We start from the raw sequence: 50,781 nt of genomic DNA, 5'->3' as shown, positions 1-50,781 counted from the left end.
CCCGCCCACATCCCCATCAAGCGCTCTACCTTGGCCAGAATCCTTAAGGATGCCCGCCTGAACCTTGAGGAGTTCTTGGACTTATTATAGGGGAGAAAACGATGCCCAAGGAAATCCTGATGCCCGAACTCGCCGAGAGCGTGGTGGAAGGCGAGATCGTGAAGTGGCTGGTGGAGGAGGGAGCCTACCTCAAAAAGGACCAGCCCTTCGTGGAGGTCATGACGGACAAGGTCACGGTGGAGCTACCCTCCCCCTACGAGGGGGTTTTGCTGAAGAAACTGGCCCAGGAGGGGGAGGTGGTGAAGGTCCACGCCCCCATCGCCCTCCTGGCAGAGCCCCACGAGGCCCAGGCCGGTGTCCCCGTCCAGGCCCAGGAGGAACGCTCCATCGTGGAGCCCGGCCTCCCCCCCAAGGACGAGGGGGAGGCCCTTTCCCTCTTCAAGCCCGACACCCGGGAGGTGGCGGTGAAGAACCCCTTCCTGGAGAAGGAACGGGGAAGGGAAAAGGAGGAGGCCCCGCCGGGAAGGGTCCTGGCGGTGCCTGCGGCCAGGAAGCTGGCCCGGGAGCTGGGCATCCCCATCGAGGAGGTGCCGGGCTCGGGGCCCTTGGGCCGGGTGCGGGTGGAGGACGTGCGGGCCTACGCGGAGAAGAAGGCTGGGAAGGCCCTCGAGGAAGCCCCCAAGGCGCGGGAGGAGGTGCCTGCCCCCTCCTTCCCGCCCCCGCCCCGCTACGTCCCCCCCAAGGGGTACGAGGGGCTGGAGGAGCGGGTGCCCCTTAAGGGGGTGAGGCGGAGCATCGCCCAGGGCCTCTGGCAGAGCCACCTCTACACCGTGCGCACCCTCAACGTGGACGAGGCCGACCTTACGGAGCTGGTGGCCCTACGCGAGCGGCTAAAGCCCGAGGCCGAGCGGCAGGGGGTGAAGCTCACCTACCTCCCCTTCATCTTCAAGGCCGTGGTCCGGGCCCTGAAGAAGTACCCCATGCTGAACACCAGCCTGGACGAGGAGCGGGGGGAGATCGTCTACAAGAAGTACTACAACTTAGGGATGGCGGTGGCCACGGAAAGGGGGCTTCTCGTGCCCGTGATCCGGGATGTGGACCGGAAGAGCCTCCTGGAGCTTGCGCAGGAGATCGCCCTTCTTTCGGAAAAGGCCCGGGAAGGCCGCCTGAGCCCGGAGGAGGTCACGGGCTCCACCTTCACCGTGACCAACATCGGCTCCGTGGGGGGCCTCATGAGCTTCCCCATCATCCACACCCCGGACGCGGCCATCCTGGGGGTCCACTCCATCAGGAAGCGCCCCTGGGTCCTAAAGGACGGCTCCCTCGGGGTGCGGGACATCATGCTCCTCTCCCTCTCCTTTGACCACCGGTTGGTGGACGGGGCCGAGGCGGCCATGTTCACCCGGGAGGTGATCCGGCTTCTGGAAAACCCCGACCTCCTCCTCCTGGAGGCCTAGAAGGAGAACGCTATGGAAACCTACGACCTGATCGTGATCGGCACCGGCCCCGGGGGGTACCACGCGGCCATCCGCGGGGCGCAGCTTGGGCTTAGGGTTCTGGCGGTGGAGGCGGGGGCCGTGGGGGGGGTGTGCCTGAACGTGGGCTGCATCCCCACCAAGGCCCTTCTCCACGCCGCGGAGGCCCTCCACACCCTAAAGGCGGGGGAGGCCTTCGGGCTCAAGGCCAAGGCCGAGCTGGACCTAAAGGGCCTCGGGGCCTGGCGGGACAGCGTGGTGCGCAAGCTCACCGGGGGGGTGGGGACCCTCCTTAAGGGGAACAAGGTGGAGCTGGTCCAGGGGTTTGCCCGGTTGGTAGGCCCCAAGGCCATAGAGGTGGGGGGGAAGCGCTACGAGGCGAGGAGCCTCATCCTGGCCACGGGGAGCGAGCCCGCCGCCCTTCCCGGCTTTCCCTTCGGGGAGGACGTGTGGGACTCCACCCGGGCCCTCAAGGTGGAGGAGGGGGTGCCCGGGCGGCTTCTCGTCATCGGGGGCGGGGCGGTGGGCCTGGAGTTCGGCCAGATCTACCACCGCCTGGGAAGCCAGGTGACCCTGATCGAGTACATGCCGGAGATCCTCCCCCAAGGGGATAAGGAGACCGCGGGCCTCCTCCGCCGGGCCCTCATGAAGGAGGGGCTTGTCATCAAGACCGGCACCAAGGCGGTGGGCTACGAGAAGAAGGCGGACGGCCTCCACGTGCGCCTCGAGCCCGCGGAAGGGGGGAAGGGCGAGGAGATCGTGGTGGACAAGATCCTGGTGGCCGTGGGCCGGAAACCCCGCACGGAGGGGCTGGGCCTCGAGGCCTTCGGCATCCTCCGGGACCCCAAGGGCTTCATCCAGGTGAATGGCCGCTTGGAAACGGCCGTAAAGGGGGTTTACGCCATCGGGGATGCCGCCCGTCCTCCCCTCCTCGCCCACAAGGCCATGAAGGAGGGCCTCATCGCCGCGGAGAACGCCGCGGGGCGGGACGCGGCCTTTGATTACCAGATCCCCAGCGTGGTCTACACCGACCCCGAGTGGGCCTCCGTGGGCCTCACGGAGGAGGAGGCGAAACGGGCCGGCTACCGGGTGAAGGTGGGCAGGTTCCCCCTCTCTGCCTCCGGCCGGGCCCTCACCCTGGGGAAGACGGAAGGGCTGATCAAGGTGGTGGGGGACGAGGAGACGGACCTCCTCCTCGGGGTGCACATCCTGGGCCCCGCGGCCAGCGACCTCATCGCCGAGGCTGCCCTTGCCCTGGAGATGGGGGCCATGGTCACCGACCTGGCCCTCACCGTCCACCCCCACCCTACCCTGTCCGAAGGGCTCATGGAGGCGGCGGAGGCCTTCCACAAGCAGGCCATCCACATCCTGAACCGCTAGCCCCCCGTTTGGGGCCCCCGCCAAAGCGCAAGCTTTGGCGGGGTGTTCATCGAATCTCCGTGCCCCCCCAGGCCTCGAGGACCTTCAGGGCCTCCACGTGGTCGGCCTCGCCCCCGAGTTCCCGCTTGGCCACCTCGTAAAGCTCCCGGGTGAGGCGAAGGAGGGGGCTTGGGGCCTTCTCCCTGTCCAGGACCCCCATGGCGATGCCCAGGTCCTTCACCAAAAGGCCCAGGGCGAAGGTCTTGGGGAAGGCCCGGGTCAGGACCCTTTCCGGGATGAGGTTCTCCGTGGCGTTGGAGCGGCCCGAGGAGGCGTTGATGACCTCGAGGGCCTTTTCCGCGGAAACCCCCTGCTTGACCAGGGCCACCAAGCCCTCCCCCGCCGCCCAGAGGTTCACCGCCAAAAGGGCGTTGTTGATGGCCTTCACCGCGTGCCCCGCCCCCACGGGGCCCACGTGGACCACCTTCTTGGCGTAGGCCAGGTAGGGCCGCACCGCCTCCACCCCTTCCTCCGGCCCCCCCATCATCACCGTGAGGGTGCCCCGCTCCGCCCCCGCCGTCCCTCCGGACACCGGGGCATCCAGATAGACCACGCCCCGCTCCAATAGGCGCTCCGCCAGTCTCCGGCTCGCCTCGGGCTCGCCGCTCGTGGCGTCCACCCAGTAGGTGCCGGGGCGGAGGTGGGGGAAAAGACGCTCCGCCACCTCCGCCACCTCCTTGGTGGTGGGGAGGCAGGTGAAGACCACCCGCGCCTCGGCCACCTCCTCCAGGGGCACCGCCTTTGAGCCGAACTCCGCCTGGTGCCTCAGGGCCTTCTCAAAGGTGCGGTTCCAGACCAGGGTGGGGAAGCGCCGGGCCAGGTGCCCCGCCATGGGGTAGCCCATGGCCCCAAGACCGAGGAAGGCCACCTTGTCCATAAGGGGGTTTTACCACAGCCGCAGGGCCTTGGCCAGGCCCCTAAGGAGAAGGAGGAAGAGGAGACTGAAGCCCATGGCCACCCCCAGGAAGACGAAAAACCCCGGGCCAAAGCCCCCCCCTAGGACCATCTCCCTGAGCCATAGCCCCGCGGGGAAGGCCAGGAGCCAGGTGAGGAGGAGGTTGCCCCAGGTGGGCCTCCGGTAGGTGCGGAGGAAGGGGGCGAGGAGGAGCCAGACGAAGAGGACGGGGAGGAGGTTCCGGGCAAGGCCGGGGAGGTCTATGGGCCTCCCGTGGGCAAGGAGCCCCACCCCGGCGAAGAGGAGGAGGGCGAGGAGGTCCAGGAGGAAGAGCCTCACCGCGCCTTGGCCTCCAGGAAGACCCTGTCCGCCCGGTAGGAGCTCCGCACCAAGGGCCCGGCGAAGACCTCGCGGAAGCCGAGCTCGTACCCCCAGGCCTCGTACTTCTTAAACTCCTCCGGGGTCACGTACCGCTCCACGGGAAGGTGGGCCGGGGTGGGGCGGAGGTACTGGCCCAGGGTGAGGATGTCCACCCCGGCCGCCCGCAGGTCTTGCATGGCCTCCAGGATCTCCTCCTCCGTCTCCCCCAGGCCCAGGAGGAGGCTGCTTTTGGTGAGGGCCTCGGGGCGGTAGCGCTTGGCGTGGGCCAGCACTTTTAGGGTCTGCTCGTAGCCCGCCCGCGGGTCCCGCACCTTGCGGGTGAGGCGGCGCACGGTTTCGAGGTTTTGGGCGTAGACCTCAGGCCCCGCGTCCAGCACGGTCTCCACCGCCTTGAGGTCCCCCTGGAAGTCTGGGGTTAAGGCCTCCACCAAGACCCCGGGGGCCCGCTCCTTGATGGCCCGGATGGTCTTGGCGAAGTGGCCCGCGCCCCCGTCCGGGAGGTCGTCCCGGTCCACGCTGGTGAGGACCACGTAGTTCACCCGGAGCCGGGCGATGGCCTCGGCCACCCTTAAGGGCTCCTCCGGGTCCAGCCAGCCCCTGGGGTTTCCCGTGTCCACCGCGCAGAAGCGGCAGGCCCGGGTGCAGACGCTTCCCAGGATCATCACCGTGAGGGTGCCGTGGTTCCAGCACTCCCCGATGTTGGGGCACATGGCCTCCTGGCAGACCGTGTGGAGCTTGAGCTCCCCCACCAAGCCCTTCAGGGCCTGGTAGCGTTCCCCCGCGGGCAGGGGGGCCTTGATCCAGGAGGGCTTCCTCCGGTCCACGGGCTCCGGCCGCTCCTGGGCCAGGCCGTTCTTCACCACCTTGAGCTCGATGCGCTCCCCGTCTGGGCTGACCAGTTCTAGGGTTCTAAACTTGGGCGGCACGCCCCCTCACCTCCGCTTCCCAGCCGAACACCTGGGCGAAGGCCCGCACCACCTGGGCCTTGGCCTCCTCCATGGGCACCTTTCTCCCCAGAAGCTTCTCCAAAGAGATCACCCCTTTGCCCTTGAGCCCGCAGGGGATGATGACGCTGAAATCGTTCAGGTCGGTGTTCACGTTGAGGGCGAAGCCGTGGAAGCTCACCCCCTCCTTCACCGCCACCCCGATGGCGCAGAGCTTGTCCTCCCCCACCCAGACCCCCGCGTACCCCGGGGTGGGGTAGGCGGAAAGGCCGTAAGCGGCGGCCACCCTCACGATGGCCTCCTCGATCTGGCGCAGGAAGCGCCGCACCTCCCGCTCCACGGGGAAGATGGGGTAGCCCACGAGCTGCCCGGGGCCGTGGTAGGTCACGTCCCCGCCCCGCTCCACCCAGTAGAGTTCAAAGCCGTTTTCCCGGTACCAGCTTTCCGGGAAGAGGAGGTTTTCCCCCGTGGCCTTCCGCCCCAGGGTGATCACCCGAGGGTGCTCCAGGAGGAGCAGGGTGGGGGGGCGGAGGCCTTCCTTCACCTCCCGGTGGACCTCCTTCTGGTAGGCCCAGGCTTCCTGGTAGGGCACGAGGCCGAGGTCCTCCACCCAGAACTTCACAAGCCCTAGCATACCCCCTCGCGCCAGGGCCCGTGGGGGGCCGGTTGCACAAAGGGGCGGCCTGGTTTACACTCCTAAGGGCGGGCCGGTGTAGCTCAGCGGTAGAGCAACCGCCTCGTAAGCGGTAGGCCGCCGGTTCGAATCCGGCCACCGGCTCCACACCAGAACGCAAAAACCCCGCCTTACTCTCAGGGCGGGGGTTGCTTTTGACCAATAACTGACCAATAAGGAGCTTAAGCCTGGGGGTAGCCTCCATGACCCTTGAGGAGGGTTTGAAGGTCCAGAACATAGCCCCGGCGTTCCTCCTCAAGAACATGGCGGTACACCCTGAGGGTGATGTCAAAGGAAGCGTGCCCGAGGCGTTCGCTTACCACTTCCAGGGGCACCCCCCGGGCCAGCATGAGGGAGCCCCAGGTATGCCGGAGGTCATGGACCCTACAAGGGCGGATGCCAGCTTGCTGGCAAATACGCCTTAGGGCGTGATTGGGATAGTCAGGATGGACCGGAGTCTTCCCACCCTCCCCAGGGAAAACCCAGGCTTCCTTGAGTGCTTCCGGGGGAAGCTTCTGGGCAAGCTCCTCATACCGGGACTTGAGGGCTTGGAAGAGGTCAAGGGGGAGAGGAAGGACCCTTCGGGACTTGGGCGTTTTGGGGGTGCTGATTTCACCCCCTGAGCCCACCTTGCCCCAAGTCCTTTGCACCCTGAGTTCCCCCTTCTCAAAGTCAATGTCCCCCCACTTGAGGCCAAGGGCTTCTCCCTTCCTCAACCCCAGGCCCAGGAGGAGGCGGAAGAAAAGCTCAAGGGGGTGGCCCTCAGCGGCCTGGAGGAGGGCTTCAACCTCGTGGGGCTCAAGGGCCCTTCCCGGCTTCTCGGGAGGCGCTTCCCTTCCCTGAGCTTTACGGGGTGGCCTTACCAGGCTCACAGGGTTTCTGGCTATGAGCTCAAGCCGGACAGCCTCGTCAAAGAGGGCCCGGAGGAGTTGGTACACCTTGAGGGTTGTCCTGGGGCTAAACCCTTCCTTGACCAAGAAGTCCATAGCCCCCTGGATATGGGAGGGTTTGACGGCTTGGAGCTTGAGGCTTCCCAAGCCCCTACCTTTGCCCCGGAGCTCGGGCATGACCAGGCTAAGGTCTTCCAGGTAAACCTGAACGGTCTTGGGCTTGACTTCTTGGGCCTTCCGTTCAAGCCAGGTTTTGGCCCATTCGGCGAGGGTGAGGAGGGAAGGGTCAACATAGGTGCCCCTTTGCAGACTTACCCGGAGCTCCGCGAGCTTTTCGGCCACTTCCTGCTTGGTCTTGCCGTAGACGGAACGGGTCTTCTGCCTGCCGTCAGGCCATGTGCCCACGGTCAAGATGCCTTCCCAACGCCCATCCTTGCGCTTGCGGATGTGGCCTTCTCCCTTTGCCCGTTTCCGCTTCATCTCTGGATTGCCCTACCAAATCCGTTCTCGGTAATACTCTTCAAGGGTCTTGCCTTCAGCTTCTGCCTTAGCCTTGTCTATTAGCCTTTGCCGCCATGTTTCCACAAGCTTGCTTGCCGCCAAGAAGAGAAAGGTGGACTGCTTATAGAAATCCTCCCATGTTTCCGGGGGATTTTCTCCTCCTTGACTTTTTTTAATGAGCTCTTCTGGGTTACTTGCCCAATCCTGCCAAGATACTTGGCCCGTCAGATACAAACTGACCGCTTGCCTAATGAGCTCGGATATGGCTATGCCGCGCCTTTTAGCCTCTGCTTTGACAAGAGCCTGCATCTCTGGGTCCATGTAAACATTCAGAAAAGGGGTCTTGGGTTTTCCGGACTTTGTCCTGGGCATGCTCTACATGGTACCCCAGACATGGTACCCCAGAAAGTCAGACGGAGCTAAGGGGTGGCAGTAGAGCCCTGGCCGAAGTGGTCAAGCTGTATCTTGACACTACTGAGTTTTCATGCTCCAATAGTGGTGGGTGGGAGCCATGAAAAAGGGAGAGCTTTCCCGGGAGAGGCTTCGGGAGAAGGCGCTTCAGAAGGGGGTAAAGGCCATAGCCCTTAGCCCCGAGGAGTTTGCCGGGGCGATAGGAGTGAGCCTTTCCACCGTTTACAGGCTCATTCGTACCAAGCGTATTCCCTCTGCTCGGCTTGGTAAGCGCATTCTCATCCCCCTCAGCGCCGTGGAGGAGTTTTTGAACGGGGAGAGGGAAGAGGAGGAGGTGGCCCATGCCCGGCGTTGAGGAGCCTGGGAGGGGCCGCGCCTTCAAGCGGCTCCTGAGCGTGCCTGAGGCGGCGGAGCGGCTAGGCCTCCCGGTCAATCTTGTCTACCAGTTTTGCCGGGCCAAGCCGGAGCATCCCCTTTTCATGCCCCATATCAGGCTCGGTAAGCGCGTCTATATTCCACCGGAGGCTTTGGAACTCTGGGTGCAGAAGAACACGGTTGGCTTGTCGGAGGTTTCTGGGGAGGAAGCCTTTTGGCGGCAGGAAGGAGAGGCGTTGGAGGAATAGGAGGGGACTATGGTCAAGGTCAAGGAAGCGGTGGTGCAGGAGGAAGGCCGGGTTTTGGAGCAAGTGGTGGTGGAGCTCGGATGGGCCCGCCTGCCTGAGCTTTTGGCCTTCGTGGAGGAGCTCAAGGCCAAGGTCAAGGAGCTTGGGGCCTCTGTCCTGGAGGCCTCCTTTGAAATGCAGGCCGTGGTGGAGGGCACCAGCCCTGACCTTGTGCAGGAGCTCAAGGCTTGGGCCAAAGAACTTGCTGACCCCCTGGGGAGGAGCCTGGGGGTCAGCGTTCGGAGGGGGTAGCTGATGGTGAGGCCAAAGGGTGGTGCTTTCTTCAGCGTAAAGGACTGGGAGGCGGTTAGGCAAGCCCTTTTGCGCCTGAACGAGGAAGGGCTTGCCCCCCACCTTCTCCTTTTGGTGGAGGGAGTGGAGGTAGGCCCTCACCTTTCCCCCGCGTGGTGGGAGGGCCTTAGGGAACTGCTTGAGGCTTTAGAGGCTCTGGGGGTCAGGGTTTGCCCCGTGGTGCAGTACCGGGACCCTGAGGAAGGCTTCAGGGAAGTGGACCTTGAAGGCCTCCTTCGGAAGGTGGCCTCCGTGGGGGAGGGGGTATATGGCGGATCACGGGAGGCTTCCATGCCCCCTTTGGAGGGGCAAAATCCCGTTTGGAAGGGCAATCCGCGGGGAGAGGTTGCCGGGCTTTCCCTGAATACCCTTCCCCCCCTTGCTGGTGGAGGGGGTGGGAGGAAGCCCCCGCAAGTGAGCGTGGGGGCCTTGGGGGAGGGGAAGCCGGATGACTTCTTCCTCCTCCTCGGAACCCTCCTTTACGGCTTGACCAGCCTTTGGGAGGTTTGGCGTTCCCGAAAGGCGAGGGGGAGGGCTGTTGCTCACGAGGAGGAGGCTTGGGCATGAGCGTTTTGGAGCACATCCTTTTCCAAACCCGGGCCCGTCCCTCGGGGAAAAACCGCTGGATAGGGCATTGCCCGGCCCACGAGGACCGGGAACCTAGCCTTTCCATCCGGCTTACCTTTGACGGGAGGGTCCTTCTCCATTGCTTTGCAGGGTGCCCTATTGAGGCGGTTTTGGCGGCTTTGGGCCTGGAGTTTCGCGACCTTTTTGATGGGGTGAGGAGGGGGGCCTTTGAGGCCTGGCCCCCTCCCCCCTATCGGGGAGAGGCCAAGCCGGACGAGAAGCGCCGGAAGGCCTTACAAAGGCTTTGGGGAGAGGCCATTCCCCTTGAGGGGAAGGGGGCGGAACTGGGGCGGCGCTACCTCGAGGCCCGAGGCCTGAACCTCGAGGCCGTCCTCCCCGGCCTCCAAAACCTGCGCTTTCACCCCTCCTTGGAGTACCGGGAGGGGGGGAAGGTCCTGGGGGTCCTCCCTGCCCTCCTGGCCCGGGTGGAGCACCCTCAACACGGCTTAGTGGCCCTCCACCGCACCTATTTGAGCCCGGACGGGAGGGGCAAAGCTCAAGTCCCCTCCCCCAAAAAGCTCACTAAGGCCGTCTTTGAGGGGGCCACAAAGGGCGCGGCCATAAGGCTTTATCCCCTGGAAGGGGAGGCTTTGGCCTTGGCCGAGGGGATAGAAACCGCCTTGGCGGTGCGGGAGGCCGGGCTTTTGCCCGTTTGGGCCACGGTGAGCGCCAACGGGTTGGAGTGGGTAGAGCTACCCCAAGAGGTGCGAAGCGTCCTGATAGCGGCAGACCACGACCCCAGGGGCTTGGAGGCCGCCCACAACCTGGCTGGCCGCCTGTTCCTTGGGGGGGTGAGGGTTTCCGTGCTGGCCCCTTCCTGGGAAGGGAAGGACTGGCTAGATGTGCTCAAAGGGGCCAAGGCGGAAGGGGGGAGGGTCCATGGTCAAGGCTAACTTCCTGGCGGACTTGGAGCGCTTGAAGAAGCCCATCCCCTTTTCTCCCGAGGGGCTTCCCGAACCTGCTCCTTTGGAGGAACTAGGGGAGGAAGAGCTTCCCCCCTTCCCCGGGGAAATCCTTCCCGGGGAGCTAGAGGCCTTTTTAAGGCCCTTCGCTGAGCGTTTGGCGGTGGAGTACGGTGCCGTAGCCATCACGGCTTTGGGCTTGGCCTCAGGCCTCCTGGCGGGGCGCTATGTGGTGCAACCCGACCCCCAAAATCCCACTTGGCGCGAGGGGGTCAACCTTTGGGTTGCGGTTATCTCCGACCCCGGCACCAAGAAGACCCCCATCCTCAAGACCTTGGCGGAGCCCCTTTACGAGCTAGAGGCCCACTTCCAGGAAGAGTATGAGGAACGGCGGAGGACCTATGAACTGGAGCGCCAAGCCTGGCAGGCCAGCAAGCCCCAGGAGCGGGGGCCAGAGCCCCAGGAGCCCAGGGCCTTCCGGGTCCTGGTGGAGGACGCGACCAAAGAGGCCTTGGCCCAAGTCCTCAAGGAAAACCGGGGCGTTGTGGCGGTGTATGACGAGCTCAAGGGCCTCTTTAGCACCTGGCAGAGGGTGGACCGCCAAGCTGACCGGGCCTTTTACCTGAAGGCCCATTCCGGGGGAAGCCACCGGGAGGACCGCATGGGCCGAAAAGGCCACTTCGTGCGGGACATGTGGCTTGCCATCGTGGGCTTCATCCAGCCCGGGCCCTTTCGGCGGCTCCTGAAGGAAGCCGCCAAAGGGGGGGAAGAGGCGGACGGCCTGGTCCAGCGCTTCGTGATGGTGGAAGGGCGGCTTCTCCCTTGGAAGAAGGAGCGGCCCAGCGTTCCTAGGGAAGCCCAAGAGGCCTACAAGGCCTTCATGAAAGGCCTTTGGCAATCTCCCGAGGGAGCACCCAGGATTTTGCGCTTCGCCCCGGATGCCCAGGAGCTTTGGTACGAGTGGGAGGACGAGGTGGAGCAGGAGGCCCGGGATCCGGACCTTCCTCCTTCCTGGAAGGCCTATCTTGGCAAGCGCTTGCTCCTCACCGCCCGCTTTGCCGGGGTTTTGAGCTTGGTGTGGAAGGAGGGGGAATGGGTCAGCGCGGAAAGCCTTCTTCGCGCGATTGAGCTGGTGCAATGGGCAGACGCTCACGCCAAGCGGATTTGGCGGGGGGCAACCCGGGGGGACTACTCCCCTGCAAACCGGGTAGCCGTGAGGATTTTGGAGCGCGCGAGGGAAGGCAAGCTACCCGAGCAAATCACGCCCAAGTGGGTTTGGGACCTTGGCTTTGCGGGGATAGAAAGCGTGGCTCAGGCCGCCAAGGTCCTTCAGCGCCTGGCGGAAAAGGGCTGGCTTCTTGAGGTCCAGCCCCGCAACCGCAATAGGGGAGGCAAGGCCTTCGTTCTTAACCCCAAAGTCCTTGAGGGCTTAAAGCCCGAGGAGCTTCAAGGGGCATAGGGTAGGCCTCTTCTCCCCCGCCCCATACCAGGGCGGGGGCCTTTCTATCCTTGGTGCTCCTCAAGGGGCGATGGGGGGTGAGCTTAAAAGAACGGGTTTTCTTGACCCTTGCCTTTCCTTTTTCCCTTAAAAATCGCCCTTTTCTAAAGGGGGGTAAGCACCCCCCTTTAACCCCCCTTTAGGCGTTCTGGAGCCTGCTTTCTAAAGGGGGGTTCAACCCCCCTCAACCCCCCTTTAGAAAAACTGAAGCCGTGCCAAAAATCCTAAAGGGGGGTTGAGCCGCAGATTTTACCCCCCTTTAGAACTTGCGTCCTGGACGGGAAAAGTCCTCCTAAAGGGGGGTAAAGGGGGGTTAAAGGGGGGTAAGCGAGAAGAGGGCATTTTCCCTGTCTGGGACGGCGAAAACCACTTCCTAAAGGGGGGTAAAGTGGGGGGGTCGCCCTTTTATATCCTGAGGGGGGTGGCTGAGGTGAATGGTCAAAAGGCCTTTGGGGTGATGCTTTTAGGCCTCATAGCCCTCTACTTCACCCTTCAGGGGCGTAAGGAGCCCCCGGCTCCTCCTCCCCCTCCTTCCTCCTCTCCTCAAGGAGAGGCCTCCCCTACCTGCCAAGCCCGGATGTGGGCCGCCACCCTGGGCTACCAGGAGGTGCGCTTACAGCTTGAAGGGCAAGCCTCCCTCATCCGCCTGGCATGGCCCCAGGGGAGCCTTGAAGTGGAGACCCCCCGGGTGTGCTCGGCGGGGGAGTGCCGGGTGCCCATTCCCCCAGGGGTGAGGCCCGTGGAGGTGAGGGTGGACGCGTGCCCCCCTATCCGCCTGGGGGAGTGAGGGCCTGGGGTCAGCCCCTCCCTTCCAGGGGGGGCACCCTTACCACGGTCAGGCCCTCCTTCTTGGCCGCCCGGTAGAGGGTTCGGTCAAAGGTGAGGAGGGCGGTGTCCGGGTAGAGGCCCCTGAGGAAGAGGGCCCCTTCCAGATGGACCGCATCCGCCCCCTTGAGGGGGTGCCTTTCGCATAGGCGGGCCGCCCTCATGTGGCCTTCCAGGGTGGGGGTGAGGACTTCCAGGTACTCCCAAAGCTCGTAGAGCTCCCGGAGGGCCTTGCGGTAGAGGGGACGGGTGAGCCTGCCGTCCCTCTGCATGGCGTGGAGGACCCCCACCGCTTCCGGGAGGGCGAAGGCGCTTGCCGCGTGGGCTTGGGCCTGGGAGAAGGCTTCTCGGGCCAGGTCAGAAAGGTCCTCCCGGAGGAGGACCTTGAGGAGGCCGCTGGTTTCCAGGAAGAGCCTCAACGCCTTTGCTCCTGGAGGTAGGCGAGGCTGGGCTTCCCAGGCTTGGGCACCACGGGCTCAGGTAGGGGAGGCTTTCCCTTCTTGCGGGGAGGGGTGATGAGGAAAGGGGCCTCTTCCTTGGGTTTGGGCCGCGTGCTCCTGGGCATGCCCTCAGTCTACCCGGCCAGGAGGCCCGGGCAAAGCGCCGGGTCAGGGTGAAGGGTGTCCCCTGGGGGCGAAGGGGCTTTCGGGGCCTTGGGGCTTCCACCCCCTTCTTCCTTTCCTCTTGGGGGAGGGCCCTCACCGGGGGGAGTCCCGAGGAAGGGGCGAAACGCCCTTTATCCCTCGGGGAGCCTCCTCCTATCCTTGGGGCATGGCGGTCCTGCAGGGGCACCGGGAGGGGGAGGAGGGCTTCCGGGAGGAGCCTCCTACCCCCTACCGGGGGGAAGGCCCTAGAGGAGGGAGGATGGGGCATTTGGAGCTCACCGAGTGGCAAAAGCGGGTGCTTGGCTATCTGGCCCAGGCCGGAGAGGCCCGCCTTTCCGAGGTGGCCCGGGCCCTGGGGGCGGGGGAGGCGGGGCTTAAGGACCTTTTGACCCGCCTGAAGGCCCGGGGCCTGGTGGAGAGCACCGCAAGGCGCACCTGGAGGCCCACGGGCCAAGGGCTTTTGGCCCTAAAGGGGGTGCCTTCCCGCCCCTCCTCCCTGGCGGCTCATCCCGGCTTTGCTTCCCTCCTTGCCCTCCTTCCCGTCCCCGAGTACCGGGCCCTCTTGCGCCTTACCGTGGCGGTGGCCTACCTGAGGCGGAAAGCCCCCCACTTGGGGCCCATGCCCTGGCTTGGAGCCTATGGGCCCCCAGGAACCGGGAAAAGCACCGTGGGGGAGGCGGCTTTGGCCCTGGTGGGAGGGCGCTTCTTTGATGTGCGGGCCATGACCCCAGGGGAAGCCTTGGGCAGGAGGCGGCAAACCCAGGGGGGAGGCTGGGAAGTGGAGCCCCCCGCCACCTTGGAGGGGCCTATAACCGTCCTGGATGAGCTTGGGGAGGCCCAAGCCGAGCTTCAAAGGGCCCTTTTCGCCCTGGTCAACGACCGCCCCACGGTGCTCATAGAGGGGCAGGAGCTTCCCCACCGGGCCGCCATCTACGCCACATGGAACCCCGAGGCCCGGGAAGTGCCCCTCCCCGAGGGGGCCAAGAGGCGGGGCCTCCTCCTCAACACCGCCCCCTATGTCCGCACCCTCCACAAGGCCTTTCTTCGGGAAGGGGTAGGCGAGAGGCTGAGGGAGCTTTTGGACACCTACCCCTCCCCTTGGGTAGACCTAGAGGCCCTTCCTTCCCCCAACCTCGAGGGCGTGGACCCTGGGCCCCTCAGGGAGGCCCTTTACCGCCTGCTCACCCCAAAGGGCAAGGGGGAAGTACCCCTAGGGGCCCTCAGGCCTCTTGCCGTGGCCTACAATACCCTTTACTTTCCAGAAAAAGAGGCCTCCTTGGTGGAGGTGGCCTACGACATGGCCCTTCTCCTGGCCTCCAGGCCGGGCCTCCTCCTCCCCGGATGGGCCAAGGCCCTTCAAGGTTTGCGGGGAGGCCTTCCCCTTGAGGAGCCTACCCCCCAAGAGGGAAGCAAGGACTACCGGGCCCGTATGGAAGAGTGGGGGAGGCGGAAGCGCTTGGAGGCCGCCTTGGCCCGCCTTACCCGGGAGCTTCACCGCTACCGGAGCCTGACCCGGGAGGAAGAGGTGGCCCGCGCGGAGCTTTTGGGCAAGGTGGAGGCCTTGAGGGAGGAACTGGGCAAGGAGGCCTCCCCCGCCCCCTTGGAGGCCTTGGAGGAGGACGGGAAGGCCTTGCTCCGAGCCATGGAGGAGCTTTTGGAGCGCATACGCCACCGCCTTGAGGTAGAGAGGAAGCGCTTGCTGGAAGAGGCGAAGAGCCTCAAGGCCCAGGCCTTAGAGGCCTACAACCTGGCCCAAAAGCTCAAGGCCCTGGCCTATAGGAACCCGGAGGAGGGCATGCGCCTTTTGGAGGAGCGCGGCATGGTCCAAAGGGTAGCCGTGGCCGCCCTCCCCGCCCCCAAGGAGAAGCCCCCAGAGGAGCGGGTCATGCAGGGTTTTAGCGTGGCTTTGGGCCTCCTCCTAGGGCTTTCGGGAAGGCGGGAGGGGTGGAGCCTAGCCCTGGAAGCCGCCCTCCCCAAGGCCCCGCCTTCCCTAGCCCCCGTTTGGACCTTCCAGGGGCAGGAGGTGAAGGACTTGGCCCGCTTCCTTTGGGAGATGGCAAACCGCCTGGAAGGGTGGGCGCGGCAAAACTCCTCCAAAGCGCAGTCCCTGAGGGAAAAAGTCAGGGGTTTGGCCTGAGGATAGACCAAGATTTTGACCAATAAGCAACGGGCAACAGCAGGAACCAACGGCGACCAAAACCCCCCTAAAGGACCCTTTTGAACGCTTTTCACCACAACCGCCTTCCCCAAAAGCCCGGTTTTAGGGGAGCTCGTAAGCGGTAGGCCGCCGGTTCAAATCCGGCCACCGGCTCCAGACCAAGCCCCCTGGCCTGGCGAAGGGCCAGGGGGTGGTTTTTGCGTAGGATGGGGGCGTGGAAGCCATCGTCCTGGCAGGAGGGCATGAGCCCTGGGCGGAGAAGTACGGGGTGCGGAGCAAGGCCCTGGTGCCCTTTAAAGGGAGGCCCATGGTGGAGTGGGTCCTCGAGGCCCTGGTGGGGGCGGGGCTGGAGCCCATCTACGTGGGGGAGAACCCCGGCCTAACCCCTGCCCCCAAGCGCACCCTAAAGGACCGGGGGAGCCTCCTGGACAACCTGGAAGCCGCCCTGGCCCACGCGGAGGGGAAGGTCCTGGTGGCCACGGGGGACATCCCCCACCTCACCCCCGAGGCCGTGCGCTTCGTGCTGGAAAAGGCCCCCGAGGCCGCCCTCGTCTACCCCATCGTCCCCAGGGAGCGGGTGGAGGCCCGCTTTCCCGGAAACCGCCGCACCTACGCCCGCCTGCGGGAAGGGGTCTACACCGGGGGAAACCTCCTCCTTCTGGACAAGGCCCTCTTCTTCCAGGCCCTGCCCCTGGCCCGGCGGGTGGTGGCCCTGAGGAAACGCCCCCTGGCCCTGGCCCGGCTGGTGGGGTGGGACATCCTCCTTAAGCTCCTTCTCGGACGCTTAAGCCTTTCCGAGGTGGAGGCCCGGGCGGGGCGGATCCTGGGGGTGGAGGCCCGGGCCCTTCCCGTGCCCTACCCCGAGGTGGGGGTGGACGTGGACCGGGAGGAGGACCTGGTAAGCTAAGCCCATGCGCACGGTGAAAGAACTCCGCCTGGCGGGGCTTTTCGCCTACCTGGCCGCCTTGGTGGTGGGGCTTCTTCTATCCCTCCTCCTCCACGCCCTCTTGGGGGGTGGGGGGCGGCTTGGGTGGGAGGGGTTCAACTTCTATGGGCTTCTGGAAGGGCTTTTCTTCCTCTTCGCCTTCACCTTCACCCTCTACCTGGCCCAGCAGGCGGTGCGGGTGCCCTGCGCCACCCTCCTCACCGCGGGGCTCATCGCCCCTAGGCCCGCCTACCGCCTGGCCAAGCCCCTGCCCAAGGTGGAGGCCCTCGAGGCCTACGAGGGCCGGGGGGTGGCCCTTCTGGTCCAGGAGGGGCGGCCGGTGGCCCTTCTTGGGCTTTCCGACGGGGTCTTGCCCCTGGAGGAGGTGCCGGGGGTGGAGGCGGAGGTGGCGGTGTCCGAGCTCCTCCCCCTCTTCTTCCGCAGGCCCTTGGTCCTGGTCTACCGGGGGGAGGAGGTGGTGGGGGCCATCCCCCGGGAAGCCCTTGACAGGCCGGGCCTTGGCCTAAAATAGGGGGGAGCGGATGCTCGGGAGGTGAAGGATGCCGCACGTGATCTGCGAGCCCTGCATCGGCGTAAAGGACCAGTCCTGCGTGGAGGTCTGCCCGGTGGAGTGCATCTACGACGGGGGGGACCAGTTCTACATCCACCCCGAGGAGTGCATCGACTGCGGGGCCTGCGTGCCCGCCTGCCCGGTGAACGCCATCTTCCCCGAGGAGGACGTTCCCGAGCAGTGGAAGTCCTACATTGAGAAGAACCGCAAGCTGGCGGGTCTGGGGTAGCCCTCAGCGCGGCTGGAAGCGGTGAGGGCTGAGGGGCCGCACGTACCACTGGATGGCCGGCCCCCCGTCCTTCACGTAGCGGAACCCCTGGGCCAGGAAGAAGGCCTTGGCCCGGGGGTTGTTGCCGTAGACCACCGCGTAAAGCCGCTCCATCCCCGCAAGGCCCTCCACCAGGTGGGCCAGGGCCCGTTGCCCAAGCCCCTGACCCTGGTGGTCCTCCCGGATGAGGAGGAGGCTTAGGGTGGCGTCCCCCTCCTCGGGGTAATGGAGCTTGTAGTCCAGGTAGCCCAAGGGTTCCGGTCCCTGGAAGAGCAAAAAGGCCCGCCGCCTGGGGTCCTGGGCCAGGGTGTTCAGGTCCTGGAGGACGTCCTCCAGGGTGGGGAGCTCCATGCCGATCAGGGTGAAGTAGCCGGGGCTTCCCCGGTAGACCTGGTGGACCAGGGGGGCCTCCTCCTCCAGGTTGAGCCCCAGGGGGCGGAGTTCCAGGCTTAAGGTCCGCATCCCGCCCATGCTACCCTTCCTGTCCTTAGGATGGGGTGAGAAAAAACCCTCCCCGGGGTCTTCCGGGGAGGGCTTCCTCAAGCCGTTACTTGCGGGCCGGCTCCACCACGGTGACGTTCACCGCCTGGGGGCCCTTGCCGTTCTTGCCCGGCTCCACCTCAAAGGTGACGATGTCGCCCTCGTTCAGGGTGCGGAACCCCTTGGCGTTGATGGCGCTGAAGTGGACGAACACGTCCGTGTCGCCTTCGCGCTCAATGAAGCCGTAGCCCTTCTCCGCGTTGAACCACTTGACCCGACCCTTCTGCATACCGCTCCTTCTTCTTCCGCGACCCCAAGAGGGCGCGTATCCGGGCCTCGAGGGCTTGCTTTGACCCAAGGGGCCTCCTCGAGGGGGCCCGGAATATCTCACTATACCACGAGGGGGCTATTTCCGGAAGAACCCCTTGAGCCTCTCCCAAAACCCCTCGGGGGCCACCTCCTCCCCCACCTCCTCCGCGTAGGCCCTTAGGAGCTTTTGCGCCTTCGGGGAGAGCTTTCTCGGCACGGAAAGCTCCACCACCACCCTCAAGGCCCCCCGCCCCCGCCCGTGGGGGTAGGGGAGGCCCTGGCCCTCCAGGACGAAGACCTCCCCGTGGCCGGTGCCCGGGGGGAGGTCCAGGGGAATGGGGCCCTCGAGGCCCGGCACCTCCACCCGGACGCCTAGGGCGGCCTGGGCCAGGCCGATCTTGAGGCGGTACACCAGGTCGGCCCCCTCCCGCTCCAGCGTGGGGTGGGGCCGCACCTTGAGGCGGACGTAGAGGTCCCCGGGGCCCCCAGGGGCCAGGTTGCCGTACCCCGGGACCCTCAAAAGGTGCCCCTCGTCCATCCCCGGAGGGATCCGCACCGTAAGCCTTTCCTCCCGGGCCACCCGCCCCCGGCCGTGGCAGGTGGGGCAGGCCTCCTTCAAGAGGAACCCCTGGCCCCGGCAGTGGGGGCAGGCCGAGCGCTGGAGGAGGGTGCCGAAGAACCCCCGGCGGTAGGTCTCCACCACCCCCTGCCCCCCGCAGGTGGGGCAGGGGGTCCGTTGCCCCCCCTGGCCCCCGCAGGCCTCGCAGGGCACCAGACGGGCGTAGGCCACCTCCACCTCCTTTCCGTGGAGGAGGTCTTGGAGCTCCACCTCCGCCTGGACCTCCAGGTCCTCCCCCCTGGGGGCCTGGCGGGCGGGGCGGAAGCCGAAGACCTGGCCGAAGAGGTCAAAGAGGTCCTCCATCCTAAGCTCCGGCTCCCCCAGAAGCCCCCGGTCGTACTGGGCCCGCCTTTCGGGGTCGGAGAGGACCGCGTAGGCCTCGTTGATCTCCTTAAAGCGCTCCTCCGCCGCCTTATCCCCCGGGTTGCGGTCGGGGTGGTACTTGAGGGCCAGCTGGCGGTAGGCCCGCTTGATCTCCTCCTGGGTGGCCTCCCGGCTCACCCCCAGGATGGCGTAGTAGTCCTTCATCCCCACCTAGCACTTTACAAGCTTCCCCCCCTTCTGCTAGAGTGGGCCCCAATGAGGCTCCTGCGAGCTATCCGGTAGGGGGCCCCTTCCTTCGGGAAGGGCCCCCCCGGTCTTGGCCGCGGGGGCCTCGCTTTTTGGAGGCCAAGATGCTGCTCCTCACCCCCGGACCCACCCCCATCCCGGAACGCGTGCAGAAAGCCCTTCTGCGCCCCATGCGGGGCCATCTGGACCCCGAGGTCCTCGCCGTCAACCGCGCCATCCAGAAGCGCCTCAGAACCCTCTTCGGCGCGCCGGAGGGGGCGCTTTTGGCCGCTCTTGCGGGTTCAGGGAGCCTGGGCATGGAGGCGGGGCTCGCCAACCTGGACGCTGGTCCCGTGCTCGTCCTGGTGAACGGGGCCTTTTCCGCCCGTATGGCGGAGATGGCCAGGCTCCACGGCCTGGACCCCACCGTCTTGGAGTTCCCCCCCGGAGAGCCCGTGGACCCCGAGCGGGTGGCCCGGGCCTTGAAGGCCAAGCCCTACCGCATGGTGGCCATGGTGCACGGGGAGACCAGCACCGGGGTCCTGAACCCCGCGGAGGCGGTGGGCGCCCTGGCCAAGGAGGCCGGGGCGCTTTTTTACCTGGATGCGGTGACCACCCTGGGCATGCTCCCCTTCTCCATGGAGGCCATGGGGGTGGACTACGCCTTCACGGGCAGCCAAAAGTGCCTCTCCGCCCCTCCGGGGCTGGCCCCCATCGCCGCCTCGCCCGAGGCCCGGAAGGCCTTTCAGGCCAAGCGGGGCTGGTACCTGGACCTGGAGCGGGTGGCGGAGCACTGGGAGCGGGGGGGGTACCACCACACCACCCCGGTCCTCCTGCACTTCGCCCTCCTCGAGGCCCTGGACCTGGCCCTGGAGGAGGGGATCCCCGCGCGGGCCAAGCGGGCCCAGGAGACCTACGCCTGGCTTTTGGGCGAGCTTTCCGCAAGGGGCTTCCGCCCCTACCCCAAGGGGAGCCCCCTGCCCACGGTCCTGGTGGTGCGCCCCCCCGAGGGGGTGGAGGCGGACCGGCTGGTGAAGGCCCTCTACGGGGAGGGGGTGGCGGTGGCCGGGGGCATCGGCCCCACCCGGGGGCAGGTGCTGAGGCTCGGCCTCATGGGGGAGGGGGCGCGCCGGGCCCCTTACGAGGCCTTCTTGAAGGCCCTGGACCGCGTCCTAGCCCTGGCGTAGGAAGAAGTGGCCGTAGACCAGGGCCAGGGCCATGCGGTAGAGGGCGAAGGGGGTAAACCCCACGCGCTCCACCAGGGCCAAAAGGGCCCGCACGGTGAAGAGGGCGGTGATCAGGGCGGAAAAGAAGCCCAGGCCTAAGAGCCCCCACCCTCCTTCCGGAACCTGGGGGGCGCTTTTTAGCAGGTCGTACCCCACGGCGATGAGCATGGTGGGGAGGGCCAGGAGGAAGCTGAACTCCGCCGCCCCCTTCCGGCTTAAGCCCACGAGGAGCCCCCCCAGGATGGTGGCCCCGCTCCGGCTGGTGCCGGGGATGAGGGCGGCCAGGCCCTGGAAGAAGCCGATGAGGAGGAGCCCCCCCAAAGGCACCTCCAGGGCATCCTGGTAGCGGGCCCTTTGGGCCAAGCGGTCTGCCAGGAGGAGCACGAGCCCCACCCCGAACAGGGCCAGGACCACCACCCGGTCGTCCCCCAGGATCTCCCCCTTGATGAGGGGGTAGAGGAGAAAGCCCATGGCCCCGGTGGGCAGGAAGGCCACCCCCACCCTGAGCCAAAGGGCCTGGTCCTTTAGGAAGCGGCGGCCGTAGAGGAGGAGGATGGCCAGGATGGCCCCCAGCTGGATGGCGATGAGGAAGGTCTTTAAGAAGGCGTCCTCCTCCACGGGCAGGCCCAGGAGGTGGAAGAGGAGGGTGAGGTGGCCGGTGGAGGAGACGGGCAAAAACTCCGTTAGGCCCTCCACCACCCCGAGGAGGAGGGCTTCCCAAGCGCTCATGGGGCCCATGCTACCATGGGCCTTGTGGAGGTCTCCGTCCTCATCCCCGCCGCCGGGGAGGGCCAGCGCTTGGGCCTAGGCCCCAAGGCGTTCCTAAAGGTGGGGGGGAAGACCCTTTTGGAGTGGACCCTTTCCGCCTTCCAGGAGGCGGCGGAGGTCCTGGTGGCCCTGCCCCCCGGGGTCGAGCCCCCTAGAGGCCTGAGGGCGGTCTTCCTGGAAGGGGGGCCCACCCGCCAGGCCTCCGTGGCCCGCCTCCTACAGGCGGCAAGCCTCCCCCTGGTCCTGGTGCACGACGTGGCCCGGCCCTTCGTGAGCCGCGCTTTGGTGGAGCGGGTCCTCTCCGCCACCCGGGCCCAGGGGGCCGCGGTGCCCGTCCTTCCCCTCCCCGACACCCTCATCCGCCCCGAGGGGGAGGCCTACGGGGAGGTGGTGCCCCGGGAGGCCCTGCGCCAGGTCCAGACCCCCCAGGGCTTCTTCACCGCCCTCCTACGGGAGGCCCACGCCTACGCGGAGAAGAAGGCCCTTTCCGCCACGGACGACGCCCAGCTGGTGCGCGCCCTGGGCTACCCCGTGGCCCTGGTGGAGGGGGAGCGGGCGGCCTTCAAGATCACCTACCCCGAAGACCTCCTCCTGGCGGAGGCCTTGGCCCGGGTATGGAGCGCGTAGCGGTGGGCAAGGTCAACCTGGGGCTTTCCCTATTGGGAAGGCGGCCCGACGGCTACCACGAGCTCCACACCCTCTTCGCCGCCCTTTCCTTCGGGGACCGGCTCCTTTTGGAGCCCATCCCCGAGGGCATCCAGTTCCGGGGGCGCTACGGCCGCAGGAACCTGGCCTACCGGGCGGCGGAGGCCTACCTGGAGGCCGCGGGCTGGCCTGGGGGGGTGCGCATCGTTCTGGAGAAGGCCCTTCCCGAGGGGGCGGGGCTTGGGGGAGGGAGTTCGGACGCGGCCCAGGTCCTCCTGGCCCTAAAGGAGCTTTACCCCAAGGAGGTGGACCTCGAGGCCCTGGCCCTCTCCCTGGGGGCCGATGTCCCCTTCTTCCTCCGGGGCGGGGTGGCCGAGGGCCGGGGGGTGGGGGAGCGGCTTAGGCCCCTCGCCCTTCCCCCCTTGCCCGTGGTGGTCTTCGCCCCGGGGGTCCGCCTCCCCACCCCCAGGGTGTACGGGGAGGTGAAGCCCCACGACTTCGCCCCTGAGCTCCCGGTGGAGGAGATCGTGAGGGCCCTGGAAGGGGGAGAGGAGCCCCCCTACTGGAATAGCCTGGAAGGCCCCGCCTTCCGCCTCCACCCGGAGCTTAAGGAGGTGAAGGCCAGGCTCAAGGCCCTGGGGCTAAGGGGGGTGCTCCTTTCCGGTTCGGGGAGCGCCTTCTTCGGCCTGGCGGAGGACGAGGCCCACGCGGAGCGGGCGGCCCGGGCCCTCCGGTATCATGGGTTTGCCCGGGCGGGCTGGCTTGGGGGTGGGTATGGATCGCTTGGAGGCCTTGCTGGGGCCAAGACAGGAGCTTCTTCATGAGATACAGGCCCTGCCCATCCGCTGGGACCGGGAGCGGTTCCTCTTCTGGCTGAAGCAGGACTACCCCTTCGTGGAGGCCCTCTACCGTTACCTGGTGGGCCTTCTCTCCGAGGCGCCCCAGGCCCACCGCCCCCCCTTGGTCCATGCTCTTTTGGCCACGGTGGAGGAGCTGGACTGGCTTCTTTCCCAAGGGGCAAGCCCAGGGGATCCCGTCCACCCCGTGCGCCGGGCCTACATCGACCTCCTGGAGGAGATGGGGGGGCTCCCTTATCCCTACCGCCTGGTCCTCTTTTACTTCCTAAACCGGCTTTTCCTCGAGGCCTGGAACGCCCACGTCCAGGGGGAAGGCCCCTGGCAGGAGCTTTCCGAGCACTGGTCGGCCCCCGAGTTCCAGGCGGTGCTCTTTGACCTGGAGGTCCTGGCCCAGGGCCTGCTTTCCCAGCTGGACCCCACCCTTCTCCAGGGCTACCTCCTCCGCATCCTGGAGATGGAGAAGGCCACCTGGAGCCTCCTTTTGTGAAACGTATGGGGCCCCCGCCGAAGCGGAAGCCCTAGTTGAGCTCCTCGCCCCAGGCGTCCTCAAACAGGCGCTTGGCCTCCTGGAGGGTGATCTCCAGGGTCTGGGCCACCTCCTCGGCCAGGAGGTAAATGGCCCGCCGCAGGGCTTGGCGGTCCAGGTCGGGCAGGCCCCGTTCCAGCTCCCAGGCCCTGAGCTGCCCCGCCATCTGGGCGATGCGGTAGGGGTTGCCGTCCGCCAGGATCTCGCTGGTCTTGCGGTGGCGGGCGGCCCACTGCTTGGGGAGGGGCATGCGGCCGTTTTTAAGGAGGTCCAGGATGACCGGGACCTCCTCGGGGCTCAAGGCCTTGCGCATGCCCACGCTTTGGGGGGCTTCCACGGGTACGTAGGCCTTGGAGCGGGAGCCGGGGAAGTCCACCTGGTAGTAGGATCGGCTCACGCCGCTGACGCTCCTTTGGGCGATGCCGGCCACCACGCCTACCCCGTAAGGGGGTAGGACCACCTTGTCCCCGGGACGGAACTCTTTCACGGCGCCACTCCTTTCCGGAGCACCAGAAGGAGGTGCTCCATGTAGGCTTCGGTTTCCAGCTGGGGGCTGCACCCCAGGGCCGCGATCACGGCGGCGGTGGGGCGGGGGGAGAGCTCGGGCCGCACCGCCCCCTCCTCCTGGCCGCTCCGGATGAGCTCCTCCAGGAGGTGGAGGTAGTGCTCGTGGAGGCCCTTGAGCCAGGGGGTGGGGTCCTCCATGGCCTCCCGGGCCACCGCGGCCCAGAGCCCCCGCCACTCGTCTATCCAGGCCAGGCGCTTCTGCAAGAGGGCCTCGAGGCGAAGAAAAAAGGGCGCCTTCCGGCGCACCTCCTCTTCCACCTCGCGGTAAAAAGCCCAGGTTCGCTCCTCCACCAGGGCCTTTAGGAGGTCCTTTTTGTCGCGGAAATAGAGGTAGATGGTGCCCTTGCCCACCTCCGCTCTCCGGGCCACCTCCTCCATCTTGAGCCCGGAAAGCCCCCGCTCCCGGAGGACGGCCAAGGTGGCCTCGAGGATGGCCCTCTTCTTTTCCTTGGCAAGCGCCCCCGAGGGGGATACCGTCGCGGCCACGACCCCCAGTTTACCACAGGCCCCTTTCCCTTTCATGAGGAAGGCGCTACCCTAAAGGGTATAGGAGGTGAACATGCGCCAGGGCTTCTTCGCCTTGCTCACCGCCGATCCCCTCCGGGGCGCCCTTCGCCGGGTGGAGGCCCGCCTTTTGGAGGAGGCCCGGGGGGAAGCCCTCTTCCTCGTCCCCTACCCCTTGAGGGACCTGGCCGAGGCCTGGCGCCTGGTCTACCGGGACCTGGGCCTTAAGCGGGGCCGGGTCCTCTACCTGAGGCGGCGGGAGGAGGCCTTTGACCCGGAGGTGGCGGGCCAGGTGGCCCAAAGCCCCCTGGTCCTCCTGGCCGCAGAGGGCCTGCCGGAGTTTTTGGATCTCATCCGGGAGAGCCTCCTCCTCCAGGCCCTCCTGGAGGTCCACCGAAAGGGGGGCGGGGTGGTGGCCCTGGGGGAGGCCGCGGGGCTTTTAGGGGAGGCCGCCTTTTACGCCCTGGAAGGGGAGGTTCGGGCCCGGCTGGGTCTCGCCCTCCTTAAAGGCCTCGCCCTCCTGCCCAAGGTGGAGGAGCGGGGCCGCTTTCTCGCCCTCTCCCGCCTGGTGGCGGACAACCCCGACCTGGTGGGCCTGGGCCTCTTGGAAAACACCGCCCTCCGCCTCCTTAGGGGCCTAGGGGAGGTCTGGGCCGGGGAGGTGACCCTGGTGGACGCCGGGGGGGCGGAGTTCACCCACCGGGGGGTGAAGGGCCTCCGGGTGGACGTTCTTTCGGAGGGCGAACGCTTCCTCCTGCCCGGGCTAGACTAGGGGCATGCCTTCCGGCCGCGTTCACGAGGCCATCAACCTCACGGTCCTGGGGGCCCTGGCCCTCCTGGGTGTGGAAACGCAGGGCCCGGTCTTCTGGGAAGACCCCCGCCTCCTCCCCTTCGCCCTGGGCTACCTGGGGGGCACCTTCCTCCTAAGCCCGGACCTGGACCTGGCGGAAAAGGGGGTAAGGGCCAGCCGCCGCTGGGGGGTTTTGGGGCTTCTCTGGCGCCCTTACGGCTGGCTTTTCCGCCACCGGGGGCTTTCCCACACCTGGGTCCTGGGCCCCCTCACCCGGTTGGGGTACCTGGCCTTCCTCCTCGCCCTCCTGTATGGCCTCCTCCAGGGGGTTTCCCTCCTCCTTGGGGCCTCCTGGACCCTGGCCCTTCCCCCCTGGCCGGAGGAGGCCCTCTGGGCGGCCCTTTTCGGCTACTACCTTTCCCAGTGGCTCCACCTCATCGCCGACGGCATCTTTCCCGACCACGACCTGAAGCGCTTGAGGCGGCCAAGGTGAGGCGGTTTACACACTCCGGCAGGATCGCTATGCCAGCATGGGGTATGCGGCTCTTAAAGTTCGGCCTTTTGGGGCTGGCCCTCCTCCTTCCCGCCCTGGCGGTGAAGCTGGGGGACCCCTTGCCCCCCTTTGCCCTGGTGGACCCCAAGGGGCAGGAGGTGACCCCGGCCACCCTGAAAAAGCCCGCGGTCATCGTCTTCTGGGCCAGCTGGTGCCCGGTCTGCCGGGCGGAGTTCCCCACCCTGCACAAGGTGGCCGAGGAAACGGGCGTGCCCTTCTACGTCATCAGCCGCGAGCCCAAGGACACCCGGGAGGTGGTCCTGGAGTACATGAAGGCTTACCCCCGGTTCATCCCCCTCCTCGCCGGAAAGGACAAGCCCCACGAGGTGGCGAACCGCTTCCGGGTCACGGGCCAGCCCTGGACCTTCGTGGTGGATGGGGAGGGGCGGGTGGCGGCGGTCTTCGCCGGCCGGGCCGGACGGGAGGCCCTGCTAGACGCCCTGCTCCTCGCCGGGGTGGACCTCCCATAGCTCCGCCCGCCGGGCCTCCCCCAGGGGGGTGAGGGTGAGGAGGAAGTCCGCCCCCATCTCCGGCGCCCCCCACTCCAAGAGGACCAGCCTGGCCCCCTCCCGGGCGGCCTCCAGGAGGGGGACGAGGGCCCGGGGGTCCTTTAGGCGGTAGAGGTCCGCGTGGACCACCTCCCCTTCCGGGGTGGGGTAGTGGTGGATGAGGGTGTAGGTGGGGCTGGTGACCCGGCCCCTAAAGCCCAAGGCCTCCGCCAGGAAGCGCACCAGGGTGGTCTTCCCCGCCCCCAAGGGGCCCTGTAGGGCCACCACCGCCCCCGGGGGGAGGAGGGGGAGGAGGGCTTGGGCCAGGGCCTGGGTGTCCTCGAGGCCCACCAGGGTTCGCTCCAGAAGCTTCCGCATAAGGAAAAAAGGCCCCGAAGGGCCTTCTGGTGCCGGGAGCGGGACTTGAACCCGCACGCCCTTGCGGGCACCACCCCCTCAAGATGGCGTGTCTACCAAGTTCCACCATCCCGGCAGGGCGCGCCTCAGCGCGTAGCTCAGTTTAGCAAACCCCCCGCCTTTGTCAAGGCGGGGGGTTTGGGACATTTGTCCCTAACCTTTTGGTGTAGTGTACCCCTGAGCGATAAGCCAACAGGGGTGTGTGGCGCCGGGTTCCCAAGGTTTTCTTATGAGACTTCGCCCCCTCCTTGATTGAACCCCAGAGGCCGCCCCCCTAGGCTTAGCCCCTAAGGCCGGAGGTGGCATGAGGCGAAGAAACCGCTGGGTCAAGACGCTCTTTTGGGGCTCGGTGCTGGGGGTGTTCGCCCTTCTCCTGGTGGTCTTCTCCGGGGTGGCGGTGGGGGCCTTTGAGCAGCGCACCCTTCCCGTGGAGCAGCCCGTGCCCTTCAGCCACGCCTTCCACGCGGGTGGGCTTGGGCTTTCCTGCCGCTACTGCCACCCCTCGGTGGAGCGGGCCGCCTACGCGGGCCTTCCCCCCACGGAGACCTGCATGACCTGCCACACCTTCATCAAGCCCGACAGCCCCAACCTGGCCCCCGTGCGCAGGAGCTGGGAGACGGGGGAGCCCATCCGGTGGAACCGGGTCATCAACCTCCCGGACTTCGTCTACTTCCACCACGGGGCCCACGTGGCCAAGGGGGTGGGGTGCGCGGAGTGCCACGGCCGGGTGGACCAGATGCAGGTGGTCTACCAACCCCAGGCCTTCACCATGAAGTTCTGCCTGGACTGCCACCGCAACCCCGAGGCGCGCTTACGGCCCAAGGAGCAGGTCTTCAACCTGGCCTACCGGCCGGACCCCGCCCTGGGCGAGAAGCTGAAGGAGATCTACCACATCCGGCCCCCCATGGAGCTGGAAAGCTGCAACACCTGCCACCGCTAGGAGGAGGCATGAAGGCACGACGCGGGTTTGAAGAGGCGCTGGAAAACACCCTTTTTCGCGAGGAGTTTCCCTTTGGGGCCGTGACCCGGCGGGGCTTCTTGGCCCTGGGCCTCGCCTCCTTGGCGGCCTGCACCCCCAACGTACGGCGCAAGGGGGTGCCCTTCGTGCGGCAGCCGGAGTGGGTGGTGGAGGGCGGGCGGGCGGAGTACGTGGCCGCCCCGCCCCACGCGGGCTTTGCCGAACCCGTGCTGGTGCGCACCTACCAGGAAAGGCCCCTCTTCATGGCTCCCCTTGCCGAGGCCATGAGCCCCTACCCCCTGGCCGGGCTCTACGCCCTGTACGACCCCGCCCGCAAGGGGAAGGCCCCGGACTGGGAGGGGTTTTTCGCCGCCTGGCGGAGGGCTTTGGCCGAGGGGGAGACCCTCCTCGTCCTCCCCCGGGTGACCTCCCCCCGCCTCGAGGCCCTCCTGGAGCGGGCTCAAAGGCGCTTTCCCAACCTTAGGCCCCTCTACTTTGAGGCCTGGAGCCTGGAGAACGTCTACCTGGGGGCGGAGCTCCTCTTTGGGCGGCGGGCCTGGCCGGTCTACCGCCCCGAGGCGGCGGAGACCGTGCTCCTCCTGGACCTGGACCTCCACGAGCACCCCGCGGGCTACGCCCTCTGGGGGGCCCTGGCCAAGCGGCGCGTCCCCCCCATGAACCGCATCTACGCGGTGGAAAGCGGGGCAAGCCTCCTTGGAACCATGGCCGACCACCGCCTGGCCCTGAAGCCCTCCGGGGTGGAGGCCTTCCTCCGGGCCCTGGCCCAGGCCCTGGGGATCCTCCCCGGCTCGCCCCCTTCGGACTACGGGGGCTTCCTCCCCGCCCTGGCGGAGGACCTGGAGCGGGGAGGGCTCCTCCTCCCTGGGGTCCACCTCTCCCCCGGGGCCCAGGCCCTGGCCATGGCGGTGAACGCCCGGCTCCAGGCCCCCGTGGCCTACGTGGAGCCCCCGGAGCGGGTGGCCGCCACCCCCCGGGCCTGGGCGGAGGCCCAGGAGGCCCCCCGGGTGGTCTGGGCCGCGGAGGGGCCGGAGCCGGACCTAAAGGGCAAGGCCTTCGCCGCCCGCCTCAGCCTCTACCCCCGCTCGGCCCCCTACAGCCTCCCCCTGGCCCACCCCCTGGAGACCACCCAGCAGGCCCGGGACGCCTTTGGGCGGCTTTGGCTTTCCCAGGGCCTCCTCCTGCCCCTTTGGGGAGGGAAGGGCCTGGAGGAGGTCCTGGCCGGGCTTCTTGGGGAGGAGCTTCCCGCCTACACCCCGGAGGAGAAGCGGGCCCTGGCGGAGGGAAGGCCCCTGGAGGAGGCCCGGCCCTTGGCCCTAACCCCAAGGCCGGGCCTGGAGGGCCGCCTACCCCCGCCCCCGGAGGAGGCCCCCCTGGAGCTCACCCTCCGCCCGGACGCGGGCCTCTACGACGGCCGCTACCGGGAAAACCCCTACCTGCAGGAGCTCCCCCGTCCCCTCACCCGCCTGGTCTGGGACGGGGCCCTGCTCCTTTCGGAAAAGGACGCGGAGGGCCTGGGCCTCCTGGAAGGGGTGCGGGCCCGGGAGCGCAAGGGGGATGGGCGCCGCCCCCTCCTTAGGGTGAAGGCGGAGGGCAAGGAGGGGCTTCTCCCCCTTTGGGTGGAGCCCGCCCTCCCTGCGGGGAGCGCGGTGGCCTCGTTGGCCCACCTCTTCCTTCCGGGCGCGGGGCCTTACGGGGTGGAGCTGGAGGCCACCGGCCGGGACTACCCCCTGGTCTCCACCCAGTACCACGGGCACCTGGGGGAGGTGGAGGCGGTCCGGGTCATGGGGGAGGAGGAGGCCCTTAAGGCCGAGGCCCACGGGGAAAAGCACATCTCCTTCTACCCCCCCTGGCCGGAGGGGGAGCACGCCTGGGCCATGAGCGTGGACTTAAGCCGCTGCCTGGGGTGTGGGCTTTGCACCCTGGCCTGCCAGGTGGAGAACAACATCCCCGTGGTGGGCAAGGAGGAGGTGGCCAAGGGGCGGGAGATGCACTGGATCCGCATAGACCGCTACTACTCGGAAGAGGGGGTCCTCCACCAGCCCGTGATGTGCCAGCACTGCGAGAAGGCCCCCTGCGAGGCGGTCTGCCCCGTGGCGGCCACGGAGCACTCCCCCGAGGGCCTGAACCTCATGGTCTACAACCGCTGCGTGGGCACCAAGTACTGCTCCGCCAACTGCCCCTACAAGGCCCGGCGCTTTAACTTCTTCTCCTACGGGGAGGCCTTCGTGGGGAAGGGGGACCCCCGCAAGGCCAAGGAAAGCCCCTTAGCCCTCCTCATGAACCCCGAGGTCACGGTGCGGAGCCGCGGGGTTATGGAGAAGTGCACCTACTGCGTCCAGCGCATTGAGCAGGCCCGGGCCCAGGCGGCGGTGGAGGGCCGGGCCCTGCGCACCGGGGAGATCCGCACCGCCTGCCAGGAGGTCTGCCCGGGGAAGGCCATCCACTTCGGCGACCTCAAGGACCCGGAAGACCCCATCCAGGCCCACCGCAAGGAGGGCCGCCACTACTTCCTGCTGGAGGAGGCCAACACCTGGCCCCGCACCGGCTACCTGGCCCACCTGAAGAACAAGAACCCCAAGCTGGAGGCGAACCATGGCTAAGGAACCCCACCCCGACCGGGACCTCATCCAAGGGGAGTGGACGGAAAAGAGCTTGGTGGAAAAGCTCCTGGAGCCGGTGGAGAAGCCCACCCCCAGGCCCTGGAGGGTGGTCCTGGCGGTGGGGGCGGCCCTCACCCTGGCCTGGCTCTACGCCCTCTTCGTCACCCTAACCCGGGGCCTCGGCACCTGGGGCATCAACCAGCCCGTGGCCTGGGGGTTTGACATCGTCCACTTCGTCTGGTGGATCGGCATCGGCCACGCGGGCACCCTCATCAGCGCCATCCTGGTCCTCATGCGCCAGAACTGGCGGGACTCCCTAAACCGGGTCACGGAGGCCATGACCCTCTTCGCCGTTCTCGCCGCGGCCACCTACCCCCTCATCCACATGGGGCGCCCGCAGCTCTTCTACTGGGTCATGCCCTACCCCACCCACATGGCCCTCTGGCCCCAGTACAAGAGCCCCCTCTCCTGGGACGTGCTGGCCATCATGACCTACCTCACCATCTCCACCCTCTTCCTCTACCTGGGCCTCATCCCCGACCTGGCCCTCCTAAGGGAGAGGAGCCAGGGCTGGCGCCGGAAGCTCTACGGCTGGCTCTCCTTGGGCTGGACGGGGAACGCGGTGCACTGGCAGCGCTACCGGGCGGTCTACGTCCTCCTGGCGGGCCTCGCCACCCCGGTGGTCATCAGCGTGCACTCCGTGGTGAGCATGGACTTCGCCTACGGCATCGTCCCCGGCTGGCACCTCACGGTCTTCCCCCCCTTCTTCGCCGCGGGGGCCATCTACTCGGGTTTCGCCATGGCCCTCACCCTCATCATCCCCTTAAGGAGGTGGTACCGGCTGGAGGGGGTGATCACCGAGCGCCACCTGGACTGGATGGCCAAGGTGACCCTGGCCTCGGGGCTGGGGGTGGCCTACATCTACCTCTTGGAGATCTTCATCGCCTGGTACTCCGCGGAGCCTGCGGAGTGGGCCCAGCAGCTTTGGCGCATGACCGGGCCCTACGCCCCCTACTACTGGGCCATGATGCTCATCAACGTGGTCCTGCTCCAGACCCTGTGGTTCCCCCGCTTCCGCCACAACCTTACCTGGCTTTTCGTCTTCTCCATCCTGGCCAACGTGGGCATGTGGCTGGAGCGCTTCGTCATCGTGGTCATCAGCCTCTCCCGGGATTTCCTTCCCGGAAACGCCCAGCTCTACTTCCCCACCTGGGTGGACTGGACCCTTTTCCTGGGCACCCTTGGGTTCTTCCTCTTTGGCCTGGCCCTCTTCATCCGCATCTTCCCCCCCATCGCCGTGGCGGAGATGGTGCACCTCTTCCACAAGCTCAGGCACTAGGAGGGGCGTATGCTCTACGGACTCATGGCCTACTTTGACTCGCCGGAGAAGCTCCTAAAGGCCCTAAGGGCCCTCAAGGGGGCGGGGTACCGGCGCCTCGAGGCTCTCACCCCGAACCCCGTGGACGGGATAGAGGAGGTCCTGGGGGGGGACGGGCGCATCCCCTGGATCGCCTTCCTCCTGGGGGTCTTGGGGGCGGGGCTGGGGCTTTTCCTCCAGGTCTACACCACCCTGGACTACCCCCACAACGCCGGGGGTAAGCCCCTTCTGGGCTGGCCCGCCTTCATCCCCGTGACCTTTGAGCTCACCATCCTCACCATCACCGTGGGGATCTTCCTGGTCCTCCTCTACCTCAACGGCCTCCCCCTGGCCGACCACCCCGCGGTGCGGGCTAAGGAATACGTGCGGGTCCTTTTGGACGAGTATGGGGTCTTCGTCTTCGCCTCCGACCCCCGGTTTGACCCCGAGCGCACCCGGGCGGAGCTTTTGGCCCTGGGGGCGGAGGTGGAGGAGGTGCGGCGTGATTAGGTTCCTCCCTTTGCTCTTCCTCCTTTCCGCCTGCGGCTGGATGTGGGACCAGCCCAAGGTGAAGGCCTTCCGGGAAGCGCCGGTGGAGGTGGCCCTCCCCGAGGAGCGCATCCGCTTCGGCGACAACCTGGACCTCACCGCCCGCACCGGGCTCAAGCCCGAGGGGGGGTTTGCGGAAAGCCCCTACCTCTTCGCGGAAGGGGAGCTCCTGCGGGGCAAGACCCTCTACCGGAGCTTCTGCGCCATCTGCCACGGGCTTACCGGGGAGGGGGACGGGCGGGTGATCCCCTTGGGGATGCCCAGGCCCCGCTCCTTCCTGGACCCGGCGGTGCGGGCCCAGCCCGAGGGCTACTTCTACTTCGCCGCCACCAACGGCTTTGGCCGGATGCTCTCCTATAAGGGCCGGATCCCCGAACGGGAGCGCTGGCTCATCGCCCGCTACATCAAGCGGTGCCTCGTGGAGGAGGCCTGTCCTTTGGAGGTGACCAATGCAGAGGTCTATTGAGGCGCGGCTGGGCCTTACGGGGCTTTTGGGCCTCGGCCTGTACACCCTGGGCTTTTTTGCCCCCAAGGCGGCCTACTTTCCCTTCGCGGTCTTCCTCCTCCTCTCCCTGGGGGCCCTCTTGGTCCTCCTCCTCCATAACGCCCTAAGAAGCCGCTGGGGGGTGCCCCTGGAGCCCCACCTTTACCCCCTGGCCCGGCTCCTTCCCTTCATGGGGGTTTTGGGGCTCCCCTTTTTCCTTTTCCTCCCGGAGCTTTTCCCCTGGGCGCGGCCAGGGGCAGGGCTGGACCCCATCCTGGCCCACCGGGCGCCCTACCTCAACGCCCCCTTCATGCTCCTCCGCTACCTGGCCTTCCTCCTCCTCTTCGCCTTCGTCCTAAGCCGCCTTAGGCCGGGGGAGCACCGGGCGGAGGTGGGGGCCTGGGGGCTCCCTCTGGTCTTCGCCGCGGGGACTTTCCTCTCCTACGACCTCTTCATGGCCCTCGAGGCCCACTTCTACTCCGCCTCCTTCGGGGCCATCCTCCTCCTTTCCGCGGCCCTCTTTGCCCTGGCGGTGGCCGTGGCCCTGGCCGCAAGGCGGGGGGATGCCGCCCTCATGGGCCAGGCCCAGAACCACACCAACCTCCTCCTGGCCCTCTCCATCATCTGGATCTACGTGGAGGCCACCACCCTCATCATCGTCTGGGGCGGGGACCTGCCCCACGAGGTGGAGTTCTACCTGAAACGCCTCCAGGGCCCCTGGGACGAGGTGGCCGCCGTCTGGGCGGTGGGGGGGTTCTTCCTCCCCTTCCTCTACCTCCTCACCAACCTCCCGAAGCGAAGGGCCCGCTACCTCTTCCCCGTGGCCCTTTGGATGGCCCTTTTCCGCCTGCCCCACCTGGCCTGGTACGTGCTTCCCCCCCTGGGCGGGGTAGGGGCTTGGCTCCTCCCGCCCGCCTTGGGCCTTTTCCTCCTCTTCCGGGAGCGCTTGCGCGCCTAGCGGGTCATTTGCACCTACCGTCACAAGCGCTGCCCTCCTAGCCTGGGGATAGGGGTACACGGTAGGTGTACCCGGGAGGTGGAAGATGGCGACCAAGGTTTTGGTCCTAGGCGGCGGCTCGGGTGGCCTGGTGGCGGCCAACAAGGTGAAGAAGCTCCTGGGTGAGGCGGTGGAGGTCACCCTGGTGGACCGGAACACCCACCACGAGTTCATGCCCGCCTACCCCTGGGTGGCCTTCGGCATGCGGGAGCCGGAGCAGGTCCGCCGCCCCCTGGCCAACCTGGAAAAGCGGGGGATCCGCTACCTCCAGGCCACGGTGGAGGCCCTGGACCCGGCCCAAAACCGGGTGAAGACCAGCGCCGGGGAGCTTTCCTACGATTACCTGGTGGTTTCCCTGGGGGCGGAGCCCCTCCCTTCCCCCGCCCCCGACGGCCATGCCCCCTGGAGCCTGGGGGGGGCTCTTCGCCTGCGGGAGGTCCTGAAGGGCTTTAAGGGAGGGAAGGTGGTGGTGGGGGTTTCCTCCCCCTACTACCCCTGCCCGCCCGCGCCCTACGAGGTGGCGGGCCAGGTGGAGTTCGCCCTGAAGGTCAAGGGGGTCCGGGACAGGAGCACGGTGGAGGTCTTCCACCTGAACCCCATGCCCCTTGCGGGGATGGGGCCGGTGATCTCCGGCAAGGTGATGGAGATCCTCCGCTCCAAGGGGATCGTCTTCCACGGGGAGTTTGAGCCCGTGGCCTTTGAGGGCGGGAAGGTGCGGGCCAAGGACGGCCGGGAGCTTGCCTACGACCTCCTCATCCTCACCCCGCCCTTCGCCCCCAACCGGGTGGTGCGGGAAAGCCCCCTGGCGGGCCCGAACGGGTTCCCCGAGGTGGACCGGGCCACCTTCCGCTCGGCCAAGTACCCCAACGTTTTCGTCATCGGGGACACGGTGAACCCGGCCCTCATGCTGCCCCCGGCGGGAGTGGTGGCCCACTTCCAGGGGGAGTACGTGGCGGGGGTCATCGCCTCGGACCTCAAGGGGGCCTACATCGGGGAGCCTTTCAACCCCGTGGCCATGTGCATCATGGACTTCGGCGACAACGCCCTCCTGCCCCAGTGCTCCTTTGACCGGGTGCTTTCGGGCACGGGCATGCCCTCCTGCGGCGTGATGGCCGTGGGCAAGTGGGTGCGGGTGACCAAGATGCTCTTTGAGGGCTTCTGGTTCTCCACCCTCATCGAGTAGGAGGCGGCCATGACGGTAGAGGAACGGCTGAGCCGGATTGAAGAGGTCCTGGAGAAAAGCGGCCTGGGGCTGATGGCCCAGGTGGGGGTGGGGGAGACCCTTTCGGAGAACCTGGGCCTCCTCTTGGACCCCAAGAACCTCCAGCTGGTTTCCCTCTTGGCCCGCTTCCTGGACCAGGCGGAGGCCTTGGAGAAGCTGGCGGAGACCCTGGAGAAGCTGGAGCGCTCGGGGGCTTTGGCTTTCCTCGGGCACCTTTCGGAGAACTTTGGGGAGGGCCTGGGGATGCTCATGGAGCCCCAGGTCCTTCGCCTCCTCTCCCACGGGGCCAACGTCTTGGACATCCTCTCCCGCATTGAGCCCGCGGCGGTGGGGATGATGGCGGGGGCTTTGCAGAAGGGGCTTTCCGAGACCTTCACCCCCGAGGTCCTGCGGGACCCACCCAAGGTGGGCCTGGCGGGGCTTTTGCGCCAGCTTTCCGACCCCGAGGTGCAGAAGGCCTTGGGGGTCCTCTTCCTCCTCCTCAAGGCCCTGGGCCGGGCCTTCGGGCACATGAACGAGGAGATGAAGGCCCTCGAGGCCCTCATGGCCAAGATGATGCCCAAGCGCTAAAGCCCCCATCCCGGCGCGCGCCGGGATGGGGTTTAGGCGAAGGTCACCCGGTTCCGCCCCGCTTCCTTGGCCCTGAGAAGGGCGAAGTCGGCCTTCAGGATCCAGTCCTCCAGCTCCTCCAGGCTCTTCGGCACCTTTCCCCCGGCCACCCCCGCGGAGAGGGTGAGGGGGTGGGGGATGGGGGGGATGGCCTCCCCCCTAAAGCGGGCGCGGATCCGCTCCACCACCTCCCGGGCGGCCTCCAGGTCTGCCCCGTAGAGGACCAGGAGGAACTCCTCCCCCCCATAGCGCACGGCCAGGTCCTCCCGGCGGACGCTGGCCTGGACGATGGCTCCAAGCCGCCTCAGGACCTCGTCCCCCACGGGGTGGCCGTAGGCGTCGTTCACGCTTTTGAAGCGGTCGATGTCCAAAAAGGCCACGCTCACCGGGGCGGCGTAGCGCGAGGCCAGGGCCAGAAGCTTGGGGAGCTCCAGCTCCAGGCCCCGCCGGTTCCAGAGGCCGGTGAGGGGGTCTTGGAGGGCCATGGCCCCCCATTCCATCTGCCGGAGCACCTGGCGGATCCGTTCCCCGAGAAGGGCCAAGGCCCCGGGGAAGTCCTCGGCGGAGGGGGTTTGGAAGTAGAGGAAGGCCGCGTCCCCGTTCATGGGGATGGGCACCGCGTGGGGGGTCCTTTCCCCCACCAGCCCCCGGCGGGCCCGCACCTCGAGGCCCACCGCCTCCGGCCAGAGCTCCCGGGCCGCCTCCAGGGCCTCCAGGAGGAGGGCCTCCGGGCTCAGGGTCTGGGTGACCCGGGGGCTTAGGCGGTTCAGGCGTTCCAGGAAATGCCCCCAGCGCGCCTGCCGCGCGGTAATCCGCTTCCTCTCTAGGTAGCCCGCGTAGAGGAGGCCAAGCCCCCCCACCAAGGCCCCGTACAGGGCCAGGAGGCGGAGGCCTAAGGGGCTAGGGTCTCCCAGGAGGGTGGCCGGCATGGCCCAAACCCCGAAGAAGGCCAGCCCCGGTCCCAGGAAGGACGGGAGGGCCACAGGCCCAAGCCCCAGGGCGAAGAAGAGGTAGGCCAGACCCCATAGGAGGTGCACGGGGTGGCCCGTGGGGTACCCCCCTTGGGCCTCCAGGACCACGTAGGCCAGATCGGCCACCAGGAAGAGGAGGAGCCCCACCAGGACCAGGGCCTCCTTGAGGTTCATCTCCTGGAGGAGCCGTTCCGCCCGGGGCAGGAAGAGGAGGAGGAGGAGGGCGTCCCAGAGGGCGTACACCCGGTCCACCCCCCCAGGGACCATGGCCCCGTAAAGGCCCCCCAAGGCCAGGGGCAGGAGGGCCCGGGTGCACCGGACAGGCTTTCCCGGCAGGCTTAAAAGGGCCAGGGTGAGGAGGGCGTACCCCAGAAAGTAGGGGAGCTCCAAGAGGGGGTTCCCCTCCTCTCCTCGGAGTTCTTCCAGGCTCCATAGGAGGTCCCCCAGGCCGAACCCGAGCACGGCCCCGCCCCAGACCGGAGCCCTGTGGCGCAGGAGGTACCCCCCCGCCAGGAGGGCCACCAGGGGCTCCACCCAGAGCTCGCTGAAGGGGGCGGTGGGCGGGAATAAGCCCAGGAATCCCAGAACAACCAAGAAAGCCAAAATAAACCCCACGGCCTCAGTTTAGCCGAGGTCGGGGCGGAAGGAGGGGCATTTACCCCTGGGCCAGGGCCTCGAGGGCCCCCCTCAGGGCCTCAATCCCCTTTAGGAATTCCTCCACCTCCACGTGCTCGTGGGGGGTGTGGTCCAGGGTGGAATCCCCGGGCCCGTAGGCCACCATGGGCACCTTCCAGTGGGGGGCCAGGACGTTCATGTCGCTGGTGCCCGTCTTGTACTTGAAGACGGGCCTGCCCCCCGCCCGGCGGATCCCCTGCCTTAAGGCGCGGGTCAGGGGGGTGTCCTTGGGGCCCACGTAGGGCACCTCCCGCCCGAAGAACTCCAGCTCCAGGGTGGGGGGGGCGTAGGCCGTGAGGTGGCGGATGGCCTCCTCCGGGGGGAGCCTGGGGGGAAGCCTAAGGTCAAAGAACATCTCCGCCTTTTGCTTGAGCTCCGCCGGATACACCCGGAAGTCCCGGAGGGTGTACTGCACCTGGTCAAAGGGCCTTTGCCCCACGTTCATGGCCTCGGCCCAGGCCTTGATGGCCACGAAGTAGCTGATGAGCTCCTCCGCGGCGTTGGGCTCGTGGTGGGCGGAGTGGAAGTGGTCCTTCTCCCGCCGGACCCGGACGAGGAGCCTCCCCTTGTACCCCAGGGTGATCCCCTCCCAACCCGAGGGCTCCCCGATGACCACGTAGTCCGGCGTGAGCCTGGGGGCCACGAACCGCGCCCCCTTGGAGCTTGGGGCCTCCTCCTCCGTGGCCCCCACCAGGTGGACGGTAAGGCGCTTCCTGGCGGCCTCCGAAAGCCCCGCCGCGGCGAAGACCATGGCCACGAAGGGGCCCTTGGCGTCCACCGCCCCCCGCCCGAAGAGCTTGCCGTCCACAAGCCGGACCGGCACCGCCCCGGGCACGGTGTCGATGTGCCCCAGGAGGACCACCTGGATGGGCCCTTCCCCCACCCGGCCCCGGGCGTTGTCCGCCTCGTCCACGAAGGCCTCGAGGCCGAGCCGCTGCATCCCCTCCACCAGGTATTCCGCCACCAGGCGCTCTTCCCCGGAAGGGGAGGGGATCTCCAGGGCCCCTTTCAGGAACTCAACGGGATCCAAGGCGCTTGCGCTCATACGCTTCCTTGCTCCACCCCACGTCCTTGAGGATGCCGAGCAGGGTCCCCGGGCGCAGGAGCTCCCCTGGGTGCACCGGCACCGTGGTGGCCCGGCCGTCCGGGTGCTTGAGCCGGACATGGCTTCCCCGGACGCGCACCACCTGGAACCCTTCCTTTTCCAAAAGCCGAACCAGCTCCTCCCCGGTGACGAGGGTCAGGCGGGGGCTCACGCCGCTTCGATCACCAGCTCCCCTTCCAGGCCCAAAAGCTGAATGTTTTCCTCGTCCAAGGAGACGGCCACCGCCTCCTCCAACCGCTTTAGGAGCTCTTCCCAGCTCTTTGCCTGGGTGTGGGCCTGGAGTTCGGGCACGTGGGCCACCAGATAGCCTTCTTCGTCCCTTTCCAAAAGGACCCGGTAGCGGCGCCTCATCTTCTTAGCTTAGCACCGCCCGCACCGCCTCCACCACCCGCGCCAGGTCTTCCCTCTCTATCACCAGCGGGGGGAGGAAGCGGATGACCGTGGGCCCCGCCTGCAGGGTGAGGACCCGGTGCTCCTTCTCCAGGCGCTCAATGTAGGGGGCGGCCTTCTCCTTGAGCTCGAGGCCCACCATGAGCCCCAGGCCCCGCACCTCCCGGATCTTGGGGGAGGGGATCTTGCGGAGCTCGTCCATAAACCAGGGCCCAAGCTCCGCCGCCCGTTCCCAAAGCCGGGTGCGCTCCAGGTAGCGAATGGCGGCCACCCCCGCGGCCATGGCCAGGGGGTTCCCCCCGAAGGTGGTGCCGTGCCCGCCCTTGGGCATGGCCTGGGCCACCTCCGCCCGCATCACCGCAGCCCCCAGGGGCACCCCGCCCCCTAGGGCCTTGGCCAGGGTGAGGATGTCGGGCACGATGCCGTAGTGCTCAAAGGCGAAGCGCCGCCCGGTGCGCCCCATGCCGGTCTGGATCTCGTCCAGGATGAGGAGGGCCCCCCGCTCTTGGGTGATCTCCCGGGCCGCCTTTAGGAACTCCAAGGTGGCGGGGCGCACCCCCCCTTCCCCCTGGACGGGCTCCAGGATCACCGCGGCCGTCTCCCCGTCCACCGCCCTTTCCAGGGCCTCCACATCGTTGTAGGGGATGAACTCCACGGGCTCCACCAGGGGCATAAAAGGCTCCCGGTACTTGGGCTCCCAGGTGACGGAGAGGCTCCCCATGGTCCTGCCCGAGAAGCCCCGCATGGCGGCCACGAACTTCTTCCTTCCCGTGTAGGCCCGGGCGAACTTGAGGGCGGCCTCGTTGGCCTCCGTGCCCGAGTTCACCGGGAAGACCCGGTTGAGCTCGGGGGGCAGGATGGAGACCAGGGTGCGGTAGAACTCCCCCCGGGTGGGGGTGGGCAGGGTTTGGGGCATGGAGAGGAGGAGCTCGGCCTGGCGCTTCACCGCCTCCACCACCTCGGGGTTGCTGTGGCCCAGGTTGGCCACCCCGTACCCCCCCACGCAGTCTATGTACTCGTTCCCCTCCGCATCCCACACCTTAGCCCCTTCCCCCCGCACCAGGAGAAGGTCGTGCTTGGTGTAGACCCCGGTGTCCAGCTCCTTTTCCGCCTCAAGAAGCGCCCGCCAGTTCTCCAGGGTGACGTTCATGGCCCCTCCCTATAAAGAAAAGCCCCGGGGCCTGCCCGGGAAGCTTCGGCTTCCCAGGCGGGCTCTAGGTTTTGCCCCGGGCGCTCATCTCCTCTAAGCCTAGGGGCCTGCGCCCTCCCTGTCAACGCTCCGCCTCAACCAAAGGTTGAAAAGGGCCAGGAGGAAGAACCCGGGCAGGCCCAGGACCCCCACCAGGAGGTCGTGGGTCCTTTCAAAGGGGAGGAGGGAAAGCCCCGCCACCCCGTTTAAGGTTCCGTGGAGGAGGGCCGGGGCGAGAAGGCTTCCCCCCTTTTCCCGGACGTAGAGGAGGGCGGGGGTGAGGAGGAGGGTGAAGAGGGTCATGGCCCCCACGCCCAGGATGGGGGTGTTCGGGTAGTTGTGCCCCATGAGAACGAGGGGGGCGTGCCAGAGCCCCCAGACGAGGCCGATTTCCAAAGAGGCGGGCCAGAACCCTTTGGGCTTTAAACGCGCCCACAGGTACCCCCGCCACATGAGCTCCTCCCCCAGGGCGAAGAGGAGGTTCACCGTGGCCCCTGCCAGGAGCCCCCCCAGGATGCCCCCCAAGAACGCCATCCAGAGGAGGGCGCCTTCGGGGATGGCCAGGGCTTCTTTGGGGAGGGTGGCCTTCAGGGCCTCTGCCCCCCGCCAGGGGGCGAGGGGAAGGGTTAAGGGGATGGAAAAGAGGGTGAGCCCCACGGGGAAGAGCCAGGCGAAGAGCCAGTGGCGGTTGGGCTTGAGGGCGAGGGGCAGGCGGAGCCCCTCCTTCCTGCTGAAGTAGAGGGCCACCAGGCCCGGAACCCACATGTAGGCTGCGCTGAAGGCGATGTAGGCGGGGGTGCCCACCCCCCCACCCCAAAGCCAGAAGAGAAGGGCCAAAGACCAGGAGAGGCCGAAGGTCCAGTAGAGCGCTTTCATCGTGTCTCCTTCCAGGCGAGGAGGGGCCTAGGGTTCCTGGGGTTCATCCGCATCCTTCCAACGCCCCGCCCGCTTCGCGGCCTCCTTCAGGAGGTATTCGATCTGGGCGTTCACGCTCCTCAGCTCGTCCTGGGCCCACTTCTCCAGAACCCGGTAGAGCCTGGGGTCCAGCCGGAGCAAGAAGGCTTTCTTTTCCCGCCCCCTTTCGCCCATCAGGTGTAAAGGGTGCCGGCGTTGATCACCGGCTGGGCCTGGGCCTCGGAGACCAGGGCCACCATGAGGTTGTTCACCATGGCCGCTTTTCGTTCCTCGTCCAGGGCGATGCCCTCGGCCTCGAGGCCCATAAGGGCCTCCTTCACCATCCCCACCGCGGCCTCCACGATGAGCTTCCGGGCGGCCACCACCGCCTGGGCCTGCTGGCGGCGGAGCATGGCCTGGGCCACCTCGGGGGCGTAGGCCAGGTGGGTGAGCCGGGCCTCCAAGACCTCCACCCCCGCCACCTTGAGCCGCGCTTCCACCTCTCCCTTTAGCTCCTCCGCCAGCTCCTCGGGGTTGCCCCTTAAGGACTTCTCCTCCCCGTCGTAGGGGTAACGGCTCGCCAGGGCCCTTAGGGCGGTTTCGGACTGGATGGCCACGAAGCTGGCGTAGTCCTCCACCTGGAAGAGGGCCTTGGCCGAGTCCACCACCCGCCAGGCCACCACCGCGGCGATCTCAATGGGGTTGCCGTGGGCGTCGTTCACCTTGAGCCGGTCGGAGTTGAAGTTGTGCACCCTCAAGGAGACCCGCTTTTTCACCGTGAAGGGGTTCACGTAGTGGAACCCCGCCTCCCGCACGCTCCCCACGTACCGCCCCAGGAAGGTCAGGACCCGGGCCTCGTTGGGCTGGACGGTGATGAGCCCCGCCCCGGCGAGGCCCGCGAGGAGGAGGCCCCCGATGAGGTGAAAAAGATAAAGCGCCTCGCGCTCCGCCGACCCCTCCTTCAGGGCCCACCCCGCCCAGAAAAGCCCGAGGAGGAGAGCCCCTAACCCCAAAAAGCCGCTGGTCCGCCACGCCCGAACCTCTTTGATCTCCATACCGCCTCCTTCAGTTTCGGAACACCACCTCCTCCCGGCGGAAGACCCCCACCGCCAGGAGGAAGGCCAGGGCCGCGTACACCAGGGTGGAGCCCCAGGTGAGGGCCAGGCTCAAGGGCTCCGCCTGCCCCCGGAAGAGCCCGTCCATGAGGAGGGCCACGTTGAGCACGGGGACGAGGTGGTGCCAGGCCTCGAGGGTGAAAAAGCCCCTGAACTGGAGGAAGAGCAGGGGGAAGAGGACGAGGAGCTGCAGGGGGGCCATGTAGCTTTGGGCCTCCTTGAAGCTCCGGGCGTAAAGCCCCAGGGCCACCATCACCGCCCCCATGAAGAGGGCCAGGAGGAAGCCGGTGACGAAGAGGGCCAGAAACTCCCCGCCCGTCAGGGCCACCCGCCCCCCTAGCTCCATCGCCCCTTCCAGCCTTCCGCTTAAGAGCCCCCCCAAGGCCAGGCCCAAAAGCCCGGCGGAGCCCGAGAGGAGGGCCATGGCCACCGTGGCCAGGGCCTTGCCTAGGGCCAGGTGGGGGAGGGGCACGGGGGCAGAGAGGAGGGCCTCGAGGGTGCCCTTCTCCTTCTCCCCGGCGGTGGCGTCCACCGCCACCACCTGCCCCCCCGAGAGGATGAAGATCACCAGGAAGAAGGGGAGGAGGAAGCCGAGAAGCCCCGCGGCCCGCTCCCTCTCCGGGGAAGCGTCCACCACCTCCACCCGGAAGGGGGTGAGGACCTCCAGGGGCACCCCCTTGGCCTTTAGGGCTTCGGCCACCGCCTCCTCCTTCAAAAGGGCCAGGGCCTTTTCCACCTTCCCCACCGCCACCTGGCCCTCCCCGGGCCCCCCGGCCAGGCGGCCGTAGACCCGGTAGGCCCCCCCTCCGTACTCCACCCCCGCGGGGTAGGCCCCCTTCTCCACCGCCCCCCTTGGGTCCTCCACGGGCACGGGCTTGAGCCCCTGGGCCTCAAGGGCCTGGAGGGCCTCTTGGGGAAGCCCCCGCGCCGCCACCTCCTGCACCTCCTTTGCGCTTCGCTCCAGGATGCGGGAGAAGAAGAGGGTGGGGCCAAAGGCAAAGACCGGCATCAGGAGCACGGGAAGCACCAGGGTGGAGAAGACGAGCTTCCGGTCCCGGAACACCTGCAAAAGCTCTTTGCGGAAGATGCGGGTTACCGTTTCCATCCTTCCCTCACCACCTTTACAAAAGCCCGTTCTAGGTTTCCTTCGCCCAGGGCCAGGGCCTCGGCCTTCTCCCCTTCCCAAAGGAGGCGCCCTTGGTGGAGGAACCCCACCCGATCCGCCACCTCCTCGGCCTCCGCCATCACGTGGGTGGAGTAAACCACCGTGTGCCCCAGGTCCCGGTAGGCCTTCACGAAGTCCAGAAGGGCCCGGCGGGCGAAGATGTCCAGCCCTGCGGTGGCCTCGTCCAGGATGAGGACCGGTGGGCGGTGGAGGATGGCCCGGGCGATGACCACCTTCTGCCGCATCCCCGTGGACATCTCCAGCACCTTTTTGTCCAGGGTTTCCTCCAGGCCAAGAAGCTCCACCGCCCAGTCCAGGGCCTCCCGGAAGGCCCGGCCCTTAAGCCCGTAGAAGCCGGCGAAAAACTCCAGCACTTCCCGGCCCGTAAGCCTTTCGTAGACCCGCATGCCCCCGTTCACCAGCCCCAGCCTCCGGCGGACCTCGAGGGGCTCTTTGAGGATGTGGAACCCCGCCACCCAGGCCTCCCCCCCGCTGGGCCGCACCAGGGTGGCCAGCATGCGCAAGGTGGTGGTCTTGCCCGCCCCGTTGGGGCCCAGGAGGGCGTAGACCTCCCCCGGCTGCACCCTAAAGCTCAGCCCCTCTACGGCTAGGGCTTTGGGGTAGCGCTTCTCCAAGCCTTTGGCCTCCACCATGCCTGCATGTTAACATGGTGATATCATTTTGCAAGAGGGTAGACGGCGCCCCATAATGGGGGTAGGCATGAAGGCCATGACCTTCTGGGTGAAGCCCAAAAGCTCCGTGGAGGCCCTACCCGAGGCCAGGGACCTGGTAGAGGACCTCCTCGGGATCTTTCTGGAGTACTTTCCCGAGTACGAGGGCTGTCTGGGCTTCTCCCAGTCCCCGAGAAGGCCCCGCTACCTCTTCCTCTACATGGAAGGCCCCTGTGGGGGCCTCCTCCCCAGCGCGGCCGCCTTTCTCAAGGAGCTTTTGGAGACCGCCTTCCCCCAGGCGGAGGTGCGGGTGTACGGGAAGCCTTGGGCCTAGCGCCGCTTTTTGACCAGCCACCCCTCTTCCCGCACCCCGAGCCTGGCGTTCACCACCCGGGCCAGGACGAAGAGGAGGTCGGAAAGCCGGTTCAGGTAGCGGATGACCTCGGGGTTTACGGGCTCCTCCCGGCTTAGGGCCACCACCTTGCGCTCGGCCCGGCGCACCACCGTGCGGGCCAGGTGGAGCGCGGCGGCCGCGGGGTGCCCCCCGGGGAGGATGAAGCCCTGGAAGGGGGGGCTTTCCTCCTGGTAGCGGTCTATGGCCTTTTCCAGCCCCTCCACGTCCTCCGCGTCCATGCGGGCGATGTTCTTCTCGTAGGGGCTGCCCATGCGCGTGGCCAGGTCCGCCCCCAGGTCAAAGAGGGCGTTTTGGATGCGTTCCAGGAGGTCCTGGAGGTCCAGCTGTTCGGGGGGGAGGAGGCTTCGGGCCAGGCCGATGGCGGAGTTGGCCTCGTCCACGGTGCCGTAAGCCTCCACCCGGGGGTGGGCCTTCACCACCCGCTCGGCCCCATAGAGGCCGGTTTCCCCCGCGTCCCCGGTCTTGGTGTAGATCTTCATGGGGCCATTGTAAAGGGAAAGCCCCCGGAGTGTGGACCTCCGGGGTCACCTTGGCGGGCCCGAGAGGATTCGAACCCCTGACCTGCTGATCCGTAGTCAGCCGCTCTATCCAACTGAGCTACGGGCCCAAGCCAAGCATCACCCTACCACGGGAAGGCCTCTACTGTCAATAATGGGGGCCATGCGGGAATCCTCGTTGGAGGCGGCGATTCTTGCCCTTCTTGGGGAGGGGAAGGACCTCGAGGCCCTCCTCCTGGCCCTCAAGCCCCGCTTTCCCCGCCTAAGCCGCGCCCGGCTCTTTGGCCTTTTGGTGCGGATGCGCCGCCGGGGGCTTGTGGTCTACCGGGAAGGGCGTTTTCTACGGGCGGAGGAAGCGCACCACCCGTAGGCCTTCCGTCACCTGGACCTCGTACCGCCCTCCCGGGGGAAGGCCCCGGATGGAAAACCGGGCCTCCCCGGTGGGGTGGAAGAGGGCCAGGGTGGTCCGGGTCCCGTCGGGGGCCAGGTGGGCCAGGTGGAAGTGGGTCCCCCCCTGGACCCGGACCGCCACCTCCTCCCCCTCCTCCCGGAGGTCCACCTGGGGCGCGGCCTGGGGGGTGAGGGGGGCGGTCCGTTCCAGGAGGAGGCGGCTTCCCTCGTAGAGGGCCAGCCGGCGGTAGGTCCCCACGGGGATGAGGGCCTCCAGGTGGAGGTGGCCTTCGCTGTCCTCCAGGGCGTAGACGGGGTAGGAGACCCCATCCGCTTCCAGGCGGTAGGAAGAGGGGCGGCCCTCGGGGCGGAAGGGGCCAAGGAGGGGGGGCCTGAGGCGCACCTGCCCGTCCGCCACCAAGGCGGTGAAGAGGAGGTTTTCTTCGCTTCCCAAGGGCGTTAGGCTTTGGGGTCTTGGGGGGTTGGCCTCGAGGAAGCCCTGGGCCCCCTCGTAGGTGTAGTCGGAGATCCACAAGGGGCTGCAGTAGCTCATGAGGTCGCGGTAGGTGCTGGGGTCTTTGAGGCTTCCGTTCCTGCGGTCGTAGCCCCAGGTGCCGATGGACCCGTTCGCGTAGGGGTAGTTGGGATCCCCGGAAACCCCGCAAGGGGCGTGCTCCCGCCCGAAGTTGTGGCCGAGCTCGTGGGCCATGACCGCGGGGGCGCTACTCGCGTAGTCCCAGCCCGCGGCCACGGGGAAGCCGAGGTACCCGATCCCCGCGATCCCCGAGGTGTAGCCCACCCGCACGAAGCCGTAGTAGTAGCGCCCGCTGCCGTCCGCCTGGCGGAGGAGCCTTAGTCCATCCAGGAGGTCGGACCAGCTGGAGCCGTCTGTGGCGCTTAGGGTGCCGGCGTAGGTGTAGGGGGCCCGGGTGGTGTAGTTCACGTCCTTTAGGGGCCAGACCGCAAGAAGGGTTTCGGAAAAGCTGGGCACCGTGGCCGTAACCCCCTGGTGGACCACTGGGACCAGGGTGAGGTGGAGGACCGTGCCCGCCCCCACCTCCGGGGTGAGGGTGCGGGCGTTGTCGGCCTCGTTCGTTTCCGCCACCTGGTTGTTTGGGTCGGCCAAAAGCTCCACCCGGAGGCCCGGGGCCATCCAGGAGGCGGGCAGGGTGGCGCGGCAGGTGGTGGTGAGGTCCCCCTGGAGGGTGGCGGTGGGGAGGGGGTTGGGGCAGGTGAAGGTGAGGTTGCCCCGGAAGGTGCCCCCCGCGTACACCGCCCCCGAGAGGGGGGTGGAGAGGTTTATCGGGTCAGGGCTTGCCACTAGGTGCACCCGGAGGAGGGCTTCCTTCCCCGAAACCAGGCGGAGGCGTTCCTTTAAGACGCCTTGGCCCCACTCCACCTTGCCGATGGAAAGGTTTTGGCCCGTCTGCCCGTTGACCTGCAGGGTGAGGCCCACTTCCTTGGTCAGGGTGGACCTTTAAGGGGTAGGTGCCGGGGGCCAGGCTTGGGCTTGCCTGAAGCTCCAGGTTGGGCGCGGAGGGGATGGGTGTGGAAGTGGGGGAAAGGGCCACAGGGGTGAAGGGGTTCCCCTGGCCGTCCACCAGCTGGAGGGTGAGGGTGCCCCCGTTTCCGGTGACGGAGAGGCGCACGTAGGCCGTCCCCCCGGGGGCTAGGGAAAGGGTGTCCGACTCCAGGACCATGGAAAAGTCCGAAGAGGGGGTGCTCTGAACCGTAAGGGTGAGGTCGGCCTCCCGCACCAGGCTTCCTGCGGTGCCCCGGACCTTTAGGGGGTAGGTGCCTGGGTTCACCCCCGTGCCCACGTTTAGGGTGAGGGTCTGGGTGGTGGGGCCGTTCACGGCCACCTGAGTGGGGTTGAGGGTCACCCCCGCCGGGGCTCCTTGGAGGGATAAGGTTACCGTGCCGGTGAAGCCGTTTTGGGGGGTGAGGGTGAGGGTGGGGGTGCCGCTACCCCCTTGCGGCACGCTGAGGCTGGTGGGGTTGAGGCTGAGGGTGAAGTTGGGTGCTCCCGTGACCGTCAGGCTGAGGTTGACCGTTTTGGTGAGGCTGCCTGAGGTGGCCCGGAGGGTGAGGGGGTAGGGGCCCGGGGCCACGGAGGAGGCCACGTTCAGGGTCAGGACTCTGGTCACGGGGCCAGGCCCTGTCACGTTCACGCTGGTGGGGGAGAGGGTTACCCCGCTGGGGGCTCCTTGGAGGGACAGGGTTACCGTGCCGGTGAAGCCGTTTTGGGGGGTGAGGGTGAGGGTGGGGGTGCCGGTGCCCCCCTGCTGGACTTCCAGACTCGAGGGCGTTAGGCGGAGGTCAACGTCCGGTGCGGGGGCTTGCCAGCACCCGCCAAGGAGCAAGGCCGTAAGGAGGAGGGCTACCCACAAGGGTCTCATGCCTCGACAACCCTAGCAGGGGGAAGGGGCCTATGGATGAGAGGTGCTATCCTAGGCCTTAATGCGGGCGGGCCTCGAGGCCAAGCGACTTGTGGTCAAGGTGGGGAGCGCGGTCCTGGCCGGGGAGGGGGGCTTGGAAAGGCCGGTCATGGCCGAGCTGGCCCGCCAGGTGGCCCTCCTCAGGCGGGGGGGGCGGGAGGTGATCCTGGTCTCCTCGGGGGCGGTGGCCGCGGGCCGGGCGGCGATGGGCCTGCCCCGCCCCAAGGACATGCCCCTGAAGCAGGCCCTGGCGGCCATCGGCCAGCCCCTCCTTATGCAGGCCTGGCGGGAGGCCTTCCGGGCGGAGGGCCTCGAGGTGGCCCAGGTCCTCCTCACCGCCGAGGACCTGGCCCACCGGGAGCGCTACCTGAACGCCAAGGCCACCCTTCTGGCCCTTCTTGGGCTTGGGGTGGTGCCCATCGTGAACGAGAACGACACCGTGGCCTTCCACGAGATCCGCTTTGGGGACAACGACCAGCTCTCCGCCCGGGTGGCCCCCCTGGTGGAAGCGGGGCTCCTCGTCCTCCTTTCCGACGTGGAGGCCCTCTATGAGGCGGACCCCAAGAAGAACCCTGGGGCGAGGCCCATCCCCGAGGTGGCCTCGGTGAAGGAGGTCCTGACTTTGGCGGGGGAGGGGAACCCCTTGGGGAGCGGGGGCATGCGCTCCAAGCTCCTGGCCGCGGGGATGGCCGCCCGGGTGGGGATCCCCACCCTCCTCCTCCCGGGCCGGCGCCCGGGGGTCCTCCTGGCGGCCCTTAGGGGGGAGCCCTTGGGCACCTACTTCCACGCCCAGCGCCGCTACCGGGGGGCGCGGGCCTGGCTTTACCAGAACCTGAGCCCCAAGGGGGCGCTGGTCCTGGACGAGGGGGCGGTGCGGGCCCTAAGGGAGCGGGGGGCGAGCCTCCTCCCCTCCGGGGTCAAGGAGGTGCAGGGGCGGTTCGGGCGGGGGGAGGTGGTGCGCCTCCTTTCCGAGAGGGGAGAGGAGGTGGGCCTGGGGCTTGCCGCCTACGCCTCGGAGGAGATCGCCCGCATCAAGGGGCGCCACAGCCGGGAGATTGAGGCCATTCTGGGCTACCGCTACACGGAGGAGGTGGTCCACCGGGACCACCTGGTCTTGAAGGAGGAGGCATGATCCGGGAACTGGCCGAGCGCGCGCGGGCGCGGCTTGCGGAGATCGCGAAGGGCAACCGGGACGGGGCCCTCCTCGCCATGGCCCAGCTTCTGGAGGCCAGGTGGGAGGAGGTCCTAAGGGCCAATCGGGAGGACCTGGAGGAGGCGGAGAGGGCAGGCCTTTCCCGGGCCAAGCTGGACCGGCTGGCCCTCCGGGATAAGGACCTAAAGACCCTGGTGGAGGGCCTCCACCAGATTGCTGCCCTCCCTGATCCCCTGGGCCGGATTGAAGGGCTCTCCAAGAGGCCCAACGGCCTCCGGGTGGGGCGGATGCGGGTGCCCCTGGGCCTCATCGGCTTCATCTACGAGGCCCGGCCCGGGGCCACGGTGGAGGCGGTGGCCGTGGCCCTGAAGGCGGGGAACGCCATGCTCCTAAGGGGAGGGAAGGAGGCCTTCCGCTCCAACCAGGCGCTGGTGGCCCTCTGGCGGGAGGCCTTGGGAGAGGCGGGCCTTCCCGAAGAGGCGGTGACCCTGGTGCCCACCACGGACCGGGAGGCCATCTTGGAGATGTGCCGGCTGGAGCTTCTGGACCTCCTCATCCCCAGGGGTGGGGAAGAGCTCATCCGGCTGGTGCAAAAGGAGGCCCGGGTCCCCGTCCTGGCCCACGCCAAGGGGGTGAACCACCTCTACGTGGACGAGAAGGCGGACCTGGACATGGCCCTGCGCCTGGCCCTAAACGGCAAGGTGCAGCGCCCCGCGGTCTGCAACGCCCTCGAGGCTGTCCTGGTCCACGAGGGGGTGGCCCCCCTTTTCCTGCCCCGCCTGGAGGAGGCCATGGCCGCCCACGGGGTGGAGCTCCGGGCCTGCCCCAGGGCTCTCTCCCTCCTCCCCCGGGCGGTGCCCGCTTCCGCGGAGGAGTGGGACCAGGAGTACCTGGATCTCATCCTCCGGGTCAAGGTGGTGGCGGGCCTGGAGGAGGCCCTGGCCCACATCGCCCGCTACGGCTCCCGCCACACCGAGGCCATCTGCACGGAGGACCCCAAGGCGGCCTGGCGCTTTCTGGAGGAGGTGGACGCCAGCCTGGTGCTCTGGAACGCCTCCACCCGCTTCAACGACGGCTTCCAGCTGGGCCTGGGGGCGGAGATCGGCATCAGCACCTCCAAGCTCCACGCCTACGGCCCCATGGGGCCTTTGGAGCTCACCACCACCAAGTGGATCGCCCTGGGGGAGGGGCAGGAGAGGGGGTAGGCCCGTGAGGGAGGATCTGCAGGAAGCCTGGGGGCTGATAGAGGCGGGCCGCTATGAGGAGGCGGAGGCCTGCTTGCGCCAAGACCCCACCCCGGAGGCCCGTTTTGTCCTGGGCTACGCCCTGGCCTTTGGGGGCCGCCTCGAGGAGGCTCTAGCCCTCTACCAGGTGCTCTATCGGGAGACGGGCAGCCACAAGGCCCTCCACCAGGCGGGCTTCGTCTTGCGCCTCTTGGGCCGCTTGGAGGAGGCCCTGGCCGTCTTCAAGGAGGAGGCAAGGCTGCCCTTGGGCCCACTGGAGCGGGCGGTCAACCTCTACGAACAGGGGTATGCCGCGTTTCTCATGGGTCGCAAAGGGGAAGCCCGAAGCCTTCTAGAGGAAGGGCTCCGCTTGGCCCAGGCGGCAGGGGACCCGGCCTGTATGGCCCCCCTCCACCGGGGCCTATGGGAATGGCATCGGCGCTTTGGGAGCCCAGAAGCGGCCGAGGCGCACTGGGAGGCCGCCCGGCGCCTTTTCCTAGAGGCCGGAGATCCCCGTGGGGCCGAGGAGATGGGAAACCCTTAAAGAGGCCTTCCGCCTCTACCAGGAGGCCCACGTGCCCTTCTTCGCCGCCGCCCTGGCCTACTACGCCCTCCTTTCCCTAGCGCCTTTGCTCCTTCTCCTCCTTGGGGTTTTCGGCCTCCTGCTCCAGGGGAACCCGGCCTTGAAAGAAGGGGTCCTGGAGGCCCTGGAGGGGGTGACCCTGGCCCTTTTCCCCACCCGGCCCGAGCTGGGGGCCGACCTCCTCCGCTTCCTCACCCGGGGGGCGTTTCCCCTCACCCTGGCCTCGAGCCTCCTCCTCCTCTGGTCCGCCAGCAACTTCTTCGCCGCCTTGAGCTACGCCCTGGGCCTGGTCTTCGGCGTGCCCGCCGGGGTCAAAAACCGCCTCCTGGCCCTGGCCATGCCCTTCCTCCTGGGGCTTGGCCTCATCCTCCTGGCCCTTTTGGGCCTGGCCCTGGGCTTTGTGGTGCGCTTCCTTCCCCCAGAGTGGAGGGGGGTTTTGGGGCCTTTGGAAGACCTTCTCCCCCTTTTCCTGGCCTTTCTCCTCTTCCTCCTGGTCTACGGCCTCTTCGCCCGGCCGGGAAGGCTAAAAGACCTCCTCCCCCTGGCCAGCGGCGCGGGGGTGGGGGCCTCCCTCTTTGAGGCGGTGCGGCTTGGGCTTCCCAGGCTCCTTCCCCGCTCCCAGTACGAGCTCCTCTACGGTCCCCTGGCGGGGTTTGTCCTGGCCCTTCTGGGGCTTTACCTGGTCCTTTGGGTCTTCCTCCTGGGGGCGGTGGTGGCCCGGGCGCTAAAGGGGTAAAAAAAAGACCCCCGGGGGTCCCGGGGGTGGGGATCCAAAGCGCAGGATTCGGGCTTCATGCTCCTTAGAAAGGAGGTGATCCAGCCGCACCTTCCGGTACAGCTACCTTGTTACGACTTCGCCCCAGTCACGAGCCCTACCCTGGGCGCCTCCCT

The 50,781-nt window shown here is 67.6% G+C and carries 62 protein-coding genes, 3 tRNA genes and 1 rRNA gene (1 of these 66 only partly in view); 35 read left to right on the top strand and 31 right to left on the bottom strand.

The window, feature by feature from the left end; genetic code table 11:
• The 3 genes in view from B043_RS13285 to lpdA are tightly spaced (at most 12 nt apart) and all read left to right on the top strand, a layout consistent with a single transcriptional unit that may run on beyond the window.
• Positions 1 to 90: the 3' portion of a type II toxin-antitoxin system HicA family toxin gene (locus B043_RS13285; protein WP_018460842.1), read on the top strand. 42 nt of this gene lie to the left of the window's left edge; 90 of the gene's 132 nt are visible here — the last part of the coding sequence; its start codon lies off the left edge, out of view; its stop codon occupies positions 88 to 90.
• 11 nt (positions 91 to 101) lie between these two features.
• Positions 102 to 1,457 carry a dihydrolipoamide acetyltransferase family protein gene (locus B043_RS0102570; protein ID WP_018460841.1) on the top strand — a complete coding sequence of 452 codons (1,356 nt, stop codon included), beginning with the start codon at positions 102 to 104 and terminating at the stop codon, positions 1,455 to 1,457.
• 12 nt (positions 1,458 to 1,469) lie between these two features.
• On the top strand, positions 1,470 to 2,855 hold the full coding sequence (gene lpdA, locus B043_RS0102565; protein WP_018460840.1) for a dihydrolipoyl dehydrogenase: 1,386 nt from the start codon (positions 1,470 to 1,472) through the stop codon (positions 2,853 to 2,855).
• Between the two features lie 46 nt (positions 2,856 to 2,901).
• On the opposite strand, the gene B043_RS0102560 is transcribed toward lpdA, so the two are convergent.
• The 4 genes from B043_RS0102560 to lipB are packed head-to-tail and all read right to left on the bottom strand — an operon-like array spanning position 2,902 to position 5,736.
• Positions 2,902 to 3,771: an NAD(P)-dependent oxidoreductase gene (locus tag B043_RS0102560; protein WP_018460839.1), complete on the bottom strand. Its 870-nt coding sequence runs from the start codon at positions 3,769 to 3,771 to the stop codon at positions 2,902 to 2,904.
• A gap of 9 nt (positions 3,772 to 3,780) precedes the next feature.
• Positions 3,781 to 4,128: a DUF3054 domain-containing protein gene (locus B043_RS0102555; RefSeq protein ID WP_018460838.1), complete on the bottom strand. Its 348-nt coding sequence runs from the start codon at positions 4,126 to 4,128 to the stop codon at positions 3,781 to 3,783.
• Positions 4,125 to 5,096: a lipoyl synthase gene (gene lipA, locus B043_RS0102550; protein ID WP_016330264.1), complete on the bottom strand. Its 972-nt coding sequence runs from the start codon at positions 5,094 to 5,096 to the stop codon at positions 4,125 to 4,127. Before lipA ends, B043_RS0102555 begins: the two co-directional genes overlap by 4 nt.
• Positions 5,080 to 5,736: a lipoyl(octanoyl) transferase LipB gene (gene lipB / locus B043_RS0102545; RefSeq protein ID WP_155987384.1), complete on the bottom strand. Its 657-nt coding sequence runs from the start codon at positions 5,734 to 5,736 to the stop codon at positions 5,080 to 5,082. Before lipB ends, lipA begins: the two co-directional genes overlap by 17 nt.
• A gap of 84 nt (positions 5,737 to 5,820) precedes the next feature.
• Here lipB and B043_RS0102540 point away from each other — a divergent pair.
• Positions 5,821 to 5,895: transfer RNA gene (locus tag B043_RS0102540), tRNA-Thr, on the top strand.
• A gap of 74 nt (positions 5,896 to 5,969) precedes the next feature.
• Here B043_RS0102540 and B043_RS0102535 read toward each other — a convergent pair.
• Both B043_RS0102535 and B043_RS12560 read right to left on the bottom strand, forming a co-directional pair.
• Entirely contained in the window at positions 5,970 to 7,157 is a 1,188-nt protein-coding gene (locus B043_RS0102535) for a tyrosine-type recombinase/integrase (RefSeq protein WP_018460836.1), read from the bottom strand.
• 12 nt (positions 7,158 to 7,169) lie between these two features.
• A complete protein-coding gene (locus B043_RS12560) occupies positions 7,170 to 7,499 on the bottom strand; it encodes a ribbon-helix-helix protein, CopG family (protein ID WP_420918355.1) in 330 nt (109 codons plus the stop codon).
• A 190-nt stretch (positions 7,500 to 7,689) separates the two neighbouring features.
• Between B043_RS12560 and B043_RS0102530 the strand changes: the two genes are divergently transcribed.
• The 6 genes from B043_RS0102530 to B043_RS0102505 all read left to right on the top strand — a co-directional run bounded on the left by B043_RS0102530 (position 7,690) and on the right by B043_RS0102505 (position 11,530).
• The gene (locus tag B043_RS0102530; protein WP_018460835.1) at positions 7,690 to 7,944 is read left to right on the top strand and encodes a helix-turn-helix domain-containing protein; all 255 of its coding nucleotides are present in this window, start codon (positions 7,690 to 7,692) and stop codon (positions 7,942 to 7,944) included.
• Positions 7,931 to 8,212: a helix-turn-helix domain-containing protein gene (locus B043_RS12190; protein ID WP_018460834.1), complete on the top strand. Its 282-nt coding sequence runs from the start codon at positions 7,931 to 7,933 to the stop codon at positions 8,210 to 8,212. Before B043_RS0102530 ends, B043_RS12190 begins: the two co-directional genes overlap by 14 nt.
• Positions 8,213 to 8,221: 9 nt before the next feature.
• The gene (locus tag B043_RS0102520; protein WP_018460833.1) at positions 8,222 to 8,503 is read left to right on the top strand and encodes a hypothetical protein; all 282 of its coding nucleotides are present in this window, start codon (positions 8,222 to 8,224) and stop codon (positions 8,501 to 8,503) included.
• 114 nt (positions 8,504 to 8,617) lie between these two features.
• Positions 8,618 to 9,109 carry a hypothetical protein gene (locus B043_RS12755; RefSeq protein WP_155987383.1) on the top strand — a complete coding sequence of 164 codons (492 nt, stop codon included), beginning with the start codon at positions 8,618 to 8,620 and terminating at the stop codon, positions 9,107 to 9,109.
• A complete protein-coding gene (locus tag B043_RS0102510) occupies positions 9,106 to 10,062 on the top strand; it encodes a DUF7146 domain-containing protein (protein ID WP_018460831.1) in 957 nt (318 codons plus the stop codon). Before B043_RS12755 ends, B043_RS0102510 begins: the two co-directional genes overlap by 4 nt.
• Positions 10,049 to 11,530 carry a YfjI family protein gene (locus B043_RS0102505; protein ID WP_018460830.1) on the top strand — a complete coding sequence of 494 codons (1,482 nt, stop codon included), beginning with the start codon at positions 10,049 to 10,051 and terminating at the stop codon, positions 11,528 to 11,530. Before B043_RS0102510 ends, B043_RS0102505 begins: the two co-directional genes overlap by 14 nt.
• Before the next feature lie 836 nt (positions 11,531 to 12,366).
• Here B043_RS0102505 and B043_RS0102490 read toward each other — a convergent pair.
• Together B043_RS0102490 and B043_RS12900 are read right to left on the bottom strand one after the other, a co-directional pair.
• Positions 12,367 to 12,813: a type II toxin-antitoxin system VapC family toxin gene (locus B043_RS0102490; RefSeq protein ID WP_018460827.1), complete on the bottom strand. Its 447-nt coding sequence runs from the start codon at positions 12,811 to 12,813 to the stop codon at positions 12,367 to 12,369.
• Positions 12,810 to 12,959: a hypothetical protein gene (locus tag B043_RS12900; protein ID WP_018460826.1), complete on the bottom strand. Its 150-nt coding sequence runs from the start codon at positions 12,957 to 12,959 to the stop codon at positions 12,810 to 12,812. Before B043_RS12900 ends, B043_RS0102490 begins: the two co-directional genes overlap by 4 nt.
• A 206-nt stretch (positions 12,960 to 13,165) precedes the next feature.
• On the opposite strand from B043_RS12900, the gene B043_RS0102480 reads away from it, so the two are divergent.
• The 4 genes from B043_RS0102480 (at position 13,166) to B043_RS0102465 (ending at position 16,882) form a co-directional block, all read left to right on the top strand.
• On the top strand, positions 13,166 to 15,136 hold the full coding sequence (locus tag B043_RS0102480) for an AAA family ATPase (RefSeq protein ID WP_018460825.1): 1,971 nt from the start codon (positions 13,166 to 13,168) through the stop codon (positions 15,134 to 15,136).
• 235 nt (positions 15,137 to 15,371) lie between these two features.
• The gene (locus B043_RS0102475; protein ID WP_016330251.1) at positions 15,372 to 16,064 is read left to right on the top strand and encodes an NTP transferase domain-containing protein; all 693 of its coding nucleotides are present in this window, start codon (positions 15,372 to 15,374) and stop codon (positions 16,062 to 16,064) included.
• Between the two features lie 4 nt (positions 16,065 to 16,068).
• Positions 16,069 to 16,614, top strand: a complete 546-nt coding sequence (locus B043_RS0102470) for a hypothetical protein (RefSeq protein ID WP_016330250.1) — start codon at positions 16,069 to 16,071, stop codon at positions 16,612 to 16,614.
• 28 nt (positions 16,615 to 16,642) lie between these two features.
• On the top strand, positions 16,643 to 16,882 hold the full coding sequence (locus tag B043_RS0102465; RefSeq protein WP_015716251.1) for a ferredoxin: 240 nt from the start codon (positions 16,643 to 16,645) through the stop codon (positions 16,880 to 16,882).
• A 3-nt stretch (positions 16,883 to 16,885) separates the two neighbouring features.
• On the opposite strand, the gene B043_RS0102460 is transcribed toward B043_RS0102465, so the two are convergent.
• The 3 genes from B043_RS0102460 to B043_RS0102450 all read right to left on the bottom strand — a co-directional run bounded on the left by B043_RS0102460 (position 16,886) and on the right by B043_RS0102450 (position 18,857).
• Positions 16,886 to 17,392, bottom strand: a complete 507-nt coding sequence (locus B043_RS0102460) for a GNAT family N-acetyltransferase (protein ID WP_016330249.1) — start codon at positions 17,390 to 17,392, stop codon at positions 16,886 to 16,888.
• Positions 17,393 to 17,468: 76 nt separating this feature from the next.
• Positions 17,469 to 17,690, bottom strand: coding sequence for a cold-shock protein (locus B043_RS0102455; protein ID WP_003043467.1), 222 nt, complete (start codon positions 17,688 to 17,690; stop codon positions 17,469 to 17,471).
• A gap of 117 nt (positions 17,691 to 17,807) precedes the next feature.
• Complete coding sequence (locus B043_RS0102450) at positions 17,808 to 18,857, bottom strand: DnaJ C-terminal domain-containing protein (RefSeq protein WP_018460823.1); 1,050 nt, start codon at positions 18,855 to 18,857, stop codon at positions 17,808 to 17,810.
• 146 nt (positions 18,858 to 19,003) lie between these two features.
• On the opposite strand from B043_RS0102450, the gene B043_RS0102445 reads away from it, so the two are divergent.
• Positions 19,004 to 20,065, top strand: a complete 1,062-nt coding sequence (locus B043_RS0102445) for an aminotransferase class V-fold PLP-dependent enzyme (RefSeq protein ID WP_018460822.1) — start codon at positions 19,004 to 19,006, stop codon at positions 20,063 to 20,065.
• On the opposite strand, the gene B043_RS0102440 is transcribed toward B043_RS0102445, so the two are convergent.
• On the bottom strand, positions 20,051 to 20,833 hold the full coding sequence (locus tag B043_RS0102440; RefSeq protein ID WP_483855272.1) for an undecaprenyl-diphosphate phosphatase: 783 nt from the start codon (positions 20,831 to 20,833) through the stop codon (positions 20,051 to 20,053). The two genes, B043_RS0102445 and B043_RS0102440, sit on opposite strands and share 15 nt — an antisense overlap.
• Before the next feature lie 15 nt (positions 20,834 to 20,848).
• Here B043_RS0102440 and ispD point away from each other — a divergent pair, with 15 nt between their 5' ends.
• Genes ispD through B043_RS0102425 form a run of 3 tightly spaced genes read left to right on the top strand, consistent with a single transcriptional unit; the run spans position 20,849 to position 22,861 of the window.
• Entirely contained in the window at positions 20,849 to 21,499 is a 651-nt protein-coding gene (gene ispD, locus B043_RS0102435) for a 2-C-methyl-D-erythritol 4-phosphate cytidylyltransferase (RefSeq protein ID WP_018460820.1), read from the top strand.
• Positions 21,487 to 22,341 carry a 4-(cytidine 5'-diphospho)-2-C-methyl-D-erythritol kinase gene (gene ispE, locus B043_RS0102430; RefSeq protein ID WP_018460819.1) on the top strand — a complete coding sequence of 285 codons (855 nt, stop codon included), beginning with the start codon at positions 21,487 to 21,489 and terminating at the stop codon, positions 22,339 to 22,341. The genes ispD and ispE overlap by 13 nt, the downstream gene beginning before the upstream one ends.
• Complete coding sequence (locus tag B043_RS0102425; protein ID WP_026234090.1) at positions 22,292 to 22,861, top strand: TenA family protein; 570 nt, start codon at positions 22,292 to 22,294, stop codon at positions 22,859 to 22,861. The genes ispE and B043_RS0102425 overlap by 50 nt, the downstream gene beginning before the upstream one ends.
• Before the next feature lie 31 nt (positions 22,862 to 22,892).
• On the opposite strand, the gene B043_RS0102420 is transcribed toward B043_RS0102425, so the two are convergent.
• A complete protein-coding gene (locus B043_RS0102420; RefSeq protein WP_016330242.1) occupies positions 22,893 to 23,387 on the bottom strand; it encodes a CarD family transcriptional regulator in 495 nt (164 codons plus the stop codon).
• A complete protein-coding gene (locus tag B043_RS0102415) occupies positions 23,384 to 23,989 on the bottom strand; it encodes a TetR/AcrR family transcriptional regulator (RefSeq protein ID WP_018460817.1) in 606 nt (201 codons plus the stop codon). Before B043_RS0102415 ends, B043_RS0102420 begins: the two co-directional genes overlap by 4 nt.
• Positions 23,990 to 24,026: 37 nt before the next feature.
• Between B043_RS0102415 and B043_RS0102410 the strand changes: the two genes are divergently transcribed.
• The 3 genes from B043_RS0102410 to B043_RS0102400 are packed head-to-tail and all read left to right on the top strand — an operon-like array spanning position 24,027 to position 25,784.
• Positions 24,027 to 24,743 carry a type 1 glutamine amidotransferase family protein gene (locus B043_RS0102410; RefSeq protein ID WP_016330240.1) on the top strand — a complete coding sequence of 239 codons (717 nt, stop codon included), beginning with the start codon at positions 24,027 to 24,029 and terminating at the stop codon, positions 24,741 to 24,743.
• Between the two features lie 4 nt (positions 24,744 to 24,747).
• Positions 24,748 to 25,254 carry a metal-binding protein gene (locus B043_RS0102405; protein ID WP_018460816.1) on the top strand — a complete coding sequence of 169 codons (507 nt, stop codon included), beginning with the start codon at positions 24,748 to 24,750 and terminating at the stop codon, positions 25,252 to 25,254.
• A 44-nt stretch (positions 25,255 to 25,298) separates the two neighbouring features.
• On the top strand, positions 25,299 to 25,784 hold the full coding sequence (locus B043_RS0102400) for a TlpA family protein disulfide reductase (RefSeq protein ID WP_018460815.1): 486 nt from the start codon (positions 25,299 to 25,301) through the stop codon (positions 25,782 to 25,784).
• Here B043_RS0102400 and tsaE read toward each other — a convergent pair.
• Both tsaE and B043_RS0102390 read right to left on the bottom strand, forming a co-directional pair.
• On the bottom strand, positions 25,746 to 26,180 hold the full coding sequence (tsaE, locus tag B043_RS0102395) for a tRNA (adenosine(37)-N6)-threonylcarbamoyltransferase complex ATPase subunit type 1 TsaE (protein ID WP_026234088.1): 435 nt from the start codon (positions 26,178 to 26,180) through the stop codon (positions 25,746 to 25,748). The genes B043_RS0102400 and tsaE overlap by 39 nt on opposite strands.
• Before the next feature lie 27 nt (positions 26,181 to 26,207).
• A tRNA-Leu gene (locus B043_RS0102390) sits at positions 26,208 to 26,295 on the bottom strand.
• 228 nt (positions 26,296 to 26,523) lie between these two features.
• Between B043_RS0102390 and B043_RS0102385 the strand changes: the two genes are divergently transcribed.
• The 8 genes from B043_RS0102385 (at position 26,524) to B043_RS12890 (ending at position 34,977) form a co-directional block, all read left to right on the top strand.
• The gene (locus B043_RS0102385; RefSeq protein WP_016330236.1) at positions 26,524 to 27,159 is read left to right on the top strand and encodes a cytochrome c3 family protein; all 636 of its coding nucleotides are present in this window, start codon (positions 26,524 to 26,526) and stop codon (positions 27,157 to 27,159) included.
• Between the two features lie 8 nt (positions 27,160 to 27,167).
• Positions 27,168 to 29,798: a 4Fe-4S dicluster domain-containing protein gene (locus B043_RS0102380; protein ID WP_018460814.1), complete on the top strand. Its 2,631-nt coding sequence runs from the start codon at positions 27,168 to 27,170 to the stop codon at positions 29,796 to 29,798.
• Positions 29,791 to 31,137, top strand: coding sequence for an NrfD/PsrC family molybdoenzyme membrane anchor subunit (gene nrfD / locus B043_RS0102375; RefSeq protein WP_018460813.1), 1,347 nt, complete (start codon positions 29,791 to 29,793; stop codon positions 31,135 to 31,137). The genes B043_RS0102380 and nrfD overlap by 8 nt, the downstream gene beginning before the upstream one ends.
• Positions 31,138 to 31,146: 9 nt before the next feature.
• Positions 31,147 to 31,665 carry a DUF3341 domain-containing protein gene (locus B043_RS0102370; RefSeq protein WP_018460812.1) on the top strand — a complete coding sequence of 173 codons (519 nt, stop codon included), beginning with the start codon at positions 31,147 to 31,149 and terminating at the stop codon, positions 31,663 to 31,665.
• The gene (locus B043_RS0102365) at positions 31,658 to 32,170 is read left to right on the top strand and encodes a c-type cytochrome (RefSeq protein WP_018460811.1); all 513 of its coding nucleotides are present in this window, start codon (positions 31,658 to 31,660) and stop codon (positions 32,168 to 32,170) included. The genes B043_RS0102370 and B043_RS0102365 overlap by 8 nt, the downstream gene beginning before the upstream one ends.
• Positions 32,154 to 33,146, top strand: coding sequence for a hypothetical protein (locus tag B043_RS0102360; protein ID WP_026234087.1), 993 nt, complete (start codon positions 32,154 to 32,156; stop codon positions 33,144 to 33,146). The genes B043_RS0102365 and B043_RS0102360 overlap by 17 nt, the downstream gene beginning before the upstream one ends.
• 85 nt (positions 33,147 to 33,231) lie before the next feature.
• Positions 33,232 to 34,368 (top strand): NAD(P)/FAD-dependent oxidoreductase, encoded by a 1,137-nt coding sequence (locus tag B043_RS0102355; protein ID WP_018460809.1) that lies wholly within the window; start codon positions 33,232 to 33,234, stop codon positions 34,366 to 34,368.
• Positions 34,369 to 34,377: 9 nt separating this feature from the next.
• Positions 34,378 to 34,977, top strand: coding sequence for a helical membrane plugin domain-containing protein (locus tag B043_RS12890; RefSeq protein WP_016330229.1), 600 nt, complete (start codon positions 34,378 to 34,380; stop codon positions 34,975 to 34,977).
• A 32-nt stretch (positions 34,978 to 35,009) separates the two neighbouring features.
• On the opposite strand, the gene B043_RS0102345 is transcribed toward B043_RS12890, so the two are convergent.
• The 10 genes from B043_RS0102345 to B043_RS0102300 all read right to left on the bottom strand — a co-directional run bounded on the left by B043_RS0102345 (position 35,010) and on the right by B043_RS0102300 (position 43,173).
• Positions 35,010 to 36,602 carry a GGDEF domain-containing protein gene (locus tag B043_RS0102345; RefSeq protein WP_018460808.1) on the bottom strand — a complete coding sequence of 531 codons (1,593 nt, stop codon included), beginning with the start codon at positions 36,600 to 36,602 and terminating at the stop codon, positions 35,010 to 35,012.
• 40 nt (positions 36,603 to 36,642) lie between these two features.
• Complete coding sequence (locus B043_RS0102340; protein ID WP_018460807.1) at positions 36,643 to 37,707, bottom strand: [LysW]-lysine hydrolase; 1,065 nt, start codon at positions 37,705 to 37,707, stop codon at positions 36,643 to 36,645.
• A complete protein-coding gene (locus B043_RS0102335) occupies positions 37,679 to 37,918 on the bottom strand; it encodes a type II toxin-antitoxin system HicA family toxin (protein ID WP_018460806.1) in 240 nt (79 codons plus the stop codon). The genes B043_RS0102340 and B043_RS0102335 overlap by 29 nt, the downstream gene beginning before the upstream one ends.
• On the bottom strand, positions 37,915 to 38,118 hold the full coding sequence (locus B043_RS0102330; RefSeq protein WP_018460805.1) for a type II toxin-antitoxin system HicB family antitoxin: 204 nt from the start codon (positions 38,116 to 38,118) through the stop codon (positions 37,915 to 37,917). The genes B043_RS0102335 and B043_RS0102330 overlap by 4 nt, the downstream gene beginning before the upstream one ends.
• A 4-nt stretch (positions 38,119 to 38,122) precedes the next feature.
• Positions 38,123 to 39,307: a [LysW]-aminoadipate semialdehyde transaminase LysJ gene (gene lysJ / locus B043_RS0102325; RefSeq protein ID WP_018460804.1), complete on the bottom strand. Its 1,185-nt coding sequence runs from the start codon at positions 39,305 to 39,307 to the stop codon at positions 38,123 to 38,125.
• Positions 39,308 to 39,406: 99 nt separating this feature from the next.
• Positions 39,407 to 40,222, bottom strand: coding sequence for a CPBP family intramembrane glutamic endopeptidase (locus B043_RS0102320; RefSeq protein ID WP_018460803.1), 816 nt, complete (start codon positions 40,220 to 40,222; stop codon positions 39,407 to 39,409).
• Positions 40,223 to 40,249: 27 nt separating this feature from the next.
• Positions 40,250 to 40,435 carry a type II toxin-antitoxin system antitoxin gene (locus B043_RS0102315; RefSeq protein WP_016330222.1) on the bottom strand — a complete coding sequence of 62 codons (186 nt, stop codon included), beginning with the start codon at positions 40,433 to 40,435 and terminating at the stop codon, positions 40,250 to 40,252.
• Positions 40,435 to 41,295 carry an SPFH domain-containing protein gene (locus tag B043_RS0102310; protein WP_018460802.1) on the bottom strand — a complete coding sequence of 287 codons (861 nt, stop codon included), beginning with the start codon at positions 41,293 to 41,295 and terminating at the stop codon, positions 40,435 to 40,437. Before B043_RS0102310 ends, B043_RS0102315 begins: the two co-directional genes overlap by 1 nt.
• 10 nt (positions 41,296 to 41,305) lie before the next feature.
• Positions 41,306 to 42,460 (bottom strand): ABC transporter permease, encoded by a 1,155-nt coding sequence (locus B043_RS0102305; RefSeq protein WP_018460801.1) that lies wholly within the window; start codon positions 42,458 to 42,460, stop codon positions 41,306 to 41,308.
• Positions 42,448 to 43,173, bottom strand: a complete 726-nt coding sequence (locus B043_RS0102300) for an ATP-binding cassette domain-containing protein (protein ID WP_018460800.1) — start codon at positions 43,171 to 43,173, stop codon at positions 42,448 to 42,450. The genes B043_RS0102305 and B043_RS0102300 overlap by 13 nt, the downstream gene beginning before the upstream one ends.
• Positions 43,174 to 43,240: 67 nt before the next feature.
• Here B043_RS0102300 and B043_RS0102295 point away from each other — a divergent pair, with 67 nt between their 5' ends.
• Positions 43,241 to 43,525 carry a hypothetical protein gene (locus B043_RS0102295; RefSeq protein ID WP_016330218.1) on the top strand — a complete coding sequence of 95 codons (285 nt, stop codon included), beginning with the start codon at positions 43,241 to 43,243 and terminating at the stop codon, positions 43,523 to 43,525.
• On the opposite strand, the gene B043_RS0102290 is transcribed toward B043_RS0102295, so the two are convergent.
• Positions 43,522 to 44,085, bottom strand: a complete 564-nt coding sequence (locus tag B043_RS0102290) for a cob(I)yrinic acid a,c-diamide adenosyltransferase (RefSeq protein ID WP_016330217.1) — start codon at positions 44,083 to 44,085, stop codon at positions 43,522 to 43,524. The two genes, B043_RS0102295 and B043_RS0102290, sit on opposite strands and share 4 nt — an antisense overlap.
• A 51-nt stretch (positions 44,086 to 44,136) precedes the next feature.
• Positions 44,137 to 44,213 (bottom strand) — tRNA-Arg (locus B043_RS0102285).
• 53 nt (positions 44,214 to 44,266) lie between these two features.
• Here B043_RS0102285 and B043_RS0102280 point away from each other — a divergent pair.
• Complete coding sequence (locus B043_RS0102280; protein WP_144033129.1) at positions 44,267 to 44,473, top strand: hypothetical protein; 207 nt, start codon at positions 44,267 to 44,269, stop codon at positions 44,471 to 44,473.
• On the opposite strand, the gene B043_RS12185 is transcribed toward B043_RS0102280, so the two are convergent.
• Together B043_RS12185 and B043_RS13020 are read right to left on the bottom strand one after the other, a co-directional pair.
• Positions 44,444 to 45,892, bottom strand: a complete 1,449-nt coding sequence (locus B043_RS12185) for a M66 family metalloprotease (RefSeq protein WP_245538872.1) — start codon at positions 45,890 to 45,892, stop codon at positions 44,444 to 44,446. The genes B043_RS0102280 and B043_RS12185 overlap by 30 nt on opposite strands.
• Positions 45,801 to 46,892, bottom strand: coding sequence for a COG1470 family protein (locus tag B043_RS13020; protein WP_018460797.1), 1,092 nt, complete (start codon positions 46,890 to 46,892; stop codon positions 45,801 to 45,803). The genes B043_RS12185 and B043_RS13020 overlap by 92 nt, the downstream gene beginning before the upstream one ends.
• Positions 46,893 to 46,953: 61 nt before the next feature.
• Here B043_RS13020 and proB point away from each other — a divergent pair, with 61 nt between their 5' ends.
• Genes proB through B043_RS0102250 form a run of 4 tightly spaced genes read left to right on the top strand, consistent with a single transcriptional unit; the run spans position 46,954 to position 50,626 of the window.
• Positions 46,954 to 48,063: a glutamate 5-kinase gene (proB, locus tag B043_RS0102265; RefSeq protein WP_018460796.1), complete on the top strand. Its 1,110-nt coding sequence runs from the start codon at positions 46,954 to 46,956 to the stop codon at positions 48,061 to 48,063.
• Positions 48,060 to 49,289, top strand: coding sequence for a glutamate-5-semialdehyde dehydrogenase (locus tag B043_RS0102260; RefSeq protein WP_018460795.1), 1,230 nt, complete (start codon positions 48,060 to 48,062; stop codon positions 49,287 to 49,289). Before proB ends, B043_RS0102260 begins: the two co-directional genes overlap by 4 nt.
• 4 nt (positions 49,290 to 49,293) lie before the next feature.
• Positions 49,294 to 49,851, top strand: coding sequence for a tetratricopeptide repeat protein (locus B043_RS0102255; RefSeq protein ID WP_018460794.1), 558 nt, complete (start codon positions 49,294 to 49,296; stop codon positions 49,849 to 49,851).
• A complete protein-coding gene (locus B043_RS0102250; protein WP_018460793.1) occupies positions 49,823 to 50,626 on the top strand; it encodes a YhjD/YihY/BrkB family envelope integrity protein in 804 nt (267 codons plus the stop codon). The genes B043_RS0102255 and B043_RS0102250 overlap by 29 nt, the downstream gene beginning before the upstream one ends.
• 68 nt (positions 50,627 to 50,694) lie before the next feature.
• On the opposite strand, the gene B043_RS0102245 is transcribed toward B043_RS0102250, so the two are convergent.
• Positions 50,695 to 50,781 (bottom strand): 16S ribosomal RNA (locus B043_RS0102245); the annotation flags it as partial.

The organism is Thermus oshimai DSM 12092, from assembly GCF_000373145.1.
GTDB lineage: Bacteria > Deinococcota > Deinococci > Deinococcales > Thermaceae > Thermus > Thermus oshimai.
The sequence above is the reverse complement of the archived record's forward strand: the minus strand, read 5'-3'. Positions and strand labels throughout refer to the sequence as shown.

Bases quoted from the DNA above. Each gene is read 5' to 3' on its own strand.
- B043_RS0102570 (WP_018460841.1), top strand. From the start codon at position 102: ATGCCCAAGGAAATCCTGATGCCCGAACTCGCCGAGAGCGTGGTGGAA.
- lpdA (WP_018460840.1), top strand. From the start codon at position 1,470: ATGGAAACCTACGACCTGATCGTGATCGGCACCGGCCCCGGGGGGTAC.
- B043_RS0102560 (WP_018460839.1), bottom strand. From the start codon at position 3,771: ATGGACAAGGTGGCCTTCCTCGGTCTTGGGGCCATGGGCTACCCCATG.
- B043_RS0102535 (WP_018460836.1), bottom strand. From the start codon at position 7,157: ATGAAGCGGAAACGGGCAAAGGGAGAAGGCCACATCCGCAAGCGCAAG.
- B043_RS12560 (WP_420918355.1), bottom strand. From the start codon at position 7,499: ATGGACCCAGAGATGCAGGCTCTTGTCAAAGCAGAGGCTAAAAGGCGC.
- B043_RS0102530 (WP_018460835.1), top strand. From the start codon at position 7,690: ATGAAAAAGGGAGAGCTTTCCCGGGAGAGGCTTCGGGAGAAGGCGCTT.
- B043_RS12190 (WP_018460834.1), top strand. From the start codon at position 7,931: ATGCCCGGCGTTGAGGAGCCTGGGAGGGGCCGCGCCTTCAAGCGGCTC.
- B043_RS0102520 (WP_018460833.1), top strand. From the start codon at position 8,222: ATGGTCAAGGTCAAGGAAGCGGTGGTGCAGGAGGAAGGCCGGGTTTTG.
- B043_RS0102510 (WP_018460831.1), top strand. From the start codon at position 9,106: ATGAGCGTTTTGGAGCACATCCTTTTCCAAACCCGGGCCCGTCCCTCG.
- B043_RS0102505 (WP_018460830.1), top strand. From the start codon at position 10,049: ATGGTCAAGGCTAACTTCCTGGCGGACTTGGAGCGCTTGAAGAAGCCC.
- B043_RS12900 (WP_018460826.1), bottom strand. From the start codon at position 12,959: ATGCCCAGGAGCACGCGGCCCAAACCCAAGGAAGAGGCCCCTTTCCTC.
- B043_RS0102480 (WP_018460825.1), top strand. From the start codon at position 13,166: ATGGCGGTCCTGCAGGGGCACCGGGAGGGGGAGGAGGGCTTCCGGGAG.
- B043_RS0102470 (WP_016330250.1), top strand. From the start codon at position 16,069: ATGCGCACGGTGAAAGAACTCCGCCTGGCGGGGCTTTTCGCCTACCTG.
- B043_RS0102465 (WP_015716251.1), top strand. From the start codon at position 16,643: ATGCCGCACGTGATCTGCGAGCCCTGCATCGGCGTAAAGGACCAGTCC.
- B043_RS0102460 (WP_016330249.1), bottom strand. From the start codon at position 17,392: ATGGGCGGGATGCGGACCTTAAGCCTGGAACTCCGCCCCCTGGGGCTC.
- B043_RS0102455 (WP_003043467.1), bottom strand. From the start codon at position 17,690: ATGCAGAAGGGTCGGGTCAAGTGGTTCAACGCGGAGAAGGGCTACGGC.
- B043_RS0102450 (WP_018460823.1), bottom strand. From the start codon at position 18,857: ATGAAGGACTACTACGCCATCCTGGGGGTGAGCCGGGAGGCCACCCAG.
- B043_RS0102445 (WP_018460822.1), top strand. From the start codon at position 19,004: ATGCTGCTCCTCACCCCCGGACCCACCCCCATCCCGGAACGCGTGCAG.
- B043_RS0102440 (WP_483855272.1), bottom strand. From the start codon at position 20,833: ATGAGCGCTTGGGAAGCCCTCCTCCTCGGGGTGGTGGAGGGCCTAACG.
- ispD (WP_018460820.1), top strand. From the start codon at position 20,849: ATGGGCCTTGTGGAGGTCTCCGTCCTCATCCCCGCCGCCGGGGAGGGC.
- ispE (WP_018460819.1), top strand. From the start codon at position 21,487: ATGGAGCGCGTAGCGGTGGGCAAGGTCAACCTGGGGCTTTCCCTATTG.
- B043_RS0102425 (WP_026234090.1), top strand. From the start codon at position 22,292: ATGGATCGCTTGGAGGCCTTGCTGGGGCCAAGACAGGAGCTTCTTCAT.
- B043_RS0102415 (WP_018460817.1), bottom strand. From the start codon at position 23,989: ATGAAAGGGAAAGGGGCCTGTGGTAAACTGGGGGTCGTGGCCGCGACG.
- B043_RS0102410 (WP_016330240.1), top strand. From the start codon at position 24,027: ATGCGCCAGGGCTTCTTCGCCTTGCTCACCGCCGATCCCCTCCGGGGC.
- B043_RS0102405 (WP_018460816.1), top strand. From the start codon at position 24,748: ATGCCTTCCGGCCGCGTTCACGAGGCCATCAACCTCACGGTCCTGGGG.
- B043_RS0102400 (WP_018460815.1), top strand. From the start codon at position 25,299: ATGCGGCTCTTAAAGTTCGGCCTTTTGGGGCTGGCCCTCCTCCTTCCC.
- tsaE (WP_026234088.1), bottom strand. From the start codon at position 26,180: ATGCGGAAGCTTCTGGAGCGAACCCTGGTGGGCCTCGAGGACACCCAG.
- B043_RS0102385 (WP_016330236.1), top strand. From the start codon at position 26,524: ATGAGGCGAAGAAACCGCTGGGTCAAGACGCTCTTTTGGGGCTCGGTG.
- B043_RS0102380 (WP_018460814.1), top strand. From the start codon at position 27,168: ATGAAGGCACGACGCGGGTTTGAAGAGGCGCTGGAAAACACCCTTTTT.
- nrfD (WP_018460813.1), top strand. From the start codon at position 29,791: ATGGCTAAGGAACCCCACCCCGACCGGGACCTCATCCAAGGGGAGTGG.
- B043_RS0102370 (WP_018460812.1), top strand. From the start codon at position 31,147: ATGCTCTACGGACTCATGGCCTACTTTGACTCGCCGGAGAAGCTCCTA.
- B043_RS0102360 (WP_026234087.1), top strand. From the start codon at position 32,154: ATGCAGAGGTCTATTGAGGCGCGGCTGGGCCTTACGGGGCTTTTGGGC.
- B043_RS0102355 (WP_018460809.1), top strand. From the start codon at position 33,232: ATGGCGACCAAGGTTTTGGTCCTAGGCGGCGGCTCGGGTGGCCTGGTG.
- B043_RS12890 (WP_016330229.1), top strand. From the start codon at position 34,378: ATGACGGTAGAGGAACGGCTGAGCCGGATTGAAGAGGTCCTGGAGAAA.
- B043_RS0102340 (WP_018460807.1), bottom strand. From the start codon at position 37,707: ATGAGCGCAAGCGCCTTGGATCCCGTTGAGTTCCTGAAAGGGGCCCTG.
- B043_RS0102330 (WP_018460805.1), bottom strand. From the start codon at position 38,118: ATGAGGCGCCGCTACCGGGTCCTTTTGGAAAGGGACGAAGAAGGCTAT.
- lysJ (WP_018460804.1), bottom strand. From the start codon at position 39,307: ATGAACGTCACCCTGGAGAACTGGCGGGCGCTTCTTGAGGCGGAAAAG.
- B043_RS0102320 (WP_018460803.1), bottom strand. From the start codon at position 40,222: ATGAAAGCGCTCTACTGGACCTTCGGCCTCTCCTGGTCTTTGGCCCTT.
- B043_RS0102315 (WP_016330222.1), bottom strand. From the start codon at position 40,435: ATGGGCGAAAGGGGGCGGGAAAAGAAAGCCTTCTTGCTCCGGCTGGAC.
- B043_RS0102310 (WP_018460802.1), bottom strand. From the start codon at position 41,295: ATGGAGATCAAAGAGGTTCGGGCGTGGCGGACCAGCGGCTTTTTGGGG.
- B043_RS0102305 (WP_018460801.1), bottom strand. From the start codon at position 42,460: ATGGAAACGGTAACCCGCATCTTCCGCAAAGAGCTTTTGCAGGTGTTC.
- B043_RS0102300 (WP_018460800.1), bottom strand. From the start codon at position 43,173: ATGGTGGAGGCCAAAGGCTTGGAGAAGCGCTACCCCAAAGCCCTAGCC.
- B043_RS0102295 (WP_016330218.1), top strand. From the start codon at position 43,241: ATGAAGGCCATGACCTTCTGGGTGAAGCCCAAAAGCTCCGTGGAGGCC.
- B043_RS0102290 (WP_016330217.1), bottom strand. From the start codon at position 44,085: ATGAAGATCTACACCAAGACCGGGGACGCGGGGGAAACCGGCCTCTAT.
- B043_RS0102280 (WP_144033129.1), top strand. From the start codon at position 44,267: ATGCGGGAATCCTCGTTGGAGGCGGCGATTCTTGCCCTTCTTGGGGAG.
- B043_RS13020 (WP_018460797.1), bottom strand. From the start codon at position 46,892: ATGAGACCCTTGTGGGTAGCCCTCCTCCTTACGGCCTTGCTCCTTGGC.
- proB (WP_018460796.1), top strand. From the start codon at position 46,954: ATGCGGGCGGGCCTCGAGGCCAAGCGACTTGTGGTCAAGGTGGGGAGC.
- B043_RS0102260 (WP_018460795.1), top strand. From the start codon at position 48,060: ATGATCCGGGAACTGGCCGAGCGCGCGCGGGCGCGGCTTGCGGAGATC.